The following is a 53,966-nucleotide window of genomic DNA, read 5'->3' on the forward strand; positions in this document are numbered from 1 at the left end:
CCTGGCCCCGGCGGCCAAGGGCGGCGCCCAGCTCGCCATCATGAACCCGGGCGGCATCCGCGCGGACCTGGCCTACAAGGCCGCCGGCGCCGAGGGCGACGGGGTGGTGACGTACGGGGAGTCGTACACGGTCCAGCCGTTCACCAACATGATGACGGTCGTCGACCTGACCGGAGCCCAGCTGATCACCGCGCTCCAGCAGCAGGTCAGCGGCCCGGTCAACGGGGTCAGCCCGAAGATCCTGCAGATCTCCAAGGGCTTCTCCTACACCCTGGACACCACGAAGGCGGGCGCGGACCGCATCGTCGTGGACTCGGTGAAGCTGAACGGCGAGGCCATCGACCCCGCCCGTACCTACCGGGTCGCGATGAACGAGTTCCTCGCGGGCGGCGGTGACGGCTTCGGCGTCCTGAAGGAGCACAAGAACAAGCTCGTCGGCGCGTCCGACCTGGACATCTTCAACGCCTACCTGACCGGGCACTCCTCGGCGGCCGCGCCGCTGGCCCCGCCGGTGGCGGACCGGATCACGGTCATCAAGTAGCACCTGCGCAGTACCTGCCTCTTGAGGGGCGGTGGGCCACCGGCCCGCCGCCCCTTCGGCGTTCCGAGGTGCGGGCGCCGGTTCTACAGCGCGGCCAGGAAGCCGCGTACGGCCTCCGCGAGGCCCTTCGGGTCCTGGAAGGGCACGAAGTGCTCGGTGTCGAGGCCGGCGTACGAGGTCCCCGGGCGCCGGGCGACCATCGCGTCGGCCAGTTCCCGGGGGAGCACCTCGCTGCGCAGTCCGTGGACGAGCAGCGCCGGGCAGCTGCTCGCGAGCCAGACGTCCCAGCGCGAGGCGTCGTCCCCGGCGAGGGTGGCCAGGGTGGCCGCGGGGTCGAACGGCAGCCGCCAGCCGGTGTCGTCCCGCAGTGGGCGCAGGAAGGGCCCGGTCCCCTCGGCGAGCGGGCCGAGGGCGGCGAGGAGTTCCTCGCGGGTGGGCGCGGTGTACGGGAGGTCGTGCAGGAAGTCCCAGAAGGACGGGCCGTCCTGGCGCGGGCTCTCCACCGGGGCGTCGACGTTGATCAGGGCGGACACCAGGTCGGGGCGGGTGGAGGCCAGGTGGTAGGCGTTGACCCCGCCGAGGGAGAAGCCGAGGACGGGCACGGGGCCGCCGGGGGCGAGGTGTTCCAGCAGGGCGGCGGCGTCGGCGGCGTAGCCCGCGCGGCTGTACTCGGAGGCGAGGTCGGAGTCGCCGTGCCCGCGCTGGTCGGGGGCGATGACCCGCCACTGCTCGCCGAGGTCGGTGGCGAGGGCGGTGAAGTGGGCGGCCTCGGAGAGCCCGCCGTGGAGGGCGAGCAGCGGGCGGCCGGGCCCGCCGAAGTCCAGGTAGGACAGGGTGCGGTCGTCGATCTTCAGCTCGTGGCGCATGGCGTTGCTCTCCCCGTGTGTGCTGATCGGGCGGGCTGGTCGGGCTGGTCGGGCGGGTTGGTCGGTGGGTTCTGGGATCAGGCTGCCAGGATTTAGGCAAGCGCGCAATACGTTTGTGTAGCGCGCTTGCCCAAAACGGGACGCGGATACGATCCGAGCATGGGAAATCGCGAGGACCTGCTGGCCGGAGCCCGGCGCTGCCTGGAGGAGAAGGGGTACCTCCGGACGACCGTGCGCGACATCGCCTCGGCCGCGCAGGTGAGCATGGCCGCGATCGGCTACCACTTCGGCACCCGCGAGGTGCTGCTCAACCAGGCGCTGTTCGCGGCCATGGACGAGTGGGCCGCGGGATCGGGCCGACTCGCCGGGCAGGGTGACACCACGCGGGAGCGCTACGCCGACACCTGGGACCGCAAGATCCGGGACTTCGGCGACATGCGCTGGCTCTGGATCGCCAACGTCGAGGCCTTCGTGCACGCGCAGTCCTCGCCCGAGCTGCTGGCCGTCCTGGCCGAGGGTCAGCGCCGCAACCGCCGCATGGTGGCCGCGCAGCTGCGCGGAGTCCCCGTCGAGGAGGTCGCGGAGGAGGACGTACGGAGCCTCGGGTCGGTGCACATCGCGCTGCTGACCGGGGTCATGGTGCAGTGCCTGACCGACCCGGAGCACGCGCCGGACGGCCGGTCCCTCGCCCAAGGGCTGCGCGCGATGGCGGAGTTGCTCGAAAGCTGATGCCTACCCGTGGGTAGTAATGCATGGCTCCGCACGCCATAATCCGGGCCACCACTGGGTCGGCAAAGGGGCGGGCATGGGCGTGGACACGGGCGTGGGCGCAGGCACGGGCGTAGGCACGGGCCTGGGCGCAGGAACGGACGCGGGCGCGGTTGCGGGCAGCACGGGTACGGGGCTGCGCCGGCGCAGCTTCCTGGCAGGGGCGGCGGCCCTGGGCGCCACCGGCGTTGTCGCCGGGCTCGGCGCGGCCCCGGCGACCGCCGCGGGACTCTCCACCCAGGACTGGATGAGCGGGCTCGGCGACTCCACCGCCCTCCAGCGGATGACCATCCCCGGCACCCACGACTCGGGCGCCACCCGGGGCGGGCTCTACGTCGCCTGCCAGAACACCTCCATCACCGACCAGCTCGGCTCCGGGATCCGCTTCCTCGACGTCCGCTGCCGGGTGACCGGGGGATCGTTCGCGATCCACCACGGCGCGTACTACCAGAACCTGATGTTCGGCGACGTCCTCGCCGCCTGCTGGAACTTCCTCGCCGCGCACCCCACCGAGACCGTGCTGATGCGGCTCAAGCAGGAGTACTCCGAGGAGAGCAACGCGACCTTCCGCGCCGTCTTCGACGACTACCTGAACAACCGGGGCTGGAGCCCGCTCTTCAAGATCGCGGACTCGCTGCCCACCCTCGGGCAGATCCGCGGCAAGGTTCTGCTGCTCCCCGACAACGGCGGCCTGCCCGGTGGCCTGCGCTACGGCGACGGCAACGTCTTCGACATCCAGGACGACTACATGGCCGAGCCCTTCGCCAAGCGGGGCAAGATCGAGAACCACTTCCGCAAGGCCGTCCAGCAGCCCGGCAGGTTCTTCATGAACTACACCAGCACGGCCGCGGCCCTGCCGCCCCGCTGGAACTCCGACCGCCTCAACCCGCAGGTGCACGCCTTCGTCGACGGCTCCGAACTGGCCGGCCGGACCGGGCTCGGGATCGTCCCGATGGACTTCCCCAACACCCGCTCCGGCCTGGTCGCCTCACTGATCCGGCACAACTGACGCCTGCGCGGGCGGCGGAGTCGGGGCGCCCGGGATGCTGAGGACCGCCTCGGTGCCCGGGCCTCCGTCCGCCGGGGCGCGCAGGGCGGCCGTGCCGCCCGCGCGCTGCACCGTACGGGCCACGATGGACAGGCCGAGGCCGCTGCCGGGCAGGGCCCGGGCGGACGGGGAGCGCCAGAAGCGCTCGAAGACGTGCGGGAGGTCGTCGGCCGGGATGCCGGGACCGCGGTCCCGTACGGTCAGCTCGCCCGCGCGCAGCGACACCGTGACCGTGCTGCCCGGGGGGCTGAACTTCACCGCGTTGTCCAGGACGTTGACCACCGCCCGCTCCAGGGCCGCCGCCTCGCCGCGTACGTACCAGGGCGCCAGGTCCGAGTCGAACTCCAGCTCCGGACCGCGCAGTCGGGCCCGGGACAGCGCCGTGCCCGCGATCTCGTGCAGGGCCACCACGCCGAGCGGTCCGGGGGTGGCCGCGTCCGGGCGGGACAGCTCCTGCAAGTCGCCGATCAGGGAGGCCAGTTCCGTCATCTGCGCCTTGACCGAGGCCAGCAGTTCCTTGCGGTCCTCCGGCGGGATGGCCCGGCCGGTCTCCTCGCTGCGCGCCAGCAGCTCGATGTTGGTGCGCAGCGAGGTGAGCGGGGTGCGCAGCTCGTGCCCGGCGTCCGCGATCAGCTGGGCCTGGCGTTCCTGGGAGGAGGCGAGCGCGGCCGTCATCGAGTTGAAGGACCGCGACAGGCGGGCGATCTCGTCGTCGCCCTCGTCGGGGATGCGGACGGTGAGGTCCTCGGTGCGGGCGATGTGCTCGACGGCGCCGGTCAGCTCGTCGACCGGGCGCAGCCCCGTACGGGCCACCCAGAGGCCGGCGACGCCGGCGCCGAGGATGCCGACGCCGGAGACGAAGACGAGCACCCAGGCCAGGGTGGACAGCGGCTTGTCGATGTCGGCGAGCGGCTTGGCGACCGAGATGGCGAAGAGGGGGGAGGTCTGGGAGAGCCTCGCGGGCTGGGTGTAGACGCGCATGTCCACGCCTTCGGCGGTCGTCACGTCGTGCAGGGTGCCGTTCTTCAGACCCGCGGCGATCTGCTTGTCGAGTTCGGTGACCGGCAGGTTCTGCGGACCGCTCACCCAGCAGTGCCTGCCCTCGGCCGTCACGATCTGCACGGACGCGTTGAGGCTGCCGGCGATCTGCTGGTCGGGCTGCGCATTCTGGTCGTTCTGGGCGGGGGCGTTCTCCGGGCACGGCCGGTTGCCCAGAATGAGCCTGCCCACCTGGTCGGACGCGTTCGTGGACATCAGGGACCGGTCGAGCTGGTCGCGCAGCTGGGTCCGCACCATCACCCAGGACACGGCGGCCACGGCCGCGACGGCCAGGGCCACCGCGACCGTCACGAGCAGGGCGAGCCGCGAGCGGAGCGGCAGCCCGCGGAATCTGGCGGCGGGGCTCACTCCGGACCGCCGGGGTGGTCGCCGGCCCCGGCCGCGCGCAGGACGTAGCCCACCCCTCGTACGGTGTGGACCAGGCGGGGCTCGCCCCCGGCCTCGGTCTTGCGGCGCAGGTACATCACGTACACGTCCAGGGAGTTGGAGCTGGGCTCGAAGTCGAAGCCCCATACGGTCTTGAGGATCTGCTCGCGGGTCAGGACCTGGCGCGGGTGCGCGAGGAACATCTCCAGCAGGGTGAACTCGGTACGGGTCAGCTCCACCGGGCGCCCGCCGCGGGTGACCTCGCGGGTGGCGAGGTCCATGCGCAGGTCGCCGAAGGTCAGCGCGTCCTCGACCTCGCCGTCCCCGGGGGAGGGGGCGGCGTAGGAGCTGCGGCGCAGCAGGGCGCGGACGCGGGCGAAGAGCTCGTCCAGCTCGAACGGCTTGACCAGGTAGTCGTCGGCGCCCGCGTCGAGGCCGGTGACGCGGTCGCCGACCGTGTCGCGGGCGGTCAGCATCAGGACGGGCGTGGTGCTGCCGGCGGCGCGCAGCCGGCGGGCGGCGGTCAGGCCGTCCATCCGCGGCATCTGGATGTCCAGGATGATCAGGTCGGGGTGGTACGAGTCCGCCTTGTCGAGGGCGTCGAGTCCGTCGACGGCGGTCTGCGTGCCGTACCCCTCGAAGGCCAGGCTGCGGCGCAGGGCTTCGCGTACGGCCGGCTCGTCGTCGACGACGAGGATGCGCTGCTGGTCGCCTTCGGCGCTCATACGGGGTCCCCCCAGGTGGTGGTCGGTCTCCTACCAGGCTCGCACGGGCGGGCCGGCAATTCGGGCTAGAAGGAGGTCCCGAAACCGTTCGCGGTGTTGCCGGTGTTGCCGGTGCTGTTGCCGCCACCGTTGCCCGCGCCGCCGGCGCCGCCCTTGCGGAGCGAGGGGAGGTCGGCCTTGATGGTGTTGACGGGGATGGCGAAGCCGAGGCCGACGCTGCCCGCGGAGCCGCTGCCGCTGGAGGGGGAGTAGATCGCGGAGGGCATGCCCACGATCTCGCCGTTCATGTTGACGAGGGCGCCGCCGGAGTTGCCCGGGTTGAGGGAGGCGTCCGTCTGGATGGCCTTGTACGAGGTGGTGTCCGTGCCGGTGTTCCCGTTGAACTGCTGGCCGCCGTAGGAGAAGGGGAAGCCGTCCTCGGGGGACTGCTGCTTCTGCTCCGACTTCGGGACGTTCACCTCGCGGTTGAGCGCGGAGACGATGCCGCTGGTGACCGTGCCGGTGAGGCGGTCGGGGGAGCCGATGGCGACGACCTCGTCGCCGACCTTGAGGTTGTCGGAGTTGCCGAGGTTCGCGGGCTTGAGGCCGCTCGCGCCCTCCAGCTTGATGAGGGCGAGGTCCTTGTCCGGGTCCGTGCCGACGATCTTCGCGCTGTACTTCTTGCCGTCGCTCATCGTCACCTGGATCTGGCTCGCGCCGTCGATCACGTGGTTGTTGGTGACGATCTCGCCGTCGGCGGTGATCACGATGCCGGAGCCGGTGCCCTGGCCGGAGCCGGTGCGGGTGTCGATGCGGACGACGGAGGGGCTGACGTTCTCGGCGACGCCGGAGACGGTGCCGTTGCTCGACTGGGAGATGGTGCTGCCGTTGACGCCGGTGCCGGTGCCGTTGGTCTTGTTCAGCATCTGCTGGACGGCGGCGGCCGTTCCGCCGCCGACGACGGCGGCCGCGAGGGCCACGGCGGCGAGGAGGGCGACCGGGCGCTTGGCGCGGGCGTGGCCCGGGCCCTGCGGGGCGGCGGCCGGGGCGGCCTCGCCCCAGGTGGCCCAGCCGCCGTTGCCGCTCCCGCCGTTCTCGACGCTCGCGCTGCTCTGGGGGACGGTCTCGCCCTGGATGACCGGGGGAGTGTGGGCCTCGTGCCAGCCGGGGGCCGGGGTGGCCGGGGCGTAGGAGGGCGGCGGCGGGTACGCGGCGTCCTGGGCGAGCCGGTCACGACCGCGCTGCCAGTCCTCGCCCCAGGGGGCGGGCTGCTGGGGGCGGTTTTCCTGGGGGTACTCGCCTTCGCGGCGGAGGTTCTCGGTCATGACTACGACTGTGTCCGCCGATGATGAGAGCTTCCTGAGTCCCCGCTGAGAAGCCCGACAGAACCGTGTATGCCCGATATAAGCCCGGGCTGGGCCCGGTGGGCCGGGTGGGCCGGGTGCGCGTGGGCGGGCCCTGCGGGGCGAAGTCCCCTACCCGCCCTTCGCCCGTTCCCTGGGGCTCCGCCCCAGACCCCGCTCCTCAAACGCCGGAGGGGCTGGGTGTGGCCGACGCCGGCGAAAATCCAGCCCCTCCGGCGTTTGAGGAGCGGGGGCCGGGGGCTGGCCCCCGGGAACGGTGCCGCGCGCGGGTACGGCGGGGAGCACGCTCCGGGGTGCCGGGTCAGACGCGCGGCCAGCGCCTAGCGGCAGCCGCAGGAGCGGCGGATGACCAGGGCCGACGGGAACTGCTTCAGGCGTTCGCGGCGGGAGCCCGCCACGCGCAGGCCGTCGTCCAGGACGAGGTCCACCGCCGCGCGGGCCATCGCCGGGCGGTCCGAGGCGACGGTGGTGAGCGGCGGGTCCGTGAGGGCCGCTTCCTTCACGTCGTCGAAGCCGGCGACCGCGAGCTGCTCGGGGACGTCGATGCGGAGCTCGCGCGCGGCCCGCAGCACGCCGATGGCCTGGTCGTCCGTGGCGCAGAAGATGGCCGTCGGCCGGTCGGGCTTGGCCAGGACCTCCAGGGCGACCTTGTACGCGTCGTAGCGGTTGTACGGGGCCTCGATGATCCGGCCCTCGGTCGAGCGGCCGGACTCCTGCATGGCCCGGCGCCAGCCCTCGACGTGGTCGGCCACCGGGTCGCCCACGGAGGGGGTGTTCTCGATGCCGCCGATGCAGGCGACGTACTCGTGCCCGTGCTCCAGGAGGTGCCGGGTGGCGAGCTGCGCGCCGCCGATGTCGTCCGTGACCACGGCGACGTCGTCGATGGCCTCGGGGCGCTCGTGGAGGAGGACCACGCGGGCGTCCCACGCCTCGATCTCGGAGGCGGCCTGCTCGCTCATGCCCTGGCTGACCAGGATCAGTCCGGAGACCCGCATTCCGAGGAAGGCCCGCAGATAGTGGACCTCGCGCTCGGTGCGGTAGTCGGAGTTGCCGACCAGCACCATCTTTCCGCGCTCGGCGGCGGCCTGCTCGACCGCGTGCGCCATCTCCGCGAAGAACGGCTGACGGGCATCGGGGACGATCATGCCTATGAGATCGGTGCGGCGCGAGGCCATCGCCTGGGCGACCCGGTCCGGGCGGTAGCCCAGGTCCTTGATCGCGGCGAGGACACGCTCGCGCGTGGCCGGGGCAACCGGCCTGGGTCCGTTGTTGATGACGTAGCTCACGACGGCGGTAGAAGTACCCGCAAGTCGTGCCACGTCATCCCGCGTCACCTTGGCCACGCGCGGAAGTCTACGCGGGGTGACCTACCTCTGGGCAGGGCGTCCGGAGGAGGTCATTCCCACAGCGTTCCCGCGCGCCCCCTAGTCCATCCGGGTGAGTGCCGCCGCGGCCCGCGCGGAGGCCTCGGCCGCCGCCTTCGTGGCCGCCTGCGCGGCCGCTTCCGCCGCCGCCCGTTCCACCTTCTCCGGGGTGACGAAGCGGTACCCGACGTTGCGGACGGTACCGATCAGCGACTCGTGCTCGGGCCCGAGTTTCGCGCGCAGGCGCCGTACGTGCACGTCGACGGTGCGGGTGCCGCCGAAGTAGTCGTAGCCCCACACCTCCTGGAGGAGCTGCGCACGGGTGAAGACCCGGCCCGGGTGCTGGGCGAGGTACTTGAGGAGCTCGAACTCCTTGAAGGTCAGGTCCAGGACCCGGCCCTTCAGCTTGGCCGAGTACGTCGCCTCGTCGACCGACAGGTCGCCGTTGCGGATCTCCATGGGGGAGTCGTCCGAGCCGAGCTGCTGGCGGCCGGTGGCGAGGCGCAGCCGCGCTTCGACCTCGGCCGGTCCCGCGGTGTCGAGGAGGACGTCGTCGATGCCCCAGTCGGCGGTGACGGCCGCGAGGCCGCCCTCGGTGACGACGAGGATCAGCGGACAGCCGGGTCCCGTGGAGCGGAGCAACTGGCACAGCGACCGCACCTGGGGCAGGTCGCGGCGGCCGTCGACGAGGATCACGTCGGCGCCCGGGGTGTCCACGAGGGCGGGGCCCTCGGCGGGAGCCACCCGGACGCTGTGGAGCAGCAGGCCGAGGGCCGGCAGGACCTCGGTCGAGGGCTGCAGGGCATTGGTCAGGAGCAGGAGTGAGCTCATGCCCGACCACCCGCCCGGGTCGAGCGGTGGTTCTGGTGGTGTGCGTGCGCAGGTGCGTGCGCCTGTACCTCTGCCCGCACCTGCACTTGCACGACGGTTCGCTGGTCCATCACGTCGGTTCCTCCTCGGTCCCGTCGAGGACTTTCGCGGCACTGCTTCGTACGACTTGCCTGGTGTCCGCCCGGTCCCCGCGCCCTGGGGGCCGGATGGATACCACTGTTCTCGGTCCGTTCAACGTGCTGAAAGCACAAAAGGACCCGGGGGCTACGTTGCCCGGATCCTCTCGCCAGCAGAATAGCCCACCCGCCCCGGCCGGGCCGAGGCTTCGGAGCCTTCCACTTCTGTGGTTCCCACCACCCCCGGGACCTGCATATGCGCCGGTTTCACCGGATCGGTGGACCCGGTGCGGGCCGCTCGGGCGCACGCGGGGCGCGTGGAGGCACGCCGGGATCGGGGGCGCGAGGGGTCATGATGGAGGCCGACGGCAGAGCGCCGACGAGAGGAGCGTGCAGTGGCAACCGGAACCATCCGCTACTGGGCGGCGGCGAAGGCCGCGGCCAAGACGGCGGAGGAGCCGTACTCGGCGCGGACACTGGCCGAGGCGCTCGACGCCGTGCGGGAACGCCACCCCGGGGAGCTGACCCGGGTCCTGCTGCGCTGCTCCTTCCTCGTGAACGAAGAGCCCGTGGGCAAGCGCCCGCACGATTCCGTCGAGCTGACCGAGGGGGGCACCGTCGAGGTGCTCCCGCCGTTCGCGGGCGGGTGAGCGGACCCCGATGACTACACCGAGCACGCCCGAGGAACAGCAGCGGCAGCAGCAGCTCCATCAGCAGCAGCTCCGGCAACAGCAGCCGCAGCAAGAGCAGCCCGATCCGTACGGGACCCAGACCTGGCAGTCTCCGACGTGGGACACCTCCTACCAGCCGGTCCAGGCCCCGCTGGACGGCGTACCGGCGCAGTACCCGGTCGCCCCGGAGGGCTGGTTCCGCGAGGAGCCGCAGGCCCAGGCCCAGGCGCCCGTCTCCGGTCAGGAGTGGGGGCAGCAGCAGGCGTACGCGGACCCCTACGCGGACCCCTACGCGGCGCCGGGCTACCCGCAGACCTCGGCCCCGGACCATTGGTTCCGCGACGAGGCGCAGGCCCCTCAGGCCTCGCAGGCCGAGCCGCAGCAGCAGTGGGGGGAGCCGGCGTACCCGGCTCCGGCCCCCGGTCAGGAGTGGGTCGCGGAGCAGGCCCCGTACCTCCCGCAGCAGGCCGCCGAGGCCCCGGGCGGGGCTCCCGCCGCGGATCCGGTGGCCGGCGGGGGCGCCGAGGAGGAGCCCGCCTGGTCGCCGCCCACCCTCGCCGGCAACACGCTGCGCGCCGTGGACCCGGCCCAGGCCCGCGCCGAAGGCCGCTCGCCGATCATCGATCCCGGTCCGCAGGCGGCCATACTGACGGCCGCCCTCGGGCTGGTCATCGCGGCCGCCGCGGCTCTGAGCGAGTTCGCGCTGCTCGCACCCCTGATCGCCCTCCAGGGCCTCACCGCGGCGGGCTGGTTCCGCCTCAACGGCATGTGGCCGGCCCGTCAGGGCATCGCCCTGGCCTTCGCCGGGGCGGTCGTCGCCGACGGGGCCGTGCTCGCGGTGGACGAGCCGTACGGCCCCGGCGCGATCATCGGCACCCTCGGCGCCTGGGTGCTGCTCACGCTGGTGCTCCAGCTGCGCAGCCACGCCGATCCGGACGAGCGGATGTACGGGCTGATGGCCTCGGTGGCCTCGGCCGCGCTGGCCATCGTCTGCGCCGGCTACCTCGCGGCCGACTCCGCCGCCGCGAGCGTGGGCGCCGCCGCCGTGGCGGTGGCCGTCTTCGCCCGGGCGCTCCCGCTGCCCACCGCGCCCTCGGTCGGCGTCTCGCTGGCCGCCGCGGCCGGTGCGGGCATCGCCGTGGGCGGGCTGACGTCCGTCGGCGCGGGCGGTGCGCTGATCGGCCTGGCGGCCGGGGCGTGCGCGCTGATCGGGCTGCGGGTGGCGGCGTACGACTACCCGTCGAAGTTCGTCCACATGACGGCCGGTGTCGCGCTGCCGCTGGCCGCGGCGGCCCCGGCGGTCTATCTGATCGGCCGGGTGGTGGGCTGAGGCCCCGGCCTCCCCCGGCTCCCCTGCCCGCTCTTCCCGACCGAACGCCCGCCCCGCTCACCCGGGGCGGGCGTTCGCGTTCGGTCGGACGGCCACCGCCCGGCCCGCACCCCCACCTGCGCCCCCACCCCCACCCGCACCCCCACCCGCGCCCGCGCCCCCACCGCGCCACGTCATCTCACAGCGCCCTCACGGCCGGACATGGTCCACTGGGCCGACGTACCAATCGTCTGGGGGGTGGGCACGTGCGTGTCCTGCGTGTCGTTGTGATGCTCGGAGTGGTCCTCGGCGGCCTGTTCGTCGGGCTGGACCGCTGGGCGGCCGGCTATGCCGAGGACCGGATGGCTGAGCGGATCCAGGCCCGGCAGGGCCTGTCGGGCGTGGAGGTGGGCATCCAGGGGTTCCCCTTCCTGACCCAGGCGCTCTCCCGCGACCTCGACCAGGTCGACCTGAAGGTGGCCGGCGTCGACGTGGCGACCGCGGACGGCCGTACGACGCACCTGTCCCGGCTGCGGGTCGCCTTCCGGGGAGTGGAGCTGAACGGCGACTACAGCGGCGGCACCGCCCGGTCCGCCAAGGGCTCGGCCCTGGTCTCGTACGCCGACCTGACCGCGGCCGCCCAGCCCGGGGTGACGGTCGCCTACGGCGGTGCGCCGGGCAAGCTGAAGGTCACCGCGAGCGTGGAGTTCCTCGGCCGGACGCTCAGCCGCAGCGTGGTGTCGACGGTCTCGCTGGTCGACGCGGGCGGCGGCAAGGGCGGGAAGACGGTCCGGGTCCGCGCCGACGAGGTGCCGGGTGAGGGCCTCCCCGGGATCGAGGCCGTGGTGCGCAAGAAGACCGACTTCGACCGGCGGATCGACGAGGGTCTGCCCTCGGGGGTCCAGCTGACGACGCTGACTTCGGACGAGGCCGGCCTGGAGCTCACTCTGGGCGGTACGAATCTGGCGTTGGCCGGATAGTGAGACGAGAGGGTCCGATCCGCAGATGGGAGGGCCTTACGGGGCCCCGGGCGCCCCGTACCGGAAGATCGGCAAGGGCTCTGATCTCACTATGCGGACGATCCTGTCTCGAAATATGACACGGCGGTGACAGGGCGGCCGATTCGTCCCTACGATCCATGGCTATGAAGCATCAGCAGGCGGATCTCACGAAGCGACGGGCAGTAGACCTGTGTCGCGTCGCCGCCATGCTCTGTCGATCCATGTGACGTGTGAGCGCATCCCGCTCCATAGCCGGACGACGGCCTTCCGCTTTCCCGTGTGACCACCTCTGCCTCCCGCCCTCCTGAAGCCTCCCCGCAACAGGATGCGCGAGCGCACCCGGACGCACGCACCCCGCACCACCAGCACCACCCCGCCGCACACTGCCCCGGAGGAGAACATCATGAGCCGCAGCGACGTCCTCGTAGACGCCGACTGGGTCGAGGCCCACCTGAACGACGCGAACGTCGTCATCGTCGAGGTGGACGAGGACACGTCCGCGTACGACAAGAACCACATCACCAACGCCGTCCGGATCGACTGGAAGAGCGACCTCCAGGACCCGGTCCGCCGCGACTTCGTGGACCAGGAGGGCTTCGAGAAGCTCCTCTCCGCCAAGGGCATCTCCAACGACGACACCGTCGTCCTCTACGGCGGCAACAACAACTGGTTCGCGTCCTACGCCTACTGGTACTTCAAGCTCTACGGCCACCAGGACGTCCGCCTGCTCGACGGCGGCCGCAAGAAGTGGGAGCTCGACTCCCGCGACCTGGTCGACGGCACCGAGGTCCCCAACCGCCCGGCCACCGAGTACAAGGCCAAGGCCCAGGACACCTCGATCCGCGCCTTCCGTGACGACGCGGTCGCCGCGATCGGCACCAAGAACCTGGTCGACGTCCGCTCGCCCGACGAGTTCTCGGGCAAGCTGCTCGCGCCGGCGCACCTCCCGCAGGAGCAGTCGCAGCGTCCGGGTCACATCCCGAGCGCCCGCAACATCCCGTGGTCGAAGAACGCCAACGACGACGGCACGTTCAAGTCCGACGAGGAGCTCACCGCCCTCTACCAGGCCGAGCAGGTCGACCTGGCGAAGGACACCATCGCCTACTGCCGCATCGGTGAGCGCTCCGCGCTCACCTGGTTCGTGCTGCACGAGCTCCTGGGCCAGGAGAACGTCAAGAACTACGACGGCTCGTGGACCGAGTACGGCTCGCTGGTCGGCGTGCCGATCGAGCTCGGCGCCAACAAGTAGCTCCGGATACCCGGCGTTCCGGGCAGACGAGCATTCCGGGCATGCGACGCCCGTAGTCATACCTCTCTAGGACAGGACAGAGAACATGTGTGGAGCAAAGATCGGCGGGCCCGACCTCTCGACGCTGAAGCCCGGTGAGACGGCCATCCAGGGCCAGGTCACCAAGGACGGCGAGCCCATCAGCGGTTACGTCCGCCTGCTGGACTCGACCGGTGAGTTCACCGCCGAGGTCCCGACCTCGGCCACCGGCCAGTTCCGCTTCTACGCGGCCGAGGGCTCCTGGACGCTGCGCGCACTCGTGCCCGGCGCCCAGGCGGACCGCGCCGTGGTCGTCGTCGAGTCCGGCGGCGTCACGGACGTGGCGATCGCGGTCTGAGCACCGCACCTGTGTGACCGTATGACCGGCCGAAGGGCCGCACCCCCGGGGGTTGGACGCCATCGGATCGGGGTGCGGCCCTTCGTGTCGTTCCGGGGCTCCCCGGGAGCGCGGGGCGGTCCTACCCTGGAGGCATGTACGCCAGGCGCCGGCGCGCCTACTTCCTGCTCATGGGCGGATGCCTGTTCCTCTTCGTCTCCGCCTGGTCCTTCGTGCGCCTGTGGTCCGTCGAGGCGGCCGTGGCGCTGTGCGTGGTCGCCATGGTCATCCCCCCGGTCGCCGCGATGGTCGCGAACCGGCGCGGACCCGACGACCGCTGGTGGGACGACCCCTCGGGTGACGCGAAGTCCGACGAGTGGTGGGACGAACTGGACGGAAAGCGGCGTCACGAGGACTGAAACCAGTCGAGATAAAAATGTAATAAGGGTGACCACAACATCTCCCCACGGCAGGGTGTCTTGTGTGTACGCGGGCAATCGATCCGCGACTCCAGTCCTGTGGGGGGACTCCTTTGGAACACGAACAGACCATCCCTGAGCAGCGGAAAGAGGGGGAGAGTGCCCCGGAACCGGGCACTCCGGACGCGACCGCGCCCGCGGTTGCGAACGCAGCTCCGACCACCCCCCGCCGCCGCGGCCGTACCCTCCTCCTGATCGCCGGCGCCGTCGTCCTCGGCGTCCTGGCGGGCACGGTCACCGGCTACGCGATCCAGTACGACCGCGAACCCACCCCGCTGGCCCCGCTGGCGCAGGCGATGGGCGAGGCCCCGAAGCCGGTGGCGCCGAACGACTCGACCACGCTGCGCTCCATCAACGCCAACCGCTGGGTCAAGACCGACGACGACCTGACGAAGCTTCTGATGGACGCCCCCGAGGGCGCGAAGCTCGACGGGGCCGGCGCGGAGTCCCCGGACGAGTTCGCCGCGGACTACTACGAGCACCCCAACCGGGGCCTCGGGTACCAGATCGGCCAGGACGTACGCCGGATCGCCGGCCGGACGTGGTCCGAGAAGGACCGCGAGTTCTTCGTGGTCCGGCTGCTGCAGTACCGCGACCGCTCGGGAGCGGACGGGTACCAGAACGACCACACCTTCCTGCGCGAGGAGAGGTACGCGGGCAACGGGGGCAAGAACGTTCCCGGGATCCCGGCGCCCTTCGCCCACATGTGGATCGACTCGAAGAGCCGGCAAGAGCCCGGCTACCACCCGACGCGGTCCGCGAGGGTCATCGCCCGCCGAGGCGACATCGTCATGGAAATCGAATACGTGAACAACCGCGGCACGGTCGACGAGGGTCACCTCGTCGAGGTGACCAAGCGACAGTGGGAGCGGCTGTGAGCGAGCAGCAGCACACCGAGGAGAACGAGCGGCCCGTGAACACCGAGCAGCCCGTGAGCCCTGACCAGTCCGTGAGCCCTGAGCAGCCCGTGAGCGCGGAGCAGTCCCCGAGCCCCGAGCAGCTGGAAGCCCCCGCGGCGGTGGTCGCCCCGGCTTCCCCGCGGAAGCCCGGCCGCAAGGCGGTGGCGCTGATCGCGGGCGGGCTGGGCCTCGCCGTCCTCGCGGGCGGCGGGTTCTGGGCGTCGGGGCGCATGGACCAGGCGGACCGCAGCGCGCCGACGCGCTACTGGGTGCCGGAGGGCCCGAAGCCCACGGCGTCGGCCCCGGCGCTGGCGACCGTTCCGGTCAACGATCTGACGGCCAAGCTCCTGCCGCTCCCCGACGGGTACGAGCCCGGCCCCGACATCCACCTGGAGGGGAACGACTTCTACGTCTCCGGGGAGCGTGCGCTCCAGACCTTCAAGGACGCGAAGACCGGCCTCTCCGGTGACCACCGCGCCGCTCGGGACAAGATGCTGGCCGACCTGAAGCTCAAGGGGCTGGCCGGGCGCAGCTACACCAACAACAAGAGGGGATGGGTCGCCGAGGTCCACCTCACGCAGGCCGACGCGAAGGCCCTCGCCGGCTTCTCCGAGTTCGGGAAGAAGCTCCTGGAGCTGACCGGCGACGAAGGCGAGGCGCCCAAGGTGGACGGCTTCCCCGACGCCAAGTGCGCGCAGCAGACGCTCGGCAAGGAGAAGGTCAAGGACGAGGACAAGATCGAAACCGTCGAGTGCGTGTCCCTCGAAGGCGACGTCCTCGTGAGCTTCCGGATGTACGGGGCCAAGCCGTTCTCGGCCAAGGACGCCACCGCTCTCTTCAAGAACCAGTTGAACCACCTGAAGTCCCCCGGGGAGTCCGTGTGAGCGAGCAGACCAGCACCGCAGCCCCCGACGCGGAGGCGGTCCAGGACGTGGTGCCCGGGCAGCCGACGGCCCCGGCCGACCCCTCCCCGGCCGCCGCCGCCCTGGCCGACCCCTCCCCGGCCGACCCCTTCGCGGTGCCGGCGGAACCGGTGCCCGCCGGGCCCAAGGACCGCCGCAAGCTCTTCGCCGCGCTGCGCTGGACCGCAGCCGTACTGGCCTTCGCGGCCGTCGGCACGGGAGTCGCGTACGGGATCACCCAGCCCGAGCGCACCGACATCCCCGGCCTCTCCACGAAGTCCGACGGCCGCCTCGTCTACCCGCCGCTCGCCTACCCGACGCTGCCGGCCGGCGCGCCCCTGCCCGGCGCCGCCGACAACCGGCTCGGCACCCACTACGCGACGCTCGGGAGCCTGCTCCTGCCCGCTCCCGAGACGGCCGTGCCCGAGGCGGGGTTCAAGGCGGACAAGGACGGGCTGCTCCCCCTCGACGCCTACCTGGAGGAGTACCTCGCCGAGGACCGGGCGAGGCTGAAGGAGACCCTCGAACACGAGGGGCTGCGCCAGGTGGCGGGCCGTGCGTGGACGACTCCGGACGGCACGCGCACGCACGTCTACCTGCTGCGTTTCCATGCCCCCGGCTTCGTGGACGCCTTCCAGGGCTGCACCATCAACACGCGGCTGGTCGGTGCCGTGGCCATCGGGGCCGACGAGGAGTGGCGCGACGTCAAGAACGCGCAGAAGAACGAGCTGGCCGGAGCCGCGAACGACGGCACCCCCGACTGGCGCAGCGCGGCCGACGTCAGCCTGTACCAGGAGGCCGAACCCGCGGGCGACGAGGAGAGCAGGCTCGGGTGCGTCCAGTCGGGCGACGTCCAGGCCGTGATCATCCAGACCCGCAAGGGCGCGGTGCCCACGGTCCCGCTGCACCAAGCGGTGATCCTCCAGTACCAGCTGCTCCGCTAGGACCCGGGCCCCTCGTACGGGCCACCTCACAGAGTGCCCCGGTCCCCAGGCCAGTAGGCTTGGGGACCGGCCCCGTAACGCCACCCTTAACACTCCGAGGAGCACCCCGTGCTTGAGGCAGTCTTCACCTCCCTGCTGGTCCTGGTCTGCGTCGGCGTCCTCGCCTTCTCCGGACTGGCCGTGAAGAAGCTGTACCAGGGCCAGCGCTGATCCCCCCGGATCAGCCGCCGACCGCCCCGGATACCGGAACCCCTCCCACAGATCGCCTGAGCTGAGCAGCCATTCATGATCCAGATCCCGTCCGACCTGAACCCGGGTCTCGTCCCCCTCGCCTTCCTCCTCGGCAACTGGGAGGGCGCAGGCGTCTTCGACTTCCCCGGTGAGGAGAAGTGCAACTTCGGCCAGGAAGTCGTCTTCAGCCACGACGGCCGGGACTTCCTGGAGTACACCTCCCACACCTGGGTGCTCGACGCCGAGGGCAACAAGGTGCGGCCGCTGGAGTCCGAGTCGGGCTACTGGCGCATCGACAAGGACCGCAAGGTCGAGATCGTCATGGTCCGTGACCAGGGCGTCGTCGAGGTCTGGTACGGCGAGCTCGCCGACAGGAAGCCGCAGATCGACGTGGTCACCGACGCGGTCGCCCGCACCGCGGCCTCCGGCCCGTACAGCGGCGGCAAGCGGCTCTACGGCTACGTGAAGAGCGACCTGATGTGGGTCGGCGAGAAGGCCACCCCCGAGGTGGAGCTGCGCCCGTACATGTCGGCCCAGCTGAAGAAGGTCGTCACGCCCGAGGAGGTCGCGGAGATGGCGCGCAACCTTCCGGACATGCCGGACGACGGCATCGCCTTCTTCCGCTAAACCGCGAGCGGATCCGCGAGCAGGTCCGCGAGCCGGTCCGCACGACCCGTGGCAAGCGTTCGCAGGAGCCCCCGGCCGCCCCGGCCGCCGGGGGCTCCCGCATGCGCGGCGCCTCCCCGCTCCCCTCCTGCGGACCCGAGGCCTACACTGGCCGGGTGGTGACCACCGACAGCACCGAGCACACCGAGAACGCCGCCGCCGACGGCGGCGACTGGAAGAGCGACCTGCGCCAGCGCGGATACCGCCTGACCCCGCAGCGCCAACTCGTGCTGGAAGCCGTGGACGCCCTGGAGCACGCCACCCCGGACGAGATCCTCGTAGAGGTGCGCAAGACGGCCTCCGGGGTCAACATCTCCACGGTCTACCGCACGCTGGAGCTCCTGGAGGAGCTGAAGCTGGTCTCGCACGCCCACCTCGGGCACGGGGCCCCCACGTACCACCTCGCCGACCGGCACCACCACATCCACCTGGTCTGCCGCGACTGCACCGAGGTCATCGAGGCGGATGTGGACATCGCAGCCGAGTTCATCTCCAAGCTCCGCGACACCTTCGGCTTCGAGACCGACATGAAGCACTTCGCGATCTTCGGCCGCTGCAAGAACTGCGCCGCCAAGCAGCACTAGGCGGCGGGCACCGGGGCGTGCCCTAGGACTGCCCGGGGCGGGGTCGTAGGCTGGTGGCATGACCAGCAGCCCTTTGCTCCATCTCCCCGGCGCCGTACAGGCCGAAGGCCGCGACGAGGGCGTCGCCGCCCACTACGGAGAGCTGTACGGAGAACAGCGCGCACTCGCCGACGGCCGAGGCTTCGTCGACCTCTCCCACCGCGGGGTCGTCACCGTCACCGGCTCGGACCGGCTGAGCTGGCTGCACCTGCTGATCACTCAGCACGTCACCGCGCTCCCGGCCGGCGAGGCCACCGAAGCGCTGATCCTCTCCGCGAACGGCCACATCGAGCACGCGCTCTACCTCGTGGACGACGGCGAGACGACGTGGATGCACGTCGAGCCCGGCACTCAGGAGGCGCTGATCGCCTACCTGGAGTCGATGATCTTCTTCTACCGGGTGGAAGTCGCCGACCGGACCGCCGAGTTCGCCGTCGTGCACCTGCCGGCCGGCTCCATCGCCGAGGTCCCCAAGGAGCTCGCCGTACGGGAGACCCCGTACGGCCGCGACGTGTTCCTGCCGCGCGACGGGCTGGAGGCCTTCGCCGTCTCCCACGGCCCGGCCGCCGGGCTCCTCGCGTACGAGGCCCTGCGCGTCGAGGCGCACCGGCCGCGGCTCGGCCTGGAGACCGACCACCGCACCATCCCGCACGAACTCGGCTGGATCGGCACCGCCGTGCACCTGCAGAAGGGCTGCTACCGCGGCCAGGAGACGGTGGCCCGCGTCCACAACCTGGGGAAGCCGCCGCGCCGGCTGGTCTTCCTGCACCTGGACGGCTCCGAGGTGCTGCTCCCCGCGCACGGCGCGCCCGTACGCCTGGCCGCGGACGGGGAGGAGGGCCGCCAGCTGGGCTTCGTGACCACCTCGGTCCGCCACCACGAGCTGGGCCCGATCGCGCTCGCGCTGGTCAAGCGGAACGTCCCGGTGGACGCCCCGCTGCTGGTGGGCAAGACGGCCGCCGCACAGGAGGTCGTCGTAGCGCCGTAGCGGCCGCCCTAGATGTCGATGACGATGGTGAACGGGCCGTTGTTGGTCAGCGAGACCCGCATGTCCGCGCCGAACCGGCCCGTCTCCACCGTCGCGCCCAGCGCCCGCAGCTGCGCCACGACCTCGTCCACGAGCGGCTCGGCGAAGGCACCGCCCGCGGCCGCGTTCCACGTGGGGCGGCGGCCCTTGCGGGCGTCTCCGTAGAGGGTGAACTGGGAGATCACCAGCAGCGGCGCGTTCACGTCGCTGCAGGACTTCTCGGCCTCCAGGATCCGCACCGACCAGAGCTTGCGCGCCAGCAGCTCCGCCTTCTCCGGGGTGTCGTCGTGGGTCACCCCCACCAGGACGCACAGCCCTTCCCCGACGATCTCCCCGACGGTCTCGCCGGCCACCACGACGCTCGCGCCGTCCACCCTCTGCACCACTGCTCGCATACCACCTGTGTACCAGGCGTGCACCCGTCCGGGGCCGATCGGGTGGAGTGGGACTGCGTCGGTACCGCGGGGAGTGGCACGATGCACGCAGGCGGTGCCCCCAGCACCGGTCGAGGGGACGGACACGAACGCATGAATACTTCTGGTACCTCCGCACCTGCTTCTGCGCCCATCGGACCCATGGGATCCGGGGCGCCCGTCGCCCCCGTGGGCTCCGTGGCGTCCGCCGAGGCCCCGGCGGCGCCGCGTCCGCCCGCGCAGCGGACCGGGGCCGCGGACGCGCCGGCGACGGCGACCACCGCGCTCGGCCTGCCGGAGCTGCGCGGGCTGCGCCGCGACGCGCAGCGCGACGAGGCCGACCTGAGCTACGTACGGCGCCTGCTCCAGGGCCGCATCGACATCCTGCGCGCCGAGCTCGCCCGGCGTACGGATCCCGAGGCGCCGGTGGTGGACCGGCTTTCGGAGATCCTCGCGGACGCCCCCTCCAGCCGCAGCGCCTCCGCCCGGCACGTCACGCTCGGCACCCCGCACGGGGAGGAGTACCGGCTGCTGGCGGCCGAGATGCTCTCCGACGTGGAGCTGTCGGACCTGGGCGCGCGCACGGACGCAGAACTCCACGAGGGCATGGGCAAGTTGGTGCGCTACGAGCAGCAGGTCTCGCGGCGCCGCCAGCAGCTCCAGCGCACGGCCGACGACTGCAGCGCGGAGATCACCCGGCGCTACCGGGAGGGCGAGGCGCAGGTGGACGACCTGCTGGCCTGACCGGGCGGGGGTGCGGGGGCCCGCGGAAAATCCGGGCGACGGGGCCGGGCCGGGCCGATTAGCGTGGGTGGCTATGAGCGCTGACGTCCGGCCGATCGCCGCATCCGAACTTCCCGTGTGGCTGCGTGCCCTGCAGACCGGTTTCCTGAACGCGGCGCATCCCACGGCCGAGGACCACGCCATGGCGGCCTCGTTCGCCGACTGCTCCCGGACCCAGGGCGGGTTCGATGCGGACACCGGCCGGTGCGTGGCGACGTTCCGCTCCTTCCCGCAGGAACTGACCGTGCCCGGCGGGGCGTTCGTCCCGTCGAGCGCCGTCACGAACGTGACCGTGGCGCCCACGCACCGCAGGCAGGGTCTGCTGACCCGGATGATGGCCGCCGAGCTGGCTGCCGCCCACGCGCGCGGCGACGTGGTGTCGACGCTGATCGCCGCCGAGTACCCGATCTACGGGCGGTACGGGTACGGGCCCGCCACCTCCGTCTCGGAATGGGAGATCGACGTACCGCGCACCGGACTCGATCCGCGCGCGGCCGTCCCCGGTGACGGCGGCAGGATCGACCTCGTGGACGAGGCCGAGGTACGGGAGCTGGGCCCGGCCCTGCACGAGCGGCTGCGGGCGGCCACGCCGGGCGCGGTGAACCGCGACGCCCGCTGGTGGCGGGTGACCACGGGCGCCGAAACGATGTCCCACAACCCGTACACGCCGTCCTTCCACGCGGTGTACCGCACTGCGCGGGGGGAGGTGGCCGGCCTGGTCCGGTACACCGCCGACGACCACTGGACCGATGCCAAGGTTCCGCAGAACACCGTGCAGGTACGGCAGTTGCTCGCCCTCACCCCGGAGGTGGAGCGGGCGCTGTGGCGGTTCCTGTGCTCCATCGACTGGGTGGTGAAGGTCCGCACCGGCTACCGCGCCCCCGACGACCTCGTCACCCGGCTGCTGCCCGACCCGCGCGCCGCCCGGACGGTGACCTCGGCGGACTGGCTGTGGGTGCGGGTCCTGGACGTCGTACGGGCCCTCGCCGCGCGGACCTACGCCGTGCCCGGGGTCCTCGTCCTGGACGTCGTCGACGCGTCCGGTCCCGCGGGCGGGCGCTACCGGCTGGACGCGGGCGCGGGGGACTGCGTACGTACGGAGGAGCCGGCCGATCTGCGCCTGGACGTGGGCACGCTCGGGGCGCTGTACCTGGGCGACGAGTCGGCGGTGCGGCTGGCGGCGCTCGGCGCGATCACGGAGGAGCGCCCCGGGGCGCTGGCGCTCGCGGACGCGGTGTTCCGCACGGCGCGCCGGCCGTGGTGCCCGGACATCTTCTGAGCGGCCGAACCGAACCGTAGAACGCCGAACCGGAACTGCGAACACGAGGACTGAGGTACGTGGCAACACTGGTGGAATCCCTGCGCGCGGCCGGCTGCGTCTTCGCGGAGGAGGAGGCGGAGCTGCTGACGGCCGCCGCCGAGGACGCGGGGCACCTGGAGGGGCTGCTGGCCCGGCGGGTCGCGGGCGAACCGCTGGAACACGTCGTCGGCTGGGCGGAGTTCTGCGGGCTGCGGATGGCCGTCGGCGAGGGGGCCTTCGTGCCGCGCCGGCGCAGCGAGTTCCTCGCGCAGGAGGCGGTGGCGGCGGCCCGGCCCGGCGCGGTGGTCGTGGACCTGTGCTGCGGGGTGGGCGCGCTGGGCGCCGCTGTGGCCGCGCAGGTGCCGAGGGTCGAACTGCACGCGGCGGACATCGACCCGGCCGCGCTCGTCTACGCCCGGCGCAACCTGGCCCCGTACGGCGGCCGGGTCTGGGAGGGCGACCTCTACGCACCCCTGCCCGCCGGGCTCCGGGGCCGGGTGGACGTCCTGGTGGCCAACGCCCCGTACGTCCCGACCGGGGAGATCGGCCTGCTGCCGCCGGAGGCCCGCGACCACGAGCCGCCCGTCTCCCTGGACGGCGGAGCGGACGGCCTGGACGTCCACCGCCGGGTCGCCGCGGGCGCCCCGCCGTGGCTCGCACCGGGCGGCACCCTGCTGATCGAGACGAGCGCCCGCCAGTCCCCGATCACGGCCTCGGCCCTGACGGCGGCGGGCCTGTCGGTCCGCGCGGTGACCTCGGAGGAGTACCACGCGACGGTGATCATCGCGACGGCGCCGTAGCCCGCCCCGCCCGAGCTCCGGGTCCTCGGTCACCTTGGTGCCGACCGAGGTCCAGGGGGCCCCACGCGCCTGACGAAGACCCACCCGCCGTGTGGCTCGACGTCGACCGGTACGCCGCCGCCGCGGTCGTCCCCGGCTCTTGGCATGCCTTTCACTGCTTCGGCGACCGAGGGTGGGAGTTATTGCAAGCAGCTGCTTGCAATAGTTAGCAGGGTGCGGCAGGATCGAGGCATGGCATCGCTCAACGTCGGAAATCTCGGCGAGTACCTGCGCGAGCAACGGCGGCAGGCGCAGCTTTCGCTGCGGCAGCTGGCCGATGCGGCGGGGGTGTCGAATCCGTACCTCAGTCAGATCGAACGCGGGCTGCGCAAGCCGAGCGCGGACATCCTGCAGCAGCTCGCCAAGGCGCTGCGGATCTCCGCCGAGACGCTGTACGTGCAGGCCGGAATCCTGGACGAGCGGGACCGGGACGCCGTGGAGACGAGGGCCGTGATCCTCGCCGATCCGACCATCAGCGAGCAGCAGAAGCAGGTGCTGCTCCAGATCTACGCGTCCTTCCGCAAGGAGAACGCCGCAGAGGCCGCCGCGGAGACAGCGGAGGCCGGGGCGGGACCCGGGGCGGGAGCCGGCGCGGGAGCGGAAGCCGCCGACGGCGGTGGTGGCGATGCCGAGACGAGTACGCACTGAGCACGAACTGAGACTGTGATCCGGGAGGACCACCACATGGCCATCGCCGATGACCTGAAGAAGACCCTCACCGACCCGACCCCCCTCTACTTCGCCGCCGGCACCGCCGACCTCGCCGTGCAGCAGGCCAAGAAGGTGCCCGGGCTGATCGAGCAGCTGCGCGCCGAGGCCCCCGCGCGCATCGAGGCCGTGAAGAACACCGACCCGAAGGCCGTGCAGGAGAAGGCCAAGGGGAAGGCCAAGGAGGCGCAGGAGGCGGTCACCGCCACGGTCGCCGAGGTGTTCGGCGCGATCGACGCGAAGAAGCTCGGGGAGACCGCCCAGGACCTGGCGCTGCGCGGGGTCGGCGTGGCCGCCGAGTACGCGGTCAAGGCCAAGGAGGCCTACGACAAGGTCGCCGAGCACGGTGAGCAGACCGTACGGGCGTGGCGCGGCGAGGTCTCCGAGGAGATCGTCGACATCGCCGTGGTCGTGGAGCCGGAGGCTGCCGAGCCGGTGGCGGAGCCCGCCGCCGAGCCCGTCGCGGAGCCCGCGGCGAAGAAGGCTCCGGCGCGCAAGGCCGCGGCCAAGAAGGCCGCCGCCGAGCCGGCCGACGAGAGCTGATTTCGGCGTGACGGACCGGGCACCCGCGGGGCGTCCGGTCCGTTGTGGTTTGGGAACGGGGCTCTGCCGGTAGCGTGGAGGCAGGCGGCATCCGGCGAGCGAGGCGTGAGAAGGCGGTCAGGCGATGTTGATGAACGGGTTCGATGGAGCAGTGCTTCCGCTGCTCGGGTTCGCCATGCTCGGGCTCGCCGTGGTGGCCTTCGTGCTGGCGGTGACGGCACGCGAGGACGCGTACCGGGCGGCCGGCAAGCAGACCAAGACCTTCTGGCTGGTCATCCTCGGCATCACCGTGGTCGTGGACTTCTTCCTCGGCATGCTCTTCCTGCAGATCGCCGGGCTGGTCGCCAGCATCGTGTTCTTCGTCGACGTGCGCCCCGCGCTCAAGCAGGTCTCGGGCGGCGGCGGTGGCGGCCGGCGCGGTGGCGGCAGCAGCAGCGACGGGCCGTACGGGCCCTACAACGGCGGCCGGTAGCCGCGCCGAGAGGCGTCCCGGCCCCCGTCAGCCCTCGGCGCGGGAGAGCAGGACGACGGCGACGTCGTCCGTCAGCTCCCCGCCGTTGAGGCGGCGGGCTTCGGTCACGGAGGCTTCGAGCAGGCCTTCGCCGCTCAGCCCGTCGGCCAGGTGGCGGTTGATCATCTCGACCATGCCGTCCTGACCCAGCCGTTCCTTGCCCTGCCCGATCTTGCCCTCGATCAGGCCGTCGGTGTAGAGCATCAGGCTCCACGTGCCGCCCAGCTCCACCTGGCGGCGCGGCCAGCGGGCCCGGGGCAGCAGGCCGAGCGCCGGGCCGCTGTTCTCGTACGGGAGCAGTCGCGCGGGGCGGCCCGGCCGGGAGATCAGCGGTGCCGGATGGCCCGCCAGGCACAGGCCCGCGCGCCGGCCGTCCGGGGCGATGTCCACCGTGCACAGCGTCGCGAAGATCTCCTCGCAGGGGCGCTCGACCTCGAGGACCTCCTGGAGCGTGGCGAGCAGGTCGTCGCCGCACAGGCCGGCCAGGGTCAGCGCCCGCCAGGCGATGCGCAGCTCGACGCCGAGGGCGGCCTCGTCGGGGCCGTGGCCGCAGACGTCGCCGATCATCGCGTGGACGGTGCCGTCGGGGGTGCGGACGGTGTCGTAGAAGTCCCCGCCGAGGAGCGCGCGGCTGCGGCCCGGGCGGTAGCGGGCGGCGAAGCGGAGGTCGGAGCCCTCCAGGAGGGGGTGCGGGAGCAGCCCGCGTTCCAGCCGGGCGTTCTCCTGGGCCCGCAGTTTCGATTCTGCAAGCTTGTACTGGGCGATGTCCGCCCGTTTTCTCTCCACCGCGTAGCGGATGGCGCGGCTGAGCAGCCGCCCGTCGAGCTCGTCGCGGAACAGGAAGTCCTGGGCCCCCACGCGTACGGCCTCCGCGGCGCGCTCCGCGTCGTCCTCGGAGGTGAGCACGAGCACCGCGTGCCGCGGGGCGATGCGGAGCACCTGGCGCAGCGCGCCGAAGGGGTCCGCGGCGGCCTCGCCGGAGCCGGAGCCGGAGCCGGAGCCGGCGCCCGGGCCGTGCGGGAGCGCGAGGTCGAGCAGGACGCAGTTCACGTCGGGCGTGAGCAGCCGGGCCGCCTCCGTGAGGTTGCGGGCGCTGCGCAGCCGGATGCGGTGGCCGTCGGCGTCGAGGATCTCGGGGACGGTGAGGCCGCCGGCGGGGTCGTCCTCGATCACCAGCAGGGTGAGCGACGACGTGGCGCCCGGGCCGCTCTCGGTGCCCGGGATGTCCCTCTGCCGCGGTACGGGTACGGGCATCGTCTCCGGTTCCTTCCCGCCCCCTCGGGGGTTCGCTCGTCCGGCGACCCTAGCCGCGGGACGAGGGAAGCGGAATGGCGGGTCCGGCGCGGGGCTCCGGCATATGCCGTTATCGGGTGGGAAAGTCCGCGTCGACGAATGACCAACGTCACGGCGCGGGGGTACGGCGTCCCGCCCACCGAGACGTACCGCCGTCGGGGCGGGCCGTCCCGCAGGGCGGGTGGTCACGGTGAGCGAGCGGCCGGTACGCGTACGGCCGCCGTCCGGCCGCTACACGTCCGGCCGCTACACGTACGGCCGCCGTACGGCCGCCGTACGGCCGCCGTACGGCCGGTACGCGGCCGGCCGCTCCGCCTCCCGCCGCTACGCGTCCGGCCGGACCACGGCCTTGATCGGCATGGAGCCCGCGCCCGCCATGGTGACGTTGCGGCCGGGGCGCGGGGCGTGGATCATCGCGCCGTCCCCGACGTATATCCCGACGTGGCTCGCGTCGTCGAAGTAGATGATCAGGTCGCCCGGCCGCATGTCCTTGACCGCGACCTTCGGCAGCCGCAGCTGTTCCTGCGAGGTGCGCGGGATGCCCTTGCCCGCCGCGAGCCAGGCCTGCGAGGTCAGCCCGGAGCAGTCGAAGGAACCGGGTCCCTCCGCGCCCCACACGTACGGCTTCCCTATCTGGGCGGCCGCGAACTGCACGGCCCGCTTGCCCGCGTCGGTGGCCGCCGCGCCCGTGGAGCCGGTCATCCCGCCCGTGGACAGCCAGTCGCTCTGCGCCTTGCGCTGCGCTTCCGCCTCGAGCTCCAGCAGCCGGGCCTTCTGCTCGGCCTCCAGCTTGCTCTCGAGCTCCTCCGCCGCCTTGATCTTGTCCTCGACCTGCTTCTTCGCGGTCTCCTGCTTGACCCGGTTGGCCTCCAGGGACTCCCAGTGCGCGCTCGCGTCCCGCGCGTACTGCTGCAAGTCGGTCTGGGTCCGGTTCAGTTCGGAGAGCAGGTCCGAGGTGGCCTTCTCGCCCTGGCGCAGCCGGTCGTTGCCGTCCAGGAACTGCGTCGGGTCGTTGCTCAGGGCCAGCTGCGCGCCGGGCGGCAGTCCGCCCGAGCGGTACTGGGCGCGGGCGGCGGCGCCCGCGCGGCCCTTCAGCGCGGTGATGCGGTCCTGGCCCGCGAGGACCAGGTTGGCGATCTCCACGATCTTGTCGGACTGCGTCTTGGTCTCGCTCTCGGCGAGGTTGAAGGCGTCCGTGGCCGTGCCGGCCTCGCGGTAGAGGCCCTCTATTTCCTTGCGGACCTGCTCCAGGGACTTCGGCTGGGGCTCCGGAGCCGCGAACGCGGTGCCGGCCAGTGCGCCGGGCGCGGACAGCAGCGCCATCGCGCAGAGCAGTGTGAGGGCGATCGAACCCCGTCGTCGTTTCCTCATGGTCCCCCCAGACACCGGATTGACTAATCGTCAGTAACTTGTGATTGCCTTCGGGATGGTGCCACGAGTCGGTGAATTCCAACACCCTTGTGGATATCCATCCGATGCGTCCCGATCGCCCCGGCAGCCTCCCTCGCCCCGGCAACCCCCCTGGTCCCGGCGGCCACCGTCACCCCGAGGGCCTCAACGCTTCCCACCGCACCGTGAGTTCCCCCTGGCGCCACCGCACCGGCCCGTCCGCCAGCGGCCAGTCCGAGGACAGCGCCCGCGCCGTCCGGATCCAGCGCTGCCGCGCACCGTAGGAGGCGTACGGAGCCGCCGCCGCCCACGCCCGGTCGAAGTCGCGCAGGAACGCGTGCACCGGCTCGCCCGGCACGTTGCGGTGGATCAGCGCCTTCGGCAGCCGCTCCGCCAGGTCGGAGGGGCGCTCCAGGGAGCCCAGCCGGGTCGCGAAGGTCACCGTGCGCGCCCCTTCGGGCCCGAGCGCGACCCACACGTGCCGCCGCCCGATCTCGTCGCAGGTCCCCTCCACCAGCAGCCCGTCCGGAGCCAGCCGGGAACACAAGCGTTCCCACACCGCCTCGACCTGCTCCTCGTCGTACTGGCGCAGCACGTTCGCGGCCCGGATCAGCGCCGGCCGCACCCCGCCGTCCAGCGGCACCTCGAAGCCGCCGTGCCGGAAGCTCAGGCCCTCCCGCTCGTACGGCTTCGCGCCCGCCACCCGGGCCGGTTCGATCTCGATGCCGACCACCCGCACCCGCGGAGCCGCCTCCCGCAGCCGGGCCAGCAGTTCCACCGCGGTCCAGGGCGCGGCCCCGTAGCCGAGGTCCACCGCGACCGGGTCGTCCGCGCGCCGCAGGGCCGCCCCGTGCGTCGCCGCGATCCAGCGGTCCATGCGGCGCAGGCGGTTCGGATTCGTCGTCCCGCGGGTCACCGTGCCGACGGGGCGACGAGGGGGAGGGGCGGAGCGGGAGGCCATGTGCAGAGAGTAAGCGGAGCGCTCCCGCGCGATAAAAATCCCGCACGGGAGCAGGAAAACCGCCCGTCCCGGAATGCGGGGGACGGCCGTTCGGGTTGCACTCCTAGAAGAGCGCGACAGCGCTCTCGGTGTCATGCCGTCCGAGCGAGAGGAACTGCTCCCTTGAGCCAGTACGTGTCCCGCATCGGCGGCAGCATCGGCGGCCGCCTCGCCGCGGCCCGTTCCGGCACCCGCCACGAGCCGCCCCGCCTGCGCCTGCCCGCCGCCGTCGGCGGCCACCGCAAGCCGCGCCGGGTCGCCATGCTCAGCGTGCACACCTCTCCGCTGCACCAGCCCGGCACCGGCGACGCCGGCGGGATGAACGTCTACATCGTCGAGCTGGCCCGGCGCCTCGCCGCGATCAACATCGAGGTCGAGATCTTCACCCGGGCCACCACCGGCGGCCTGCCGCCCGTGGTCGAGCTCGCGCCCGGAGTCCTCGTACGGCACGTGGACGCGGGTCCGTATGAGGGCCTCGCCAAGGAGGAGCTGCCGGCCCAGCTGTGCGCCTTCACCCACGGCGTCATGCAGGCCTGGGCCCGCCACCGCCCCGGCTACTACGACCTGGTCCACTCCCACTACTGGCTCTCCGGCCACGTCGGCTGGCTCGCCGCCGAGCGCTGGGGCGTCCCGCTCGTGCACGCGATGCACACCATGGCCAAGGTCAAGAACGCGGCGCTCGCCGAGGGCGACACCCCCGAGCCCGCCGCCCGCGTCATCGGCGAGACGCAGATCGTCGACGCCGCCGACCGGCTCATCGCGAACACCGCCGAGGAGGCCGACGAGCTCGTCCGCCACTACGCGGCCGACCCCGGCAAGGTCGCCGTCGTCCACCCCGGCGTGAACCTCGAACGCTTCACCGTCGCCGACGGCCGCGCCGCCGCCCGCGCCCGCCTCGGGCTGCCGCAGGACGCCGTCATCCCGCTCTTCGCGGGCCGCATCCAGCCGCTCAAGGCCCCCGACATCCTGCTGCGGGCCGTCGCGGAGCTGGTGGACCGGGAACCGCGGCTGCGCGCCCGGCTGTTCGTACCCGTCGTCGGCGGGCCGAGCGGCAGCGGGCTCGCGAAGCCGGAGGGGCTGCAGAAGCTCGCGGCCAAGCTCGGCATCGCGGACCTCGTGCACTTCCACCCGCCGGTGGCGCAGGACGCGCTCGCGGACTGGTTCCGGGCGGCGTCGGTCCTGGTCATGCCCTCGTACAACGAGTCCTTCGGGCTGGTCGCCATAGAGGCGCAGGCCACCGGCACCCCGGTGCTGGCCGCGGCCGTCGGCGGGCTGCCCGTCGCCGTCAACGACGGGGTGACGGGCATCCTCGTACCCGGCCACGATCCGGTGGACTACGCCCGCGAGCTACGGCGCTTCGTGGACGAGCCGGGGCTGTCGGACCGGATGGGCGCGGCGGCCGCGCGGCACGCGCAGTTCTTCGGCTGGGACACCGCCGCGAGCGGCACGGCCGACGTGTACACGGGGGCGATGCATGATCACCGCCGTCACGTACGCTCCCACCATGGCTGACGCTGACCCCACCGCTGGCACCGATCCCGCCGCCGGCACCGGCACCGACACCGCCGGCACCGACTCCGCCGGCACCGACTCCGCCGACACCGCCGCGATCATCGAAGCGACGCTGACCGGCGCGGAACTGAGCTGGGAGAGCCCGTCACCGGGCGCGTACGTCGTCCGGCTCCCCGGCACCCGCAAGCTGAGCACCACCTGCTCGCTCAAGGCCGGGAAGCACTCCCTGTCGGTCAACGCCTTCGTGATCCGCCACCCGGACGAGAACGAGGCCGGCGTCCACCGGTGGCTGCTGGAGCGCAACCTCAAGCTCTACGGCATGGCCTACGCGGTCGACGCGCTCGGCGACGTCTACCTGACGGCCCGCCTCCCCCTGTCGGTGATCACCCCCGACGACCTCGACCGGCTGCTCGGCACGGTCCTGGAGGCCGCGGACGGGGCCTTCAACACCCTGCTGGAGCTGGGTTTCGCGAGCGCGATCCGGCGGGAGTACGAGTGGCGGGTCTCGCGGGGCGAGTCCACGCGCAACCTGGACGCCTTCAAGAACCTGACGCAGCCGTCGGGGCCGGCGGCGCGGCCGGAGTAGGCGGGTCAGGCGGGTCAGGCGGCCGGAGCCACCGGATCCGTCGCCTTGGCCGGAGCCGCGACCTCCACGACCGGCTCCACGACCGGCTCCACCGGGCTCGCTTCGCCCTGTGGCAGCCCCCTCATCAGCAGCCAGTACCCCGCGGCGGCGATGGTTCCCAGGACCGCGGTCGCACCCCACAGCCAGCCCGCGCCGAAGTGCTCGATCGCGAAGCCCGCCATCAGCGGCGCGATCAGCGAGGCCACCGCCCACGACATCGTGTACATGCCCTGGTAGCGGCCGCGCCCGTGCAGCGGGGAGAGCCGCGCGACCAGGCCCATCTGGGTCGGCGAGTTGACGATCTCGGCCAGCGTCCACACGCAGACGGTCAGCGCCAGGCTCCACACCGAGCCGCCGAAGGCCGTCAGCCCGAACCCGTACCCGGCCAGCAGCGCCGAGATGACCAGCAGCTTCTGCGGATCGCGGTGCTCGATGAACCGGGTGACCGGGATCTGCAGCACCACGATCAGCACGCCGTTGACCCCGATGACGAGCCCGTAGTCGACGGTGGAGAACCCGGCCGCGCCCATCGCGAGCGGCAGCCCGAACGAGCCCTGCATGAAGATCAGCGAGATCAGGAACGACAGCCCGACCACGCCCATGAACCGCCCGTCCCGCAGCACCGTCCCCAGCCGGACCTCCGGCTCGGCGGCCGCCTTCTCCGCCGCCGTCTTCTCCGGCCGGGACTCCGGCAGCTTGAGGTAGACGAGCACCGCGCACACCAGCGTCAGGGCCGCCTCGCCGAGGAACCCGGCCAGGTAGCTGTACTCGGCTACGAAGCCCGCCACGGTCGAGCTGACGGCGAAGCCGAGGTTGATGGCCCAGTAGTTCAGCGCGAAGGCCCGTACCCGGTCCTCCGGGCGGACGATGTCGGCCATCATCGCCTGCACCGCCGGCCGCGAGGCGTTGGAGGTCATGCCGACCAGCAGCGCCACCGCCGCGATCGCCGCCGGGTGCTCCATGAACCCGAGCAGCGCCACCGAGAACGCGGTCGACGCCTGCGCCGCCATCAGCGTGGGCCGCCGGCCCAGCCGGTCCGTGAGCACGCCCGCGACCAGCGAGGACACCACACCGCCGAGCCCGTGGAGCGCCACCACAAGTCCCACGAAGGAGGCCGAATAGCCCCGCTCCAGGGTCAGGTACAAGGTCATGAATGTGGCGACGAAGGCCCCGAGCCTGTTGACCAGCGTGCTCGTCCAGAGCCACCAGAACTCCCGGGGCAGACCCGCCACGCTCTCGCGGGCGGCCCGTCTCACACTGGCAACGGACATACGGAATCCCCCCGGAGATGTAAGCGTCCCTCTACTCGTTCGGACCCTACGGACCGAGGTCTTCCGGAGCCACTGGATTGACGGCCGGCGTCAATCGGGGACCGTCCACACGCCGTACACACCGCGCGCGGGCGGGCGGGTGCGTCCATTAGGCTCGTACGCATGGCCGACGCACCGTACAAGCTGATCCTCCTCCGCCACGGCGAGAGCGAATGGAACGCGAAGAACCTGTTCACCGGCTGGGTGGACGTCAATCTCAACGAGAAGGGCGAGAAGGAGGCAGTCCGCGGTGGCGAACTCCTGAAGGACGCCGGACTTCTCCCCGACGTGGTCCACACGTCCCTCCAGAAGCGTGCGATCCGCACCTCCCAGCTCGCGCTGGAGGCCGCCGACCGCCACTGGATCCCGGTCCACCGCTCCTGGCGCCTGAACGAGCGCCACTACGGCGCCCTCCAGGGCAAGGACAAGGCCCAGACCCTCGCCGAGTTCGGCGAGGAGCAGTTCATGCTGTGGCGCCGCTCGTACGACACCCCGCCGCCGGCGCTCGAGGACGGTACGGAGTTCTCGCAGTCCGGGGACCCGCGCTACGCCTCCATCCCGCCGGAGCTGCGCCCGCGCACCGAGTGCCTCAAGGACGTCGTCGTCCGCATGCTCCCGTACTGGTACGACTCGATCGTCCCGGACCTGCTGGACGGCCACACCGTCCTGGTCGCCGCGCACGGCAACTCCCTGCGCGCGCTGGTCAAGCACCTCGACGGGGTCTCCGACGCCGACATCGCGGGTCTGAACATCCCGACCGGCATCCCGCTCTCCTACGAGCTGGACGCCGACTTCAAGCCCCTCAACCCGGGCGGCACCTACCTCGACCCGGACGCCGCGGCGGCCGCCATCGAGGCCGTCAAGAACCAGGGCAAGAAGTAACAGCCACAGCGATCACGCCCCCGGTCCGCGCGCACGGTGCGGGCCGGGGGCTTTCGTCTGCCCGGTAATTGCGTTCCTCCTGCGGGCCGATGGGCGCAGGATGGTGCGGGGTCGTCGCCGAAGGGCAGGGGGAGACATGGGAGTGCGGGCGTGAGCCGGCGGCGTTACGTGGCCAGGGGGGTGCCGGGCGGCTACCGGATCTGGGACAACAAGGGGCGCCACTGGTGGGGTGACCACTACGAGCTGTGCCCGGACGACCTGCTCACCGAGCTCAACGGTGCGGCCGACCACGCGAAGATCACCGCGCTCCTCAAGCGCTACCGGGCGCTGAAGCGGTGAATCACCGACCCGGCGGCGGCGCCGGGGGGTGGGGGCGCGTCCGGCGGGCGGCGATTTTGCGGTCCATTTCCGCGCGCCGGGCGGCCGCGTTGGTGCCGTCGAGCTGGCCCGCGAAGGCGCGGTACGCCGCGGCCACGAGTGCGTCAGGGGCTTCGGGGAAGGCGTGGCCGATCGCCCACAGGGCCTTCTCCGTCAGGGAGTCGAGGCCCGTTTCGGTGCGGACGCCGCGCCCCGACAGCACGTTCGTCAGGACGCTCTCGAAGTTGCGCCGCAACTGCTCCTGGCTGGGATGGCCGTAGCGCATGGCCGTCTCCGTCTCCTTCTCGATGGGACCGATGCGAAGGGCCCCGGCCGACGGGTGTCGGACGGGGCCCTTCGCCTACGGGCGGCCGGGCGGGTGGCCTCAGCCGCCGCACTGGCAGGGGGCGCCGGACTGGCAGCCGCAGCCGCAGCCCGAGCCGCAGCCGCAGGCCGCGAGCAGGGGCAAGCGCAGGCGCAGGCCCTCCGGGGGCTGCGCTTCCTGCTCCGGGGTGATGGGGACGGGGGAATCGGACATGGATCCTCCTCGTAGGCGTTGTGCCTTCGCCCTCATTCATGCCCAGCCGGGCTCCCGCGTCAACGGCGCATTGGGGGCTCGTTGTTGATCCAGCCCCCGGTGCTGATCCAGCCCCCGGGGGTCGAACCGGCCCCCGGTGGCCCGGTGGGTCAGACGCCCTCGACCTGCGTGGGTGCCTGGAGCTCGTCCGCGTGCTCGCCCGTCACCAGGTAGACCACGCGCTTGGCGACCGACACCGCGTGGTCCGCGAAGCGCTCGTAGTAGCGGCCGAGCAGGGTCACGTCGACCGCCGTCTCGATGCCGTGCTTCCAGCGGTCGTCCATCAGGTGCTGGAACAGCGTGCGGTGCAGCTGGTCCATCTCGTCGTCGTCCTGCTCCAGCTGGAGCGCCAGGTCGACGTCCTTGGTGATGATGACCTCGGCGGCCTTCGCCATCAGGCGCTGCGCGAGCTGCCCCATCTCCAGGATGGTCGCGTGCAGGTCGCGCGGGACCGCCGTGTCCGGGAAGCGGAGCCGGGCGAGCTTGGCCACGTGCTGGGCCAGGTCGCCGGAGCGCTCCAGGTCGGCGCTCATGCGCAGCGAGGTGACGACGATGCGCAGGTCGGTGGCGACCGGCTGCTGACGCGCGAGCAGCGCGATGGCACGGGCCTCCAGGTCGTGCTGGAGGTCGTCCACCTTCTGGTCGGCGGCGATGACGCTCTCGGCGAGCTTCAGGTCGGCGTCGAGCATGGAGGTCGTGGCCCGCCCGATGGCGGAGCCGACCAGCCGGGCCATTTCGACCAGGCCTTCACCGATCGAGTCCAGTTCCTCGTGGTACGCGTCACGCATGTCTCGTGTCCCTCTCTCGACCTACTACGACCTACTACTGCCTACTGCAAGTACTGCCCGGGAAGCGGGCCGGTGCGGCCATCGGCCCCACGTTGCCACGGTGAACCCCGAACGCGACCGACTCCGGCATCCCAAGTGAATCAGCACGGTCGTCAGGGTGAACTCTGGGCGACGACTGTTCGAGGTGCCACCCGAACGGCTGTGGAAGTGTCCCCCGGCCTGCTTAACCTGGAGTCATGGACGTGAACGCGGCGGTCGCCGCAGCTGCAGCGATCGCCGGTCTTTGCACCGGTGTGATCGCGATGCTGGCGTTCCGCTGGAGCGAGCGCGACCAAGCCCGCCCCACCCGGAGCTCCATGCGCCCCGACATCAACGCGGTGCTCCCACCAGGAGTGGACACCGTCCTCTCCGTGCTCCGCTCCTCCGCCGTCGTGCTCGACGAGGGGGACGCGGTGGTCAAGGCCAGCTCGGCGGCATATGCCCTCGGCCTGGTCCGCGGCGGCAAGCTCGCCGTGGAGCCCATGCTCCACATGGCCCGCGACACCCGGCGCGACGGGGAGATACGCCAGGTCGAGCTCGACCTGCCCCGGCGCGGCACCGGCCGCGGCGAGGCGCTCGCCGTCTCGGCGCGCGTCGCCCCGCTCGGCTCCCGCCTGGTGCTCCTCCTCGTGGAGGACCTCACCGAGGCCCGCCGCATCGAGGCCGTACGCCGCGACTTCGTCGCGAACGTCTCGCACGAGCTCAAGACCCCGGTCGGGGCGATCTCCCTGCTCTCCGAGGCCGTCATGGACGCCTCGGACGAACCCGAGGCGGTCACCCGGTTCGCCGGCCGCATGCAGATCGAGGCGACCCGCCTCATCAACCTCGTACAAGAACTCATCGACCTCTCCCGGGTACAGAACGACGACCCCCTGGAGGACGCGGAACCCGTCCGTGTGGACACGCTCGTGGCCGAGGCCATCGACCGCTGCCGCCACACGGCCTCCGCGAAACAGATCACCATGGCCGCCGGCGGCACCGCCGACCTGCGGGTATGGGGCAACCGGGGGCAGCTCGCGGCCGCCCTCGGAAACCTGGTCGAGAACGCCGTCAACTACAGCCCCGCCCGTACCCGCGTCGGCATCGCCGCGCGCCGGGTGACCGCGCCGGGTGGAGACTTGATCGAGATAGCCGTGACCGACCAGGGCATCGGCATCCCGGAAAAGGACCGCGAGCGCATCTTCGAACGCTTCTACCGTGTGGACCCTGCCCGCTCCCGCGCCACGGGAGGAACCGGCCTGGGCCTTGCGATCGTGAAGCACGTAGCGGCTTCGCACGGCGGGGAGGTGTCGGTCTGGAGCTCGGAGGGCCAGGGTTCCACCTTCACCCTGCGACTCCCCGAAGCGGCCGCGCCGGCCCCGGCGACGGCCTCCGCACCCGCCCACCCCCAGCTCGAACCTCACACCGCACCAGCCATCCCTGCCCCGGAGGTCCTTCCGTGACCCGAGTGCTCGTCGTCGAGGATGAGGAATCCTTCAGCGACGCCCTGTCCTACATGCTCCGCAAGGAGGGCTTCGAGGTCGCGATCGCCGCGACCGGGCCCGACGGGCTCGACGAGTTCGAGCGCAACGGCGCCGACCTCGTCCTCCTCGACCTGATGCTCCCCGGCCTGCCCGGCACCGAGGTCTGCCGGCAGCTGCGCGGCCGCTCCAACGTTCCCGTGATCATGGTGACCGCCAAGGACAGCGAGATCGACAAGGTCGTCGGGCTGGAGATAGGAGCCGACGACTACGTCACGAAGCCCTTCTCCTCGCGGGAGCTGGTCGCCCGCATCCGCGCGGTCCTGCGCCGCCGCGGCGAGCCGGAAGAGGTCACTCCGGCGGCCCTGGAAGCGGGCCCCGTCCGGATGGACGTCGACCGCCACGTGGTCACCGTCTCCGGCGCCAAGGTGGACCTCCCGCTGAAGGAGTTCGACCTGCTGGAGATGCTGCTGCGCAACGCGGGCCGCGTACTGACCCGCATGCAGCTCATCGACCGGGTCTGGGGCGCCGACTACGTCGGCGACACCAAGACCCTGGACGTCCACGTGAAGCGCCTGCGCGCCAAGATCGAGCCCGACCCCGGTGCCCCGCGCTACCTGGTCACGGTCCGTGGCCTGGGCTACAAGTTCGAGCCGTAAACCGAAAGCCGAGAGCCGGAAACCGTAAGCCGTAAGCCGGCCCGGAAATACGGGAACGGCCCCCGTCCGCATCGAGCGGACGGGGGCCGTTCCCGTTGACTACGGTGCTGCGCGGCTCAGTGGCCGGTGCTCGCCGACGCGGACCCGGACGGGCTGCCCCCGTGCGAGGCCGAGGCCGCCGGGGAACCGGACGGCGTGGCCGAGGCGGAGCCGGACGGGGAAGCCGAGGCGCTGCCGGACGGGGTGGCGCCCGGGACGGCCGGGGCGGCGGTCGGGCCGTAGCCCTCGTACATGCCCGTGGCCGGGACGACGAAGCCCTCGAGCTCGACGTCGCCCGTGGTGCTCAGCTGGAAGACGATCTTCTGGACGTTGCCGTCCACGACGTCGGCGCCGCCCGCGATCTGGGCGGAGGCGTTGCCCTTGCCGCCCAGGACGACGGAGCCGCCGGCCGGGATGACGACCTTGGAGCCGCTGCCCGCGGGCTTCAGCGTCACGACGGCCTTGCCGCCCGGAAGGGTGATGGCGTCGAGCGTCTGCTCCTTGGTGCCGGTGTTGAACACCGTCGCGGAGACCGCGGCCGGGCCCTTCTTGTCCTTCTCCTGGGTGATCACCAGAGCGTTCTGGACCTTGATGTCGCCCTTGGTGACGGCGGCGTTGTCCGGCTTCACCTGGAGGGTCGGCGCGTCGTGACCCGCGGCGCAGGCGCCCAGCGAGACGAGCGAGAAGGCGGCGGCGGTGGCGGCGAGGGCGCCGCGTCGAAGGCTGCGGCTCACGGGGGAGGCAACTCCTTGGACGTACGGAAGGGAAGGGTGGACGCCTCGGAGCGACGAAGTAAAGCCGCTCTAAGGATGTGTCAGCGCGCTTAGGTTACCGAGCCGCCACCCCGCCCCCGCACCCGACCCTCCGCAGTGTGGGGCCGGGCCCTGACCGGGCCCCCGACGGTGAACCCGCCCCGCGCCGGCGGGTTCCGCCACTGCCCCGCCGGGGCCGGGTGATCTTTCATTCGCAAAAGGCCCGCTCGCAAAGGCCGGCGCGGCTCCGGTGATCAATTTCCGGATTTCATCGAACACCGCTCGTGATCGACGCTCGTGATCAATTCCGGATTGGGCCGGAACGGACCCCGTACGGGTGGCCGCCAGTCGAACGGAGTAGTTCGGTTTCCCGCCCCGGAAACCGTCAAAACGGGACGTACGCCACATCGTCGGGGGACCCGGGCAGGTGTAACGTAGCCGTTTCGCCCGGTCCGCACAGCGCCTCCGACCTGCGAATACCCCCTTCCGGAAGGCTCCCGCAGCACGTTCCTGTCGCTGTTGTCAAGCCCTGAGATGGGCCCTGACCTGCGAAAACGCCATTCATAACGGTCGATTCTCGTGTTACCCTGGATAGCCACGGAAGGGGTACCTGTCACATGACGTTCAAGGTTGGCGACACCGTGGTCTATCCCCATCACGGGGCCGCGCTGATCGAGGCTATCGAAACTCGCCAGATCAAAGGCGTGGACAAGACCTACTTGGTGCTCAAGGTCGCGCAGGGTGACCTGACTGTTCGCGTACCTGCGGACAACGCGGAGTTCGTGGGCGTTCGCGACGTAGTCGGCCAGGACGGGCTGGACCGGGTCTTCGAGGTGCTTCGCGCACCGTACGCAGAAGAGCCGACGAACTGGTCCCGGCGCTACAAGGCAAATCTGGAAAAGCTCGCTTCTGGCGATGTCATCAAGGTCGCCGAAGTTGTGCGTGACCTGTGGCGTCGTGAGCGTGAGCGTGGGCTCTCCGCAGGTGAGAAGCGCATGCTCGCGAAGGCGCGTCAGATCCTGGTGAGCGAGCTCGCGCTCGCCGAGAACACCAACGAGGACAAGGCCGAGGCCCTCCTCGACGAAGTGCTCGCGTCCTGACGCGATCATTCGTGCGCTTTGCCGTACACAGTTGTGCCGCGGTGCCCGATGACAAGGAGACTTGTTGCCGGGCGCTGCGGCATGTCTGCACCCATGCCCGGCGACACGTCTCCTTGTCATCGGGCACCGCCCGTACACCATCGCCCGTAGAGCGCCGGGCTGTACTCCACTGGCGTGCCGGGTCCGGGCAGCCGACTCGACCGGTCGTCACGGAAGGGGCGAGGGCGTCGCACCCGGCACCCTTCAGGCCATACCCATGTCGGCCGAAGTCACAAACCTGGCTCGGAGCTACTGATGTCTGACGAATCGCGCCCCCACCGCACCGCCGCGGTGATCCCGGCAGCCGGCCGCGGGGTCCGTCTCGGTCCCGGCGCCCCCAAGGCCCTGCGGACCCTGGGCGGCACGCCCATGCTCATCCACGCCGTACGCGCCATGGCGCGCTCCCGTGCGGTCGCCCTCGTCGTCGTCGTGGCTCCGCCCGCCGACACCACCGAGGTGCGCCGGCTGCTCGACGAGCACGCACTGCCCGAGCGCACGGAGATCCTGGTCGTCCCCGGCGGGGAGACCCGGCAGGAATCCGTACGCGCCGGCCTCGACGCGCTCCCGGCCGACATCACGGCCGTCCTCATCCACGACGCGGCCCGCCCCCTGGTCCCCGTGGACACCGTCGACTCCGTCGTCGAAGCGGTCCGCGACGGCGCACCCGCCGTCGTCCCCGCCCTGCCGCTGGCCGACACCGTCAAGGAGGTCGAGCCCGGCCGCCCCGGCGAGCCCGAGCCGGTCGTCGCCACCCCCGTACGGGCCCGGCTGCGCGCCGTGCAGACCCCGCAGGGCTTCGACCTCGCCACGCTCCGGCTCGCGCACGAGAAGGTGGCCGTCGACGGCGAGGGCGCCACGGACGACGCCGGCATGGTGGAGCAGCTCGGCATCACCGTCGTGGCGGTCCCCGGCCACGAAGAGGCCTTCAAGGTCACCCGCCCGCTCGACCTGGTCCTCGCCGAGGCCGTACTCGCCCGCCGGAGGGCCACCGATGCCTACTAGCCCCACCTCCTCCGCCGCCGCCCCCGCGGCCCCGCTGATCCCGCTCGTCGGCATCGGCACCGACGTGCACGCCTTCGAGACCGGCCGCGAACTGTGGTGCGCCGGCCTGCTCTGGGAGGGCGAGGACGGCCTCGCCGGTCACTCGGACGGGGACGTCGCCGCGCACGCCGCCTGCGACGCCCTGTTCTCCGCCGCCGGCGTCGGCGACCTCGGCGCGCACTTCGGCACCTCCCGCCCCGAGTGGTCCGGCGCCGCCGGCGTCACCCTTCTGGCGGAAGCCGCCCGGATCGTCCGTGCCGAGGGCTTCGAGATCGGCAACATCGCCATCCAGGTGATCGGCGTACGCCCGAAGATCGGCAAGCGGCGCGAAGAGGCACAGAAGGCGCTCGCGGCAGCGGCGGGCGCCCCCGTCTCCGTATCGGGCACCACCACCGACGGACTGGGCCTCACCGGCCGCGCCGAAGGCCTCGCCGCCATCGCCACGGCCCTCGTCTACCGGACGAACCGGGCCTAGTACCCCGTACGCCCACACCGCTCCCGCGGCTCTTCGACAACAAAGCGGGCCCCGCGTGCCGAAAGGGTCGCGGGGCACTGCTACAGGCGCACTACCCTGGATGCCGTGACTATTCGCCTGTACGACACCAGCGCCCGGCAGATCCGTGACTTCACCCCGCTCGTCCCGGGCTGCGTCTCGATCTACCTCTGTGGCGCCACCGTGCAGGCGGCTCCGCACATCGGGCACGTCCGCTCGTACCTGAACTTCGACATCGCGCGCCGCTGGTTCACCTACCGCGGGCTCGACGTCACCTTCATCCGCAACGTCACCGACATCGACGACAAGATCATCGCGAAGTCCGGCGACCAGGGCCGCCCCTGGTGGTCCATCGGCTTCGAGAACGAGCGCGCCTTCAACGACGGCTACGACGCGCTGGGCTGCCTCCCGCCCACGTACGAGCCGCGCGCCACCGGGCACGTCCCCGAGATGATCGAGATGATGCGCGGGCTCATCGAGCGCGGCCACGCGTACGAGGCCGACGGCAGCGTCTACTTCGACGTGCGCTCCTTCCCCGGCTACCTGGAGCTGTCGAACCAGAACATCGACGACCTGCGCCAGCCCGACGAGGGCGTCTCCGGCAAGCGCGACCCGCGCGACTTCGCCATGTGGAAGGCCACCAAGCCGGGCGAGCCCGACTGGGAGACCCCGTGGGGCCGCGGCCGTCCCGGCTGGCACCTGGAGTGCTCGGCGATGGCGCACAAGTACCTGGGCAGCGCCTTCGACATCCACGGCGGCGGGCTCGACCTGATCTTCCCGCACCACGAGAACGAGATCGCCCAGGCCAAGGCCTACGGCGACGAGTTCGCGAAGTACTGGATGCACAACGCCTGGGTCACCCTCTCCGGCGAGAAGATGTCCAAGTCGCTCGGCAACTCCGTCCTCGTCTCCGAGATGCTGAAGGTCTGGCGCCCGATCGTCCTGCGCTACTACCTCGGCACCCCGCACTACCGCTCGATGATCGAGTACAGCGTGGAGTCCCTGCGCGAGGCCGAGTCCGGCTTCGCCCGCATCGAGGGCTTCATCCAGCGCGTCATCGAGAAGGCCGGCGGCTCCGTCGAGCCGGCCGCCGAGGTGCCGCCCGCCTTCGCCGAGGCCATGGACGACGACCTGGGCGTCCCGCAGGCGCTCGCGATCATCCACACCACCGTCCGCCAGGGCAACAGCGCGCTCGCCGCCGACGACAAGGACGCGGCCATCTCGCGCCTGTCGGAGGTACGGGCCATGCTGGGCGTCCTCGGACTCGACCCCCTCGACCCGCACTGGGCCGGCGAGACGGACCGCGGCGAGGACCTCCACGGAGCCGTGGACACCCTCGTGCGCCTGGTCCTGGAGCAGCGCGAATCGGCGCGCGCCCGCAAGGACTGGGCCACCGCCGACGCCATCCGCGACCAGCTCCAGCAGTCGGGCCTGGTCATCGAGGACAGCCCCACCGGACCCCGGTGGACGCTCGGCCCCCGCTGAGCCCACCGGCGCAGTCCCACTGGAGCACTCGGATTGGGCCGCCCGGCGATCCGGGCGGCACACTCTTCATACGTACATATCGCAGAACCAACGAAATCAGGTAGAGGTCATGGCCGGGAACAGCCAGCGCAGGAACCGCCGCACGTCCAACAAGAAGGGCGCGACGGTCGGCAGCGGTGGCCAGCGGCGCAAGGGCCTCGAAGGCAAGGGCCCCACGCCCAAGGCCGAGGACCGCAAGAAGCACAAGGCCAACCGCATCAGCAACGCCATGGCCCGCCAGGCGGCCAAGCGCCGCCCGGCCCCCCGCCGCGGCGGCCCCAAGGGCACCAGCGAGATGGTCGTCGGCCGCAACCCGGTCTTCGAGGCGCTGCGCGACGGCGTACCGGCCGTCACCCTGTACGTCCAGCAGTTCATCGACAACGACGAGCGCGTCCGCGAGGCCCTCCAGCTCGCGGCCGAGCGCGGCAACATCAACCTGATGGAAGCCCCGCGCCCGGAGCTCGACCGCCTCACCAACGGGCTCAACCACCAGGGCCTGGTCCTCCAGGTCCCGCCGTACGAGTACGCGCACCCGGAGGACCTCACCGCCGCCGCGTACGACAACGGCGAGGACCCCCTGATCGTCGCCCTCGACGGCGTCACCGACCCCCGCAACCTCGGCGCGATCGTCCGCTCCGTCTCCGCCTTCGGCGGCCACGGCGTGGTCATCCCCGAGCGCCGCGCCGCCGGCATGACCGCCGGTGCCTGGAAGTCCTCCGCCGGCACCGCCGCCCGTACCCCGGTCTCCCGGGTCACCAACCTGACCCGCGCCATCCAGGAGTACAAGAAGGCCGGCATCACCGTCGTCGGCCTCGCCGCCGAGGGCACTCACGAGGTCCACGAGCTCGAAGCGCTCGCCGGCCCCGTCGTCATCGTCGTCGGCTCCGAGGGCAAGGGCCTCGGCCGGCTCGTCGGCGAGAACTGCGACTACCTCGTGCGCATCCCGATGCCGGGCGGCGCCGAGTCGCTCAACGCCGGTGTCGCCGCGGGCGTCGTCCTCTACGAGGCCGCCCGCCGCCGCGCCACCCGCGGCCGCGTCTGAGCGGCGGGCGCACCCGCCGCTTGATCCACTTGGCTCACAGGACGTGACCCGTGAGCGTGCCACCCCGCCCCCTACGGGCGGGGTGGCTTGATTTGACGGGTCTCGGACACATCCCTGATGTCAAGGCAGTGTCCTAAACACTCATCACTCGGTTAGATGAGTGTGGACACCAGAACGCCAGGGTTCGACGACCAGCCCGCGCTGAGCATGGTCAAGGTGCCGTGCGACCCCGCACAGGTCATCGTCAACCACGCCAGCTTCCGCGTGCGGCTCGCACCGAGCCCCAGCGCGCGTCCCAGGCCCTTGGGCGCCCCAGGGCTCGCCCCGGCACTCGGCGGAGCCCTCGCGGCCGCCGGAGCCGGTGCCGCCCGCCGCCGCCCCGTCGTCTGGAGCGGCAAGTCCGCCCCCGGCGACGCCGCCGCCAGCGCCGCCATGGGCGGCCTGCTCCAAGCCGTACGCGATCACGGGCGCGCCCACGACGACTACGACGGCGGGGCCACCCAGACGATCCCGCGCATCGACCTCGCCCACGACCTCGCGGACGACACGCTCGCCACCCCGACCGTCGTCGGCCAGCGCAGCTACGGCGACGCGGACGAGACCCGGCTGCAGCCCGTGGTGGGGGGCCTCTCCCACTCCCACGAGGCCTACGACGCCGCCTACTCCGAGGGCAGCGGATCCGCGGACTCCCGCCGGGCCCAGGGCGAGGCCCGCGCGCAGGCGGACGCCCGCGCGCAAGCCTCGTACTACCCCGGCCGCCGCATGAACCTCGGCGTCGTGCTGCTCCCGCTGCGCGTCTTCCTCGGCTTCATCTCCATCTACGCCGGCATGGGCAAGCTGTGCGACCCCGTCTACTTCGACGGCGGCGAGCGCGGCTCCATGGTCACCTGGCTGCACACCCTGCAGCCCTGGGCGCTCGCCGAACCGCTGCGCGACTTCGCGCTGGCCCATCCGGTCGGCGCCGGACTCAGCGTGGCCTTCCTCCAGGTCATCGTGGGCGTGCTGACGGTCTTCGGCCTGTGGCAGCGGTTCGCCGCCTGCTTCGGCGCACTGCTGTCCGCCGCGCTCCTGATGACGGTGAGCTGGAAGACCGTCCCCGCCTACGACGCGCCCGACATCATCTACCTCGCCGCCTGGAGCCCGCTCATCATCGCGGGCGCCCCCGTCTACTCCCTGGACGGCCGCCTCGCGAGCGAGGCCTGGCGCACCCTGGGCCCGCGTTCCGAGGTCTGGCGGCTGCGCCGCCGGGTCCTGCGCCGCGGAGCCGTCATGGCCGGCGTCATCTGCGGACTCACCCTGCTCATCGGCTCGCTCCTCGGCGGCGCCGTCCGCTCCACCACCGTGGTCACCGTGCCCGGACCGGGCGAGGCCCCGAGCAACTACCTGCCCGGGCGGCCGCTGCCGAGCAGCCCCAAGCAGCAGCTCCCCGCGCGCCCCACCCCGTCGAAGCAGGCCGCGCAGCCCTCGGCCGGAGCCTCCTCGCCGGCCGCCAAGTCCGGGCGCGGCGCAGCCGGTTCGAGCTCCCCGACGGCCGGCTCCGGCTCGCCCACCGCGACCCGCGGCACCACCAGCCAGACCCCGCGCAGCACCCCCCGCCAGTCCACCCCGCAGAAGCCCCCGGCCAGCTCCGCGGGAACGCGCAGCGGGGGCTCCACGGGGGGAACGGGCAGCACCGCACCCCAGCAGCCCGACCTGCTGGGCGGCCTCCTCGGCGGCTGACGGGAGCCGCACGAAGGCGACGCGAACACCGAAGGGCCCGGCACGCGAAAGCGCGCCGGGCCCTTCGGTGTTCGGCGTCGGCGTCGGTGTTCGCCGTTCGCCGCGAGGCGCTACGGGGCGTTCTGCGAGGCCAACTCCCGGGCCGCCTCGGTCAGGTCCTTCGCCGTGTCGATCGCCCGCCAGTAGGCCCCCTGGGGCAGCGGGAAGCCCGCCAGGCGCCGCTCACGGGCCAGGCGCGGGAACGTCGTACGCTCGTGGTCGCCCAAATCCGGCAGCAGAGCGGCGAATTCGGGTCCGAAGACGTACACGCCGGCATTGACCGGGTACGGGGACTGCGGCGCCTCGATGAAGTCCAGTACGTGGCCGTACTCGTTGATCTCCACCACCCCCCACGGAATGCGCGGCCGGGCCAGCGCCAGGGTGGCCGTGGCGCCGCGTTCGGCGTGGAAGGCGGCCATCTCGCGCAGCGAGAACCGGGTCCACACGTCGCCGTTGGTCGCGTACCAGGACCCGCCGGGGTCCGGGAGGTGCCGGGCGGCGTACTTCAGGCCGCCGCCCCGGCCCAGCGGTTCGTTCTCCACGACGGTGGTCACCCGTAGCGGCAACGGGGCCTCGGCCAGCCACTTCTGGAGCACCTCTGCGAGGTGCCCGCAGGAGACCACGGCGTCCGTCACCCCCTCCGAGGCCAGCCACGCGAGCTGGTGCCCGATGATCGGCATCCCCGTCCCGGGGATCTCCACCATCGGCTTGGGGCGGTCGTCCGTATAAGGCCGCAGCCGCGAACCCTGGCCCCCCGCCAGGACAACCGCCTGGGTCGGGGAAGCCGGGAACGCGGCCGCGTGGGGTCGGTCGGAACGCTCGGAGCCTTCGGAGCCTTCGGAACGCTCGGATTCGGTCATGTTCGTGATGTCCGGGTGCGGAAGGGCGTGCGGCGGCGGCCGTCAGCCCATGGAGGCGACGCCGGACGCGTACGCGGTGTCGCACACCGGCCGCGCGAACGACTGGGCCTTCGTGGGCCCGTAGGCGTCCACCGCGGCCCGCCCGAGGGCGCGCGCGATCCCCACGCAGTGCTCGGCGAGGGACGGCCGCCGGTCGACCTCCTGCTGGAGGTGGGTGAGGACGTCACCCGGCTGCTCGCCCTGCTGGATCTCGCTCAACAGCTTTTCGCGCAGCACGTCCTGGGCGGCGCGCGGCTTCGCGGGGACGGAGACGTCCTCGGCGGACGCGGTCAGGATCTGGGAGGGGGTGTTGTCCGCCCAGGGGACCATGGTGACCGCGAGGGTCCCGGACAGGACCAGGACGACGGGCAGGACCAGGGCGAGGGATCGGCCGATACGGCGGGCAGTGTGGGTCACGAGGGCGAGAGTAGCGCTCGGTGAAGATATGGCGACATTTAGTCACCCGGTCGGGGGATGGTTCGACGTGACTTTTCGAATTAAGGGTTGACGCTTGGGGCCGAATGGCCCGATCTGCGCACCTCGCGCCGGAACTCGCGCCGAAGGGGCGCCCCTTGACGGGACGCCCCTTCGGCGGCTGTGCACGTACGGGTCAGCCGGAGAGGCGGGCACCCGAGGAGGTCGAGAAGACGTGGATCTCGTCCGCGCGCGGCACCACGTGCAGCGTGGAGCCCTTCTCGGGCACCTGGCGGCCGTTCACGCGCACCACGATGTCCTGCGAGCCCTCGGAGTGCGCGGTCGAGCCGTAGACGTACCCGTCGGCGCCCAGCTCCTCGACGACGTTCACGATGATTTCCAGGCCGCCCGTCTCGGCGAGGTCGAAGTGCTCCGGACGCACGCCGACGGTGACCGTGCGGTCGCCCGCGTCGGCGGCGGCCGACAGGGCCTCGCGCGACACCGGGACGACGCTGTCGCCGAACTTCACGCCGCCGTCGGTGATCGGGACCTCGACGAGGTTCATCGCGGGCGAGCCGATGAAGCCGGCCACGAAGAGGTTCGCCGGGCGGTCGTACATGTTGCGCGGGGTGTCGACCTGCTGGAGCAGACCGTCCTTCAGCACGGCCACGCGGTCGCCCATCGTCATGGCCTCGACCTGGTCGTGGGTCACGTAGACGGTGGTGATGCCCAGGTCGCGCTGGAGGGCGGCGATCTGCGTACGGGTGGACACGCGGAGCTTGGCGTCGAGGTTCGACAGCGGCTCGTCCATGAGGAACACCTGCGGCTTGCGCACGATCGCGCGGCCCATCGCGACGCGCTGGCGCTGACCGCCGGAGAGCGCCTTCGGCTTGCGGTCGAGGTACTGGGTCAGGTCCAGCATCTTCGCCGCGTCCTCCACCTTCTTGCGGATGGTGGCCTTGTCCTCGCCGGCGATCTTGAGCGCGAAGCCCATGTTGTCGGCGACGGACATGTGCGGGTAGAGCGCGTAGTTCTGGAACACCATCGCGATGTCCCGGTCCTTGGGCGGCAGGTGCGTGACGTCGCGCTCACCGATGCGGATGGCACCGCCGTTGACGTCCTCCAGGCCGGCCAGCATGCGCAGCGAGGTGGACTTGCCGCAGCCGGAGGGGCCGACGAGGACGAGGAACTCGCCGTCCGCGATCTCCAGCTCCAGCTGGTCGACGGCGGGCTTGTCGCCGCCGGGGTACAGACGGGTCGCCTTGTCGAAAGTGACAGAAGCCATGGTGATGAATCCCTTCTACCGGCAGGAACGTGCCGGACGATCCGAGTGGAAGGTCTAGTCCAGTGACCTGGACTCGGCCCGACGCTACCCGCCCGATCCGTTCCTGTCAGCACCTGGAGGCGAGTGAGTTCCCTCGCTGTCAGAGGCGGCTGCTTTGATCACGACCATGACCATCTACGACGTGACCCGCGGGCTGCCCGACATCGAGACGCTGCGCGACCGCTGCCGGGCGATGGCGGCGCTGGAACTGGTGATCAGCGGCGAGGAGGACGACGGCTACTTCGCCTACGACCCCGAGTGGGGCCCGGGCGAGGAAGCGGCACTGATGGACAACGGCTCCGGCGACGACTACGCGATCGTCTTCACGGCCGACGGGGTCTTCGGGCACGGCTTCGACCACGAGTCGGTGATGAGCCCGTGGGCGGACACCGACACCGAGGACGGGTGGCCGGGCCTGACCGACGGCATACCCGAGGCCTTCAGGCCGTACCTGAAGGAGCCGGCGTTCTGCGTGGACGGCGTCCTCAACGCCACCGCCGTCTTCTGGCGCGAGACCGCCGACACCCAGTGGCGCGCGGGCAAGGTGGAGTTCCCGGAGGGCAAGCCCGATCCGGACGGCGCGGACTACCTCTTCGAGCTGCTCGTGGCGGGCACCCCGGAGGCCTACCGCGACTTCGCCGAGGACTACTACGAGACGGACCTCCCCCTGGAAGCGATCTGCCACGTCTGGGAGCTGCGCCCCCTCACCCAGACCGTCGTGGACGCCCTCAACCCGGGCCTCCCGCTGGCGGCGGTGGGGCCGAGGCTGGCGCGGGCGGGGTATCCGGGGGTGTGAGGGAGGCCGCCGACGGCGGCTCCGGACACCGGAAAGTTCTTCGCTGAGGGGTCGGGGCGATGTGTAGAGTGAAGGCGATTCCGTGCCTTGCACAGAGTCACCACGCCTCCTTAGCTCAGTCCGGCCAGAGCAACGCACTTGTAATGCGTAGGTCGTCGGTTCGAATCCGACAGGGGGCTCCGACGGAAGGCCCCGGGCAGTTGCCCGGGGCCTTTTGCGTGTGCGTCAGTGGCGGCCCGAGATGCGGTCCGCCAGGCGGGCCAACGGGGTTGTAGTCGGGGTGTGGGTGGTGGTTTCCCGGCGGTCGGCCTCGCGGTAGGCGGCGTAGAGGGCCTGGACGCCCAGCCAGCGGAAGGGTTCCGGTTCCCAGCGGCGGACGCGGTGGTTGACCCAGGGGAGGGTGGTGAGGTCTGTGGTGTCGCCCAGGACCAGGTCGCGGAGGGTGCGGGCAGCCAGGTTGGCCGTGGCTACGCCGGAGCCCACGTAGCCGCCGGCCCAGCCGAGGCCCGAGGCCGCGTCGAGGGTGACCGTGGCGCACCAGTCGCGGGGGACGCCCAGGACTCCCGACCAGGCGTGGGTGATTTCCACGCCGGTGAGGGCCGGGAAGAAGGATTCGAGGAGGTTCGTGAGGGACGCGATCGTGGCGGGCTGGGTGCGGCCGTCGTTGTCGGTGCGGGAGCCGTAGCGGTACGGGACGCCGCGGCCGCCGATGGCGATGCGGTCGTCGGCCGTGCGCTGGGCGTACATGTAGGCGTGGGCCATGTCGCCGAGGGTGGAGGCGTCGGACCAGCCGATGTGGGACCACGTCTCCGGGGAGAGCGGGGCGGTGGCGATCATCGAGGAGTTCATCGGGAGCCAGGAGCGCTTCTGGCCCTTGAGGGCCGCGGTGAAGCCCTCGGTGCAGCGCAGGACGTACGGGGCGCGGACGGTGCCGTACGGGGTGAGGGCGCGGCGCGGGGCGATCTCGGTGACGGGGGTGGACTCGTGGATGACGACGCCGAGGCGTTCGCAGGCGGCGGCCAGGCCCTTGACCAGCTTCAGGGGGTGGATGCGGGCTCCGTGCGGGGTCCAGGAGGAGCCCACGGCGTCCGCGATGTCGATGCGGGCGCGGGTGTCGGTGGCGTCGTAGAGCTCGCGGTCCGTTTCGCCGAAGGCGAGTTCGGTGGTGTGGAAGGCCTTGAGGCGGGAGAGCTGGGCGGGGGTGCGGGCCACTTCGAGGACTCCGCCGCGGTGGATGTCGGCGTCGATGCCTTCCTTGGCGGCGGTGTCGATGACCTCGGTGACGGTCTCGTTCATGGCCTGCTGGAGGCGCTGGGCGGCGGGGCGGCCGTGGAGGGCGGCGTAGCGGTCGCGGCCGGCGATGCCGTTGTAGAGCCAGCCGCCGTTGCGGCCGGAGGCCCCGTAGCCGCAGAACTTCTGCTCCAGGACGGTGACGCGCAGGTCGGGGGCCGCGGTCTTGAGGTAGTAGGCGGTCCACAGGCCGGTGTAGCCGCCGCCGACGATGACGACGTCGGCCGTGGTGTTGCCGGTGAGCGGGGCGCGGGGTGGGTGGGCGGGGGCGGTCTCGTCCGTCGCGTACCAGAAGGAAATTCCGCCGTTGATCGTCATGGGGGAGTTGCTACACGGGGTGGTGGAGGGGTGTCCAGGGGCGTGATGTCGGGTTTCGGGGGCCGAGAGGTGGCCGAATGGCTGATGTGGGCGGTCCGGTCTCCTTCTTAGGGTGGGGCGGGGATTTTGTCAGTTTTTTGTGTGAGAGGTACTGGTTCATATGGCGCGGGTGGTGAGGGCAGGGCGGCTGGTCGCGGCGGTCGCGTCCGTGGCCCTGTTGGGCGGGGCGGTCGTCGGATGCGGTTCCGGGACGGGTGAGGGGAAGGCCGTGGCCGTCTCCGAGGTGCCGGTGCGGACCAGTCCGATCGCCGCGCAGCTCGCGGGGCTGCCCGCGGCGGTGGACGGGGCGAAGATCGTCGTGGGGAAGCCGGATGCGCCGCGTACCGCGCAGGTGCTGGTGGACCCCAAGTGCGGCTACTGCGCACGGTTCGAGGAGGCCGGCGGGGAGTCGCTGCTGAAGCTGGCGGTGGCCGGGCAGGTGAAGATCGAGTACCTGCTGGCGTCCTTCCTGGACCGGGGTGGGGCGAGCGGTTCGGTCAGGGCGGTGAACGCGCTGCGCGCGTCGGCGGATGCGGGGAAGTTCGCGGAGTTCCACGCGGCGGTCTTCGCCAGCCAGCCGAAGGGGCGGTTCACCGACGAGCTGCTGCTGAAGATCGCGGACGCGGTGCCGGGGCTGCGCGGGGCGGAGTTCGACGCGGCGGTGAAGGAGCAGAAGTACAAGGGGTGGGTCGCCGAGGCCGAGAAGGGTTTCGAGGCGACGGGTGCGCAGGCGACGCCGATGGTGCTGGTGGAGGGGGCGCCGGTCGGGTCGAAGGACGGGTCGCTGTTCGACGCGGGGGCGTTCGGGCGGGCGTTGAAGGGTGTGGGGATCGGGGCTTCGGCTTAGGCCGTCCTTCTCGTGTCGCCCCCTAGGGTCGGGGCATGGACGGTGCGACGGCGGGTGTGGCGGGCGGCTCGGGCGGTGGGTTCCGTGGGGTGCCCAAAGGGTTCGTGCGGGCGCAGGTGCGGGACAACGGCGCCGCCGGGCGGGAGTTCGTCGACGCGCTGCCCGTGCGGGTGGCCTCCTTCCTGGAGCGGTGGGAGCTACGGGTGACCGGGCCCGGGATGTACGGGGTGACGGCCCTGGTGCTGCCGGTGGTGCGGGCCGACGGGACGGCGGCGGCGCTCAAGCTGCCGGCGCTGGACGAGGAGAACGCGGGGGAGGCGCTCGCGCTGCGCGCGTGGGCCGGGGAGGGCTGCGTACGGCTGCTGGCGGACGATGCGGAGACGGGCACGCTGCTGCTGGAGCGCCTCGACGAGGGCCGGCCGCTGTCGGCGCTGGCCGTACGGGATTCCGCGCGGGCAGTGGAGCTCGTCGGCGGGTTGCTGGCCCGGCTGACGGCGGTCCCGGCGCCGGCCGGGGTGCGGCGGCTGGGGGACGTGGCGGCGGCGATGCTGGAGTCGGTGCCGGGTGCGCTGGAGCGGCTGGGGGACGGCCGGGAGCGGGGGCTCGTCGCGGACTGTGCGGCGGCGCTCGCGGAGGTGGCGGGGGAGCCGGGGGACCGGCTGCTGCACTGGGACCTGCACTACGACAACGTCCTGGCGGGTGGACGCGAACCGTGGCTGGCCATCGATCCGAAGCCGCTCGCCGGTGATCCGGGGTTCGAGCTGCTGCCGGCGCTGGTCAACGCCTTCCGTGCGCGGGAGGTGCGGTGGCGCTTCGAGGCGCTCGCGGAGGCGGTGGGTGCGGACCGGGAACGGGCGCGGGCGTGGACGCTGGGGCGGGTGCTGCAGAACTGCCTGTGGGACGTGGAGGACGGGGACCGGCCGGCGGGGAGGCAGCTGAGGATCGCGGAATCGCTGCTGGGGCGGGACGGAGCGGGTGGGCGGGGCCGGCGCGGGGGCTCGTAGGGTGCAGGCATGATCCGTAGCGCCGTCGTCAGCGACGTACCCGTCATCCACGCCATGATCCGCGAGCTCGCGGAGTACGAGAAGGTGCCGCACGAGGCGCGCGCCACCGAGGAGCAGTTGCGGGAGGCGCTGTTCGGGGAGCGGCCGGCGGCGTTCGCGCACCTCGCGCTGACGGCGGAGGGCGAGGCGGTCGGGTTCTCGCTGTGGTTCCTCAGCTTCTCGACGTGGCGCGGGGTGCACGGGATCTACCTGGAGGACCTGTACGTCCGTCCGGGCGTGCGCGGCGGCGGCCACGGGAAGGCGCTGCTGCGGGAGTTGGCGCGGATCTGTGTGGAGCGCGGGTACGAGCGGCTGGAGTGGTCGGTCCTGAAGTGGAACGAGCCGACGATCGCCTTCTACGAGGCCTTGGGTGCGCGGCCGCAGGACGAGTGGTCGGTGTACCGGCTGACCGACGGGGCGCTGGCGGAGCTCGGGGGCGCGTAGCCGGGGGAGGGTTTTCAGGGTTCCAGGACGACCTTGCCGGTGGTGGCGCGGGTTTCCAGGTCGTGGTGGGCCGTGGCGGCTTCGGCCAGCGGGTAGCGCTGGAGGGCGGGGCGCAGGCGGCCGGTGGCGGCTTCGGCGAGGGCGCGGGTTTCGAGGCGGCGCAGGGGGTCTTCGCCGCCGGCGCGCTGGAGCATGGCGGGGCCGAGGACGTGCTGCGTGGTGATGCCGCGGGCGTCCAGGTCCGCCTGTTCGGCGTCGGTGAGCAGGAGCGGGCCGCCGGACCAGCCGAAGACGAGGTGCAGGGCGCCGTCGCGGAGCAGGCCGAGGGCGGTGCGGGCGACGGCGGCGCCGACGGAGTCGAAGAGGACGGTGGCGCCGTCGGGGTGGTGGGCGCGGAAGGTGTCGGCCCAGTCCGGGGCGGTGTAGTCGAGGGCGAGGTCGGCGCCGTTGGCGGTGGCCCGGGCGGTTTTGGCGGGGCCGCCGGCGAGGGCGACGACGGTGGCTCCGGCGTGCTTGGCGTACTGGACCAGCAGGGTGCCGATGCCGCCCGCGGCGGCGGGGACCAGGGCGACGGAGCCGGGGCCGAGCTCGGCGAACTGGAGGATGCCGAGGGTGGTGCGGCCCGTGCCGATCATGGCGACGGCGGTGGCGGGGTCGAGGCCGTCCGGGACGGCGTGCAGTCGGGTGGCGTCGGTGACGGCGTACTCGGCGTAGCCGCCGGGGGTGAATCCGAGGTGGGCGACGACGGACCGGCCGAGCCAGGCGGGGTCCGTGCCGGGGCCGAGCGCGTCGACGGTGCCGGCGACCTCGCGGCCGGGGATGGTCGGCAGCTCGGGCAGGGGTGTGGGCGGGCCCTGGACGCCGCGGCGCAGGGCGGTGTCGATGAGGTGCACGCCGGCGGCGGCCACGGCGATGCGGACCTGGCCGGGGGCGGGGACGGGGCGGGGGACGGACTCGTAGGAGAGGTTCTCGGCGGGGCCGAAGGCGTGGAGGCGGATGGCTCGCATGGTGGGGGTGGTCGGCGGGGTGGGCGGCGTGGGCCGGGTGGGTGTGGGCATGGGTGAAGCCTCGGACCTCAAGTGGGGTTGAGGTCAAGGGGTGGGCCAGGATGGGGGCATGGCGATGGCGCGGGACGGGCGGAAGCAGCAGAAGCAGCAGCAGAAGGAGCAGAAGGAGCAGATGGTGAAGGCGGCGCGGCTGCCGGAGCTGCGGCTGCCGGAGCTCGGCGGGTGGGACGACGCGGCGCTGGAGCTGGAGCCGGACGGGGACTACGACGGGCTGGAGCTCGTCGAGGTGGACCTGACGGGCGGGGACGGGCGGGGGGCCCGGTTCATGGACTGCGCGCTACGGCGCTGCGTGCTGGACGAGACGGGGCTGGCGAAGGCCCGGATCCTGGACTCGGTGCTGGACGGGGTCCGGGGGGTGGGGACGGACCTGGCGGGGGCCTCGCTGCGCGATGTGGAACTGCTGGACGCCCGGCTGGGCGGGGTGCAGTTGCACGGGGCGGTGCTGGAGCGGGTGCTCGTGCGCGGGGGCAAGATCGACTATCTGAACCTGCGCACGGCGCGGCTCAAGGACGTGGTCTTCGAGGGGTGCGTGCTGGTGGAGCCGGACTTCGGGGGTGCGGTGCTGGAGCGGGTGGAGTTCCGGGACTGCGAGCTGCGGGGGGTGGACTTCACGGGGGCGCGGATGGTGGACGTGGACCTGCGGGGGGCGCGGGCGGTGGACATCGCCCGGGGGGTGGATGCGTTGGCCGGGGCGGTGATCAGTCCTGCGCAGCTCGTTGGGCTGGCGCCGGTGATGGCTGCGCAGCTTGGGGTGCGGGTGGTTTCCTAGCCCGCGGCCGGCCCTGGCGGGGTGCTGGGTGGCCCGGGGGGCCGGGGACGTTGCCTCGGCTGGGCCGGGGGCCCTGCGGGGCTGTCCCCTACCCGCCCTTCCACCGTTCCCAGGGCTCTGCCCTGACCCGGTCCTCAAGCGCCGGACGGGCTGGGGAGGGGTGCCGGGCTCCGCCCCGGACCCCGGTCCTCAAGCGCCGGACGGCTGGAGTGGCCGGACCCCTGTCTTCGAGTGTCGGGCGGAGCCCCCGGGCTTACGACGAGACGCGGGGGAAGCGGGACTGGAGGGTCCAGATGATCGGGTTGTCTCCCAGGCCGTCGTGCATGTCGATGAGGTCCGCGATCACGTCGTGGAGGAAGTCCCGGGCTTCGCGGCGCAGCAGGCGGTGGCTGAAGGTGAGGGGGGCTTCCTCCGACGGCATCCAGTCGGCCTCGACGTCCACCCACCCGAAGCGGCGCTCGAAGAGCATGCGGTCCGAGGACTCGGTGAAGTCGATCTCGGCGTACTGCCGGTTGGCCGCGCGGCTGCCGCGCGGGTCCTGGTCGAGCTGCTCGACG

The 53,966-nt window shown here is 72.1% G+C and carries 60 protein-coding genes and 1 tRNA gene (2 of these 61 only partly in view); 40 read left to right on the forward strand and 21 right to left on the reverse strand.

The annotated features are described in order from the left end of the window. On the forward strand, positions 1-541 hold the 3' end of the coding sequence (locus tag AC3IX6_RS19920; RefSeq protein ID WP_489363223.1) for a bifunctional metallophosphatase/5'-nucleotidase. 1,283 nt of this gene lie to the left of the window's left edge; the window shows 541 of its 1,824 coding nt (coding positions 1,284-1,824); the start codon falls outside the window, past its left edge; its stop codon occupies positions 539-541. Positions 542-624: 83 nt separating this feature from the next. On the opposite strand, the gene AC3IX6_RS19925 is transcribed toward AC3IX6_RS19920, so the two are convergent. Next, positions 625-1,407, reverse strand: a complete 783-nt coding sequence (locus tag AC3IX6_RS19925) for an alpha/beta fold hydrolase (protein WP_489363225.1) — start codon at positions 1,405-1,407, stop codon at positions 625-627. Positions 1,408-1,566: 159 nt separating this feature from the next. Here AC3IX6_RS19925 and AC3IX6_RS19930 point away from each other — a divergent pair, with 159 nt between their 5' ends. Together AC3IX6_RS19930 and AC3IX6_RS19935 are read left to right on the forward strand one after the other, a co-directional pair. After that, positions 1,567-2,136 carry a TetR/AcrR family transcriptional regulator gene (locus AC3IX6_RS19930; protein ID WP_489363226.1) on the forward strand — a complete coding sequence of 190 codons (570 nt, stop codon included), beginning with the start codon at positions 1,567-1,569 and terminating at the stop codon, positions 2,134-2,136. Between the two features lie 76 nt (positions 2,137-2,212). Beyond that, entirely contained in the window at positions 2,213-3,184 is a 972-nt protein-coding gene (locus AC3IX6_RS19935; protein ID WP_489363228.1) for a phosphatidylinositol-specific phospholipase C, read from the forward strand. On the opposite strand, the gene AC3IX6_RS19940 is transcribed toward AC3IX6_RS19935, so the two are convergent. The 5 genes from AC3IX6_RS19940 to AC3IX6_RS19960 form a co-directional block, all read right to left on the reverse strand. After that, positions 3,164-4,630 (reverse strand): sensor histidine kinase, encoded by a 1,467-nt coding sequence (locus tag AC3IX6_RS19940; protein ID WP_489363230.1) that lies wholly within the window; start codon positions 4,628-4,630, stop codon positions 3,164-3,166. The genes AC3IX6_RS19935 and AC3IX6_RS19940 overlap by 21 nt on opposite strands. Further along, positions 4,627-5,373 carry a response regulator transcription factor gene (locus tag AC3IX6_RS19945; protein ID WP_489363232.1) on the reverse strand — a complete coding sequence of 249 codons (747 nt, stop codon included), beginning with the start codon at positions 5,371-5,373 and terminating at the stop codon, positions 4,627-4,629. Before AC3IX6_RS19945 ends, AC3IX6_RS19940 begins: the two co-directional genes overlap by 4 nt. Before the next feature lie 65 nt (positions 5,374-5,438). Next, entirely contained in the window at positions 5,439-6,677 is a 1,239-nt protein-coding gene (locus tag AC3IX6_RS19950; protein ID WP_489363234.1) for a S1C family serine protease, read from the reverse strand. A gap of 359 nt (positions 6,678-7,036) precedes the next feature. Further along, positions 7,037-8,059, reverse strand: coding sequence for a LacI family DNA-binding transcriptional regulator (locus AC3IX6_RS19955; RefSeq protein WP_489363236.1), 1,023 nt, complete (start codon positions 8,057-8,059; stop codon positions 7,037-7,039). A gap of 81 nt (positions 8,060-8,140) precedes the next feature. After that, positions 8,141-8,911 (reverse strand): response regulator transcription factor, encoded by a 771-nt coding sequence (locus tag AC3IX6_RS19960; RefSeq protein ID WP_243339450.1) that lies wholly within the window; start codon positions 8,909-8,911, stop codon positions 8,141-8,143. A gap of 511 nt (positions 8,912-9,422) precedes the next feature. On the opposite strand from AC3IX6_RS19960, the gene AC3IX6_RS19965 reads away from it, so the two are divergent. The 13 genes from AC3IX6_RS19965 (at position 9,423) to ygfZ (ending at position 19,344) form a co-directional block, all read left to right on the forward strand. Then, on the forward strand, positions 9,423-9,677 hold the full coding sequence (locus tag AC3IX6_RS19965) for a MoaD/ThiS family protein (protein WP_112449116.1): 255 nt from the start codon (positions 9,423-9,425) through the stop codon (positions 9,675-9,677). 10 nt (positions 9,678-9,687) lie between these two features. Further along, positions 9,688-11,028, forward strand: coding sequence for a hypothetical protein (locus AC3IX6_RS19970; protein WP_489363238.1), 1,341 nt, complete (start codon positions 9,688-9,690; stop codon positions 11,026-11,028). Positions 11,029-11,273: 245 nt separating this feature from the next. Next, positions 11,274-11,987: an LmeA family phospholipid-binding protein gene (locus AC3IX6_RS19975; protein WP_489363240.1), complete on the forward strand. Its 714-nt coding sequence runs from the start codon at positions 11,274-11,276 to the stop codon at positions 11,985-11,987. Positions 11,988-12,151: 164 nt separating this feature from the next. Next, complete coding sequence (locus AC3IX6_RS19980) at positions 12,152-12,235, forward strand: putative leader peptide (protein WP_350206375.1); 84 nt, start codon at positions 12,152-12,154, stop codon at positions 12,233-12,235. Between the two features lie 176 nt (positions 12,236-12,411). After that, positions 12,412-13,257 carry a sulfurtransferase gene (locus AC3IX6_RS19985; protein WP_250744600.1) on the forward strand — a complete coding sequence of 282 codons (846 nt, stop codon included), beginning with the start codon at positions 12,412-12,414 and terminating at the stop codon, positions 13,255-13,257. Positions 13,258-13,342: 85 nt separating this feature from the next. After that, a complete protein-coding gene (locus tag AC3IX6_RS19990) occupies positions 13,343-13,633 on the forward strand; it encodes a DUF1416 domain-containing protein (protein ID WP_243339454.1) in 291 nt (96 codons plus the stop codon). A gap of 134 nt (positions 13,634-13,767) precedes the next feature. Further along, positions 13,768-14,031 carry a DUF3099 domain-containing protein gene (locus AC3IX6_RS19995; RefSeq protein ID WP_250744599.1) on the forward strand — a complete coding sequence of 88 codons (264 nt, stop codon included), beginning with the start codon at positions 13,768-13,770 and terminating at the stop codon, positions 14,029-14,031. Between the two features lie 113 nt (positions 14,032-14,144). After that, the gene (locus tag AC3IX6_RS20000; protein ID WP_489363242.1) at positions 14,145-14,969 is read left to right on the forward strand and encodes a hypothetical protein; all 825 of its coding nucleotides are present in this window, start codon (positions 14,145-14,147) and stop codon (positions 14,967-14,969) included. Next, positions 14,966-15,874, forward strand: coding sequence for a hypothetical protein (locus AC3IX6_RS20005; protein WP_489363244.1), 909 nt, complete (start codon positions 14,966-14,968; stop codon positions 15,872-15,874). The genes AC3IX6_RS20000 and AC3IX6_RS20005 overlap by 4 nt, the downstream gene beginning before the upstream one ends. Further along, entirely contained in the window at positions 15,871-16,836 is a 966-nt protein-coding gene (locus AC3IX6_RS20010; protein ID WP_489363246.1) for a hypothetical protein, read from the forward strand. Before AC3IX6_RS20005 ends, AC3IX6_RS20010 begins: the two co-directional genes overlap by 4 nt. 285 nt (positions 16,837-17,121) lie before the next feature. Next, positions 17,122-17,694: a heme-binding beta-barrel domain-containing protein gene (locus tag AC3IX6_RS20015; protein ID WP_327305970.1), complete on the forward strand. Its 573-nt coding sequence runs from the start codon at positions 17,122-17,124 to the stop codon at positions 17,692-17,694. A gap of 155 nt (positions 17,695-17,849) precedes the next feature. Further along, positions 17,850-18,317, forward strand: a complete 468-nt coding sequence (locus AC3IX6_RS20020; protein ID WP_489363249.1) for a Fur family transcriptional regulator — start codon at positions 17,850-17,852, stop codon at positions 18,315-18,317. A 58-nt stretch (positions 18,318-18,375) separates the two neighbouring features. After that, positions 18,376-19,344 (forward strand): CAF17-like 4Fe-4S cluster assembly/insertion protein YgfZ, encoded by a 969-nt coding sequence (ygfZ, locus tag AC3IX6_RS20025; protein WP_489363251.1) that lies wholly within the window; start codon positions 18,376-18,378, stop codon positions 19,342-19,344. Between the two features lie 8 nt (positions 19,345-19,352). Here the strand turns inward: ygfZ and dtd are convergent, their stop codons facing one another. After that, positions 19,353-19,778 (reverse strand): D-aminoacyl-tRNA deacylase, encoded by a 426-nt coding sequence (gene dtd / locus AC3IX6_RS20030; protein ID WP_375954174.1) that lies wholly within the window; start codon positions 19,776-19,778, stop codon positions 19,353-19,355. A gap of 180 nt (positions 19,779-19,958) precedes the next feature. Here dtd and AC3IX6_RS20035 point away from each other — a divergent pair, with 180 nt between their 5' ends. From AC3IX6_RS20035 to AC3IX6_RS20060, 6 genes are all read left to right on the forward strand, one after another. Next, positions 19,959-20,540 (forward strand): RsiG family protein, encoded by a 582-nt coding sequence (locus AC3IX6_RS20035; protein ID WP_489363253.1) that lies wholly within the window; start codon positions 19,959-19,961, stop codon positions 20,538-20,540. A 73-nt stretch (positions 20,541-20,613) separates the two neighbouring features. Beyond that, a complete protein-coding gene (locus AC3IX6_RS20040) occupies positions 20,614-21,858 on the forward strand; it encodes a GNAT family N-acetyltransferase (RefSeq protein ID WP_489363255.1) in 1,245 nt (414 codons plus the stop codon). Positions 21,859-21,917: 59 nt separating this feature from the next. Beyond that, on the forward strand, positions 21,918-22,679 hold the full coding sequence (locus tag AC3IX6_RS20045; RefSeq protein WP_489363257.1) for a putative protein N(5)-glutamine methyltransferase: 762 nt from the start codon (positions 21,918-21,920) through the stop codon (positions 22,677-22,679). Between the two features lie 231 nt (positions 22,680-22,910). Next, positions 22,911-23,366: a helix-turn-helix domain-containing protein gene (locus AC3IX6_RS20050; protein WP_489363258.1), complete on the forward strand. Its 456-nt coding sequence runs from the start codon at positions 22,911-22,913 to the stop codon at positions 23,364-23,366. A 36-nt stretch (positions 23,367-23,402) separates the two neighbouring features. Then, positions 23,403-23,969, forward strand: coding sequence for a hypothetical protein (locus AC3IX6_RS20055; protein ID WP_489363260.1), 567 nt, complete (start codon positions 23,403-23,405; stop codon positions 23,967-23,969). Positions 23,970-24,093: 124 nt separating this feature from the next. Next, entirely contained in the window at positions 24,094-24,441 is a 348-nt protein-coding gene (locus AC3IX6_RS20060; RefSeq protein ID WP_489363262.1) for a DUF2516 family protein, read from the forward strand. Positions 24,442-24,468: 27 nt separating this feature from the next. Here AC3IX6_RS20060 and AC3IX6_RS20065 read toward each other — a convergent pair whose 3' ends face one another. The 3 genes from AC3IX6_RS20065 to AC3IX6_RS20075 all read right to left on the reverse strand — a co-directional run bounded on the left by AC3IX6_RS20065 (position 24,469) and on the right by AC3IX6_RS20075 (position 28,123). Next, positions 24,469-25,734, reverse strand: coding sequence for a PP2C family protein-serine/threonine phosphatase (locus tag AC3IX6_RS20065; RefSeq protein ID WP_489363263.1), 1,266 nt, complete (start codon positions 25,732-25,734; stop codon positions 24,469-24,471). Positions 25,735-26,097: 363 nt separating this feature from the next. Beyond that, entirely contained in the window at positions 26,098-27,144 is a 1,047-nt protein-coding gene (locus tag AC3IX6_RS20070; RefSeq protein WP_489363265.1) for a C40 family peptidase, read from the reverse strand. A gap of 169 nt (positions 27,145-27,313) precedes the next feature. Further along, positions 27,314-28,123, reverse strand: coding sequence for a class I SAM-dependent methyltransferase (locus tag AC3IX6_RS20075; protein ID WP_489363267.1), 810 nt, complete (start codon positions 28,121-28,123; stop codon positions 27,314-27,316). A gap of 162 nt (positions 28,124-28,285) precedes the next feature. Between AC3IX6_RS20075 and mshA the strand changes: the two genes are divergently transcribed. Both mshA and AC3IX6_RS20085 read left to right on the forward strand, forming a co-directional pair. Next, positions 28,286-29,674, forward strand: a complete 1,389-nt coding sequence (gene mshA / locus AC3IX6_RS20080; RefSeq protein ID WP_489363269.1) for a D-inositol-3-phosphate glycosyltransferase — start codon at positions 28,286-28,288, stop codon at positions 29,672-29,674. Next, positions 29,667-30,260: a type III secretion system chaperone family protein gene (locus AC3IX6_RS20085; RefSeq protein WP_489363271.1), complete on the forward strand. Its 594-nt coding sequence runs from the start codon at positions 29,667-29,669 to the stop codon at positions 30,258-30,260. Before mshA ends, AC3IX6_RS20085 begins: the two co-directional genes overlap by 8 nt. Before the next feature lie 14 nt (positions 30,261-30,274). On the opposite strand, the gene AC3IX6_RS20090 is transcribed toward AC3IX6_RS20085, so the two are convergent. Next, a complete protein-coding gene (locus tag AC3IX6_RS20090; protein ID WP_489363273.1) occupies positions 30,275-31,570 on the reverse strand; it encodes an MDR family MFS transporter in 1,296 nt (431 codons plus the stop codon). Positions 31,571-31,732: 162 nt separating this feature from the next. Between AC3IX6_RS20090 and AC3IX6_RS20095 the strand changes: the two genes are divergently transcribed. After that, positions 31,733-32,491 (forward strand): phosphoglyceromutase, encoded by a 759-nt coding sequence (locus tag AC3IX6_RS20095; protein ID WP_399384819.1) that lies wholly within the window; start codon positions 31,733-31,735, stop codon positions 32,489-32,491. A 150-nt stretch (positions 32,492-32,641) separates the two neighbouring features. After that, positions 32,642-32,830, forward strand: coding sequence for a hypothetical protein (locus AC3IX6_RS20100; protein ID WP_214951965.1), 189 nt, complete (start codon positions 32,642-32,644; stop codon positions 32,828-32,830). 1 nt (position 32,831) lies between these two features. Here AC3IX6_RS20100 and AC3IX6_RS20105 read toward each other — a convergent pair whose 3' ends face one another. The 3 genes from AC3IX6_RS20105 to phoU all read right to left on the reverse strand — a co-directional run bounded on the left by AC3IX6_RS20105 (position 32,832) and on the right by phoU (position 34,213). Then, the gene (locus tag AC3IX6_RS20105) at positions 32,832-33,134 is read right to left on the reverse strand and encodes a hypothetical protein (RefSeq protein WP_489363276.1); all 303 of its coding nucleotides are present in this window, start codon (positions 33,132-33,134) and stop codon (positions 32,832-32,834) included. A gap of 99 nt (positions 33,135-33,233) precedes the next feature. Continuing rightward, a complete protein-coding gene (locus AC3IX6_RS20110; protein ID WP_356508369.1) occupies positions 33,234-33,386 on the reverse strand; it encodes a hypothetical protein in 153 nt (50 codons plus the stop codon). A 149-nt stretch (positions 33,387-33,535) separates the two neighbouring features. Further along, entirely contained in the window at positions 33,536-34,213 is a 678-nt protein-coding gene (gene phoU, locus AC3IX6_RS20115) for a phosphate signaling complex protein PhoU (RefSeq protein ID WP_030858619.1), read from the reverse strand. A gap of 236 nt (positions 34,214-34,449) precedes the next feature. Here phoU and phoR point away from each other — a divergent pair, with 236 nt between their 5' ends. Both phoR and phoP read left to right on the forward strand, forming a co-directional pair. Further along, positions 34,450-35,694 carry a two-component system sensor histidine kinase PhoR gene (gene phoR, locus AC3IX6_RS20120; RefSeq protein ID WP_489363279.1) on the forward strand — a complete coding sequence of 415 codons (1,245 nt, stop codon included), beginning with the start codon at positions 34,450-34,452 and terminating at the stop codon, positions 35,692-35,694. Between the two features lie 5 nt (positions 35,695-35,699). Further along, positions 35,700-36,371, forward strand: a complete 672-nt coding sequence (gene phoP, locus AC3IX6_RS20125) for a two-component system response regulator PhoP (RefSeq protein WP_466731699.1) — start codon at positions 35,700-35,702, stop codon at positions 36,369-36,371. Positions 36,372-36,487: 116 nt separating this feature from the next. On the opposite strand, the gene AC3IX6_RS20130 is transcribed toward phoP, so the two are convergent. Next, entirely contained in the window at positions 36,488-37,144 is a 657-nt protein-coding gene (locus tag AC3IX6_RS20130; RefSeq protein WP_489363281.1) for a DUF461 domain-containing protein, read from the reverse strand. A gap of 635 nt (positions 37,145-37,779) precedes the next feature. On the opposite strand from AC3IX6_RS20130, the gene AC3IX6_RS20135 reads away from it, so the two are divergent. The 6 genes from AC3IX6_RS20135 (at position 37,780) to AC3IX6_RS20160 (ending at position 44,120) form a co-directional block, all read left to right on the forward strand. Next, positions 37,780-38,262 (forward strand): CarD family transcriptional regulator, encoded by a 483-nt coding sequence (locus AC3IX6_RS20135; RefSeq protein WP_003953493.1) that lies wholly within the window; start codon positions 37,780-37,782, stop codon positions 38,260-38,262. 294 nt (positions 38,263-38,556) lie between these two features. After that, positions 38,557-39,303: a 2-C-methyl-D-erythritol 4-phosphate cytidylyltransferase gene (gene ispD / locus AC3IX6_RS20140; protein ID WP_489363283.1), complete on the forward strand. Its 747-nt coding sequence runs from the start codon at positions 38,557-38,559 to the stop codon at positions 39,301-39,303. Further along, positions 39,293-39,817, forward strand: a complete 525-nt coding sequence (gene ispF, locus AC3IX6_RS20145; protein WP_489363285.1) for a 2-C-methyl-D-erythritol 2,4-cyclodiphosphate synthase — start codon at positions 39,293-39,295, stop codon at positions 39,815-39,817. The genes ispD and ispF overlap by 11 nt, the downstream gene beginning before the upstream one ends. Before the next feature lie 105 nt (positions 39,818-39,922). Then, the gene (gene cysS / locus AC3IX6_RS20150; protein ID WP_489363286.1) at positions 39,923-41,320 is read left to right on the forward strand and encodes a cysteine--tRNA ligase; all 1,398 of its coding nucleotides are present in this window, start codon (positions 39,923-39,925) and stop codon (positions 41,318-41,320) included. A 109-nt stretch (positions 41,321-41,429) separates the two neighbouring features. Then, positions 41,430-42,401, forward strand: coding sequence for a 23S rRNA (guanosine(2251)-2'-O)-methyltransferase RlmB (rlmB, locus tag AC3IX6_RS20155; RefSeq protein WP_403717067.1), 972 nt, complete (start codon positions 41,430-41,432; stop codon positions 42,399-42,401). Positions 42,402-42,557: 156 nt separating this feature from the next. Beyond that, on the forward strand, positions 42,558-44,120 hold the full coding sequence (locus AC3IX6_RS20160; protein WP_489363288.1) for a DoxX family protein: 1,563 nt from the start codon (positions 42,558-42,560) through the stop codon (positions 44,118-44,120). 110 nt (positions 44,121-44,230) lie between these two features. Here the strand turns inward: AC3IX6_RS20160 and AC3IX6_RS20165 are convergent, their stop codons facing one another. From AC3IX6_RS20165 to AC3IX6_RS20175, 3 genes are all read right to left on the reverse strand, one after another. Continuing rightward, positions 44,231-45,019, reverse strand: a complete 789-nt coding sequence (locus tag AC3IX6_RS20165) for a nucleotidyltransferase family protein (RefSeq protein ID WP_489363290.1) — start codon at positions 45,017-45,019, stop codon at positions 44,231-44,233. 42 nt (positions 45,020-45,061) lie between these two features. Continuing rightward, positions 45,062-45,475 carry a hypothetical protein gene (locus tag AC3IX6_RS20170; protein ID WP_266878811.1) on the reverse strand — a complete coding sequence of 138 codons (414 nt, stop codon included), beginning with the start codon at positions 45,473-45,475 and terminating at the stop codon, positions 45,062-45,064. A gap of 193 nt (positions 45,476-45,668) precedes the next feature. Further along, positions 45,669-46,757, reverse strand: coding sequence for an ABC transporter ATP-binding protein (locus AC3IX6_RS20175; protein WP_489363292.1), 1,089 nt, complete (start codon positions 46,755-46,757; stop codon positions 45,669-45,671). A gap of 166 nt (positions 46,758-46,923) precedes the next feature. On the opposite strand from AC3IX6_RS20175, the gene AC3IX6_RS20180 reads away from it, so the two are divergent. Next, entirely contained in the window at positions 46,924-47,592 is a 669-nt protein-coding gene (locus tag AC3IX6_RS20180; protein ID WP_489363294.1) for a hypothetical protein, read from the forward strand. A gap of 104 nt (positions 47,593-47,696) precedes the next feature. Further along, a tRNA-Thr gene (locus tag AC3IX6_RS20185) sits at positions 47,697-47,771 on the forward strand. 46 nt (positions 47,772-47,817) lie between these two features. Here AC3IX6_RS20185 and AC3IX6_RS20190 read toward each other — a convergent pair. Further along, positions 47,818-49,200, reverse strand: coding sequence for an NAD(P)/FAD-dependent oxidoreductase (locus AC3IX6_RS20190; protein WP_489363295.1), 1,383 nt, complete (start codon positions 49,198-49,200; stop codon positions 47,818-47,820). A gap of 169 nt (positions 49,201-49,369) precedes the next feature. Here AC3IX6_RS20190 and AC3IX6_RS20195 point away from each other — a divergent pair, with 169 nt between their 5' ends. From AC3IX6_RS20195 to AC3IX6_RS20205, 3 genes are read left to right on the forward strand one after another with little or no spacing between them, the layout of a single operon-like run. Further along, positions 49,370-50,086: a DsbA family protein gene (locus tag AC3IX6_RS20195; RefSeq protein ID WP_489363297.1), complete on the forward strand. Its 717-nt coding sequence runs from the start codon at positions 49,370-49,372 to the stop codon at positions 50,084-50,086. A gap of 35 nt (positions 50,087-50,121) precedes the next feature. Next, a complete protein-coding gene (locus AC3IX6_RS20200; RefSeq protein ID WP_489363299.1) occupies positions 50,122-51,090 on the forward strand; it encodes an aminoglycoside phosphotransferase family protein in 969 nt (322 codons plus the stop codon). A 9-nt stretch (positions 51,091-51,099) separates the two neighbouring features. Then, on the forward strand, positions 51,100-51,573 hold the full coding sequence (locus AC3IX6_RS20205; protein WP_489363301.1) for a GNAT family N-acetyltransferase: 474 nt from the start codon (positions 51,100-51,102) through the stop codon (positions 51,571-51,573). Positions 51,574-51,587: 14 nt separating this feature from the next. On the opposite strand, the gene AC3IX6_RS20210 is transcribed toward AC3IX6_RS20205, so the two are convergent. Then, entirely contained in the window at positions 51,588-52,580 is a 993-nt protein-coding gene (locus tag AC3IX6_RS20210; protein WP_489371498.1) for a zinc-binding dehydrogenase, read from the reverse strand. 115 nt (positions 52,581-52,695) lie between these two features. Between AC3IX6_RS20210 and AC3IX6_RS20215 the strand changes: the two genes are divergently transcribed. Next, positions 52,696-53,409 (forward strand): pentapeptide repeat-containing protein, encoded by a 714-nt coding sequence (locus AC3IX6_RS20215; protein ID WP_489371499.1) that lies wholly within the window; start codon positions 52,696-52,698, stop codon positions 53,407-53,409. A gap of 253 nt (positions 53,410-53,662) precedes the next feature. Here AC3IX6_RS20215 and AC3IX6_RS20220 read toward each other — a convergent pair whose 3' ends face one another. Continuing rightward, on the reverse strand, positions 53,663-53,966 hold the 3' portion of the coding sequence (locus AC3IX6_RS20220; protein ID WP_489363303.1) for a hypothetical protein. It continues 200 nt past the right edge of the window; the window shows 304 of its 504 coding nt (coding positions 201-504); the start codon falls outside the window, past its right edge; its stop codon occupies positions 53,663-53,665.

Source organism: Streptomyces sp. GL_141 (genome assembly GCF_057834385.1).

Coding starts and splice junctions, on each gene's coding strand:
- AC3IX6_RS19925 (WP_489363225.1), bottom strand. CDS start 1,407: ATGCGCCACGAGCTGAAGATCGACGACCGCACCCTGTCCTACCTGGAC.
- AC3IX6_RS19930 (WP_489363226.1), top strand. CDS start 1,567: ATGGGAAATCGCGAGGACCTGCTGGCCGGAGCCCGGCGCTGCCTGGAG.
- AC3IX6_RS19935 (WP_489363228.1), top strand. CDS start 2,213: ATGGGCGTGGACACGGGCGTGGGCGCAGGCACGGGCGTAGGCACGGGC.
- AC3IX6_RS19945 (WP_489363232.1), bottom strand. CDS start 5,373: ATGAGCGCCGAAGGCGACCAGCAGCGCATCCTCGTCGTCGACGACGAG.
- AC3IX6_RS19950 (WP_489363234.1), bottom strand. CDS start 6,677: ATGACCGAGAACCTCCGCCGCGAAGGCGAGTACCCCCAGGAAAACCGC.
- AC3IX6_RS19960 (WP_243339450.1), bottom strand. CDS start 8,911: ATGAGCTCACTCCTGCTCCTGACCAATGCCCTGCAGCCCTCGACCGAG.
- AC3IX6_RS19970 (WP_489363238.1), top strand. CDS start 9,688: ATGACTACACCGAGCACGCCCGAGGAACAGCAGCGGCAGCAGCAGCTC.
- AC3IX6_RS19980 (WP_350206375.1), top strand. CDS start 12,152: ATGAAGCATCAGCAGGCGGATCTCACGAAGCGACGGGCAGTAGACCTG.
- AC3IX6_RS19985 (WP_250744600.1), top strand. CDS start 12,412: ATGAGCCGCAGCGACGTCCTCGTAGACGCCGACTGGGTCGAGGCCCAC.
- AC3IX6_RS19990 (WP_243339454.1), top strand. CDS start 13,343: ATGTGTGGAGCAAAGATCGGCGGGCCCGACCTCTCGACGCTGAAGCCC.
- AC3IX6_RS19995 (WP_250744599.1), top strand. CDS start 13,768: ATGTACGCCAGGCGCCGGCGCGCCTACTTCCTGCTCATGGGCGGATGC.
- AC3IX6_RS20015 (WP_327305970.1), top strand. CDS start 17,122: ATGATCCAGATCCCGTCCGACCTGAACCCGGGTCTCGTCCCCCTCGCC.
- ygfZ (WP_489363251.1), top strand. CDS start 18,376: ATGACCAGCAGCCCTTTGCTCCATCTCCCCGGCGCCGTACAGGCCGAA.
- dtd (WP_375954174.1), bottom strand. CDS start 19,778: ATGCGAGCAGTGGTGCAGAGGGTGGACGGCGCGAGCGTCGTGGTGGCC.
- AC3IX6_RS20035 (WP_489363253.1), top strand. CDS start 19,959: ATGGGATCCGGGGCGCCCGTCGCCCCCGTGGGCTCCGTGGCGTCCGCC.
- AC3IX6_RS20040 (WP_489363255.1), top strand. CDS start 20,614: ATGAGCGCTGACGTCCGGCCGATCGCCGCATCCGAACTTCCCGTGTGG.
- AC3IX6_RS20050 (WP_489363258.1), top strand. CDS start 22,911: ATGGCATCGCTCAACGTCGGAAATCTCGGCGAGTACCTGCGCGAGCAA.
- AC3IX6_RS20055 (WP_489363260.1), top strand. CDS start 23,403: ATGGCCATCGCCGATGACCTGAAGAAGACCCTCACCGACCCGACCCCC.
- AC3IX6_RS20060 (WP_489363262.1), top strand. CDS start 24,094: ATGTTGATGAACGGGTTCGATGGAGCAGTGCTTCCGCTGCTCGGGTTC.
- AC3IX6_RS20065 (WP_489363263.1), bottom strand. CDS start 25,734: ATGCCCGTACCCGTACCGCGGCAGAGGGACATCCCGGGCACCGAGAGC.
- AC3IX6_RS20070 (WP_489363265.1), bottom strand. CDS start 27,144: ATGAGGAAACGACGACGGGGTTCGATCGCCCTCACACTGCTCTGCGCG.
- AC3IX6_RS20075 (WP_489363267.1), bottom strand. CDS start 28,123: ATGGCCTCCCGCTCCGCCCCTCCCCCTCGTCGCCCCGTCGGCACGGTG.
- AC3IX6_RS20085 (WP_489363271.1), top strand. CDS start 29,667: ATGGCTGACGCTGACCCCACCGCTGGCACCGATCCCGCCGCCGGCACC.
- AC3IX6_RS20090 (WP_489363273.1), bottom strand. CDS start 31,570: ATGTCCGTTGCCAGTGTGAGACGGGCCGCCCGCGAGAGCGTGGCGGGT.
- AC3IX6_RS20095 (WP_399384819.1), top strand. CDS start 31,733: ATGGCCGACGCACCGTACAAGCTGATCCTCCTCCGCCACGGCGAGAGC.
- AC3IX6_RS20105 (WP_489363276.1), bottom strand. CDS start 33,134: ATGCGCTACGGCCATCCCAGCCAGGAGCAGTTGCGGCGCAACTTCGAG.
- AC3IX6_RS20110 (WP_356508369.1), bottom strand. CDS start 33,386: ATGTCCGATTCCCCCGTCCCCATCACCCCGGAGCAGGAAGCGCAGCCC.
- phoU (WP_030858619.1), bottom strand. CDS start 34,213: ATGCGTGACGCGTACCACGAGGAACTGGACTCGATCGGTGAAGGCCTG.
- phoR (WP_489363279.1), top strand. CDS start 34,450: ATGGACGTGAACGCGGCGGTCGCCGCAGCTGCAGCGATCGCCGGTCTT.
- AC3IX6_RS20135 (WP_003953493.1), top strand. CDS start 37,780: ATGACGTTCAAGGTTGGCGACACCGTGGTCTATCCCCATCACGGGGCC.
- ispD (WP_489363283.1), top strand. CDS start 38,557: ATGTCTGACGAATCGCGCCCCCACCGCACCGCCGCGGTGATCCCGGCA.
- ispF (WP_489363285.1), top strand. CDS start 39,293: ATGCCTACTAGCCCCACCTCCTCCGCCGCCGCCCCCGCGGCCCCGCTG.
- rlmB (WP_403717067.1), top strand. CDS start 41,430: ATGGCCGGGAACAGCCAGCGCAGGAACCGCCGCACGTCCAACAAGAAG.
- AC3IX6_RS20160 (WP_489363288.1), top strand. CDS start 42,558: ATGAGTGTGGACACCAGAACGCCAGGGTTCGACGACCAGCCCGCGCTG.
- AC3IX6_RS20165 (WP_489363290.1), bottom strand. CDS start 45,019: ATGACCGAATCCGAGCGTTCCGAAGGCTCCGAAGGCTCCGAGCGTTCC.
- AC3IX6_RS20175 (WP_489363292.1), bottom strand. CDS start 46,757: ATGGCTTCTGTCACTTTCGACAAGGCGACCCGTCTGTACCCCGGCGGC.
- AC3IX6_RS20180 (WP_489363294.1), top strand. CDS start 46,924: ATGACCATCTACGACGTGACCCGCGGGCTGCCCGACATCGAGACGCTG.
- AC3IX6_RS20190 (WP_489363295.1), bottom strand. CDS start 49,200: ATGACGATCAACGGCGGAATTTCCTTCTGGTACGCGACGGACGAGACC.
- AC3IX6_RS20200 (WP_489363299.1), top strand. CDS start 50,122: ATGGACGGTGCGACGGCGGGTGTGGCGGGCGGCTCGGGCGGTGGGTTC.
- AC3IX6_RS20205 (WP_489363301.1), top strand. CDS start 51,100: ATGATCCGTAGCGCCGTCGTCAGCGACGTACCCGTCATCCACGCCATG.
- AC3IX6_RS20210 (WP_489371498.1), bottom strand. CDS start 52,580: ATGCGAGCCATCCGCCTCCACGCCTTCGGCCCCGCCGAGAACCTCTCC.
- AC3IX6_RS20215 (WP_489371499.1), top strand. CDS start 52,696: ATGGCGCGGGACGGGCGGAAGCAGCAGAAGCAGCAGCAGAAGGAGCAG.